45 protein-coding genes (1 of these 45 running past the window's edge) are annotated in these 57,671 nt (G+C 34.0%); 9 read left to right on the top strand and 36 right to left on the bottom strand.

Annotation, left to right across the window (positions count from 1 at the left end; all coding sequences use genetic code 11):
- The 4 genes from BMW37_RS09135 to BMW37_RS09120 all read right to left on the bottom strand — a co-directional run.
- Positions 1 to 531 carry the 5' end (the start) of a DEAD/DEAH box helicase gene (locus BMW37_RS09135; RefSeq protein ID WP_093320008.1) on the bottom strand. The gene continues 3,396 nt to the left of window position 1, outside the view, so the window shows 531 of its 3,927 coding nt (coding positions 1-531); its start codon is at positions 529 to 531; its stop codon lies off the left edge, out of view.
- Between the two features lie 741 nt (positions 532 to 1,272).
- Positions 1,273 to 2,559 (bottom strand): dicarboxylate/amino acid:cation symporter, encoded by a 1,287-nt coding sequence (locus tag BMW37_RS09130; protein WP_093320006.1) that lies wholly within the window; start codon positions 2,557 to 2,559, stop codon positions 1,273 to 1,275.
- A 527-nt stretch (positions 2,560 to 3,086) separates the two neighbouring features.
- Positions 3,087 to 5,351: a hypothetical protein gene (locus BMW37_RS09125; RefSeq protein WP_093320003.1), complete on the bottom strand. Its 2,265-nt coding sequence runs from the start codon at positions 5,349 to 5,351 to the stop codon at positions 3,087 to 3,089.
- A 574-nt stretch (positions 5,352 to 5,925) separates the two neighbouring features.
- Positions 5,926 to 6,834 (bottom strand): helix-turn-helix transcriptional regulator, encoded by a 909-nt coding sequence (locus BMW37_RS09120; RefSeq protein WP_093320001.1) that lies wholly within the window; start codon positions 6,832 to 6,834, stop codon positions 5,926 to 5,928.
- A gap of 258 nt (positions 6,835 to 7,092) precedes the next feature.
- Between BMW37_RS09120 and BMW37_RS09115 the strand changes: the two genes are divergently transcribed.
- The 4 genes from BMW37_RS09115 (at position 7,093) to BMW37_RS09100 (ending at position 10,363) form a co-directional block, all read left to right on the top strand.
- The gene (locus BMW37_RS09115; RefSeq protein ID WP_093319999.1) at positions 7,093 to 7,374 is read left to right on the top strand and encodes a hypothetical protein; all 282 of its coding nucleotides are present in this window, start codon (positions 7,093 to 7,095) and stop codon (positions 7,372 to 7,374) included.
- The gene (locus tag BMW37_RS09110) at positions 7,371 to 8,066 is read left to right on the top strand and encodes a metallophosphoesterase (RefSeq protein WP_093319997.1); all 696 of its coding nucleotides are present in this window, start codon (positions 7,371 to 7,373) and stop codon (positions 8,064 to 8,066) included. The genes BMW37_RS09115 and BMW37_RS09110 overlap by 4 nt, the downstream gene beginning before the upstream one ends.
- Positions 8,067 to 8,138: 72 nt before the next feature.
- Positions 8,139 to 8,321 (top strand): SIR2 family protein, encoded by a 183-nt coding sequence (locus tag BMW37_RS09105; RefSeq protein WP_093319994.1) that lies wholly within the window; start codon positions 8,139 to 8,141, stop codon positions 8,319 to 8,321.
- 422 nt (positions 8,322 to 8,743) lie between these two features.
- Complete coding sequence (locus tag BMW37_RS09100; protein ID WP_093319992.1) at positions 8,744 to 10,363, top strand: nuclease-related domain-containing DEAD/DEAH box helicase; 1,620 nt, start codon at positions 8,744 to 8,746, stop codon at positions 10,361 to 10,363.
- A 41-nt stretch (positions 10,364 to 10,404) separates the two neighbouring features.
- Here BMW37_RS09100 and BMW37_RS09095 read toward each other — a convergent pair whose 3' ends face one another.
- From BMW37_RS09095 to BMW37_RS09045, 12 genes are all read right to left on the bottom strand, one after another.
- Positions 10,405 to 10,947 (bottom strand): hypothetical protein, encoded by a 543-nt coding sequence (locus tag BMW37_RS09095; protein ID WP_093319989.1) that lies wholly within the window; start codon positions 10,945 to 10,947, stop codon positions 10,405 to 10,407.
- 88 nt (positions 10,948 to 11,035) lie between these two features.
- Entirely contained in the window at positions 11,036 to 11,545 is a 510-nt protein-coding gene (locus tag BMW37_RS09090) for a hypothetical protein (RefSeq protein WP_093319986.1), read from the bottom strand.
- 3 nt (positions 11,546 to 11,548) lie between these two features.
- Entirely contained in the window at positions 11,549 to 12,202 is a 654-nt protein-coding gene (locus BMW37_RS09085; protein WP_425441782.1) for an OmpA family protein, read from the bottom strand.
- Between the two features lie 128 nt (positions 12,203 to 12,330).
- A complete protein-coding gene (locus tag BMW37_RS09080; protein WP_093319981.1) occupies positions 12,331 to 14,223 on the bottom strand; it encodes a MotA/TolQ/ExbB proton channel family protein in 1,893 nt (630 codons plus the stop codon).
- A 204-nt stretch (positions 14,224 to 14,427) separates the two neighbouring features.
- Positions 14,428 to 14,550 carry a hypothetical protein gene (locus BMW37_RS15750; protein WP_281241270.1) on the bottom strand — a complete coding sequence of 41 codons (123 nt, stop codon included), beginning with the start codon at positions 14,548 to 14,550 and terminating at the stop codon, positions 14,428 to 14,430.
- A gap of 35 nt (positions 14,551 to 14,585) precedes the next feature.
- A complete protein-coding gene (locus BMW37_RS09075) occupies positions 14,586 to 15,356 on the bottom strand; it encodes a hypothetical protein (RefSeq protein ID WP_093319978.1) in 771 nt (256 codons plus the stop codon).
- A gap of 311 nt (positions 15,357 to 15,667) precedes the next feature.
- Positions 15,668 to 17,425: a dihydroxyacetone kinase subunit DhaK gene (dhaK, locus tag BMW37_RS09070; protein ID WP_093319975.1), complete on the bottom strand. Its 1,758-nt coding sequence runs from the start codon at positions 17,423 to 17,425 to the stop codon at positions 15,668 to 15,670.
- 694 nt (positions 17,426 to 18,119) lie between these two features.
- Positions 18,120 to 18,833 carry a MurR/RpiR family transcriptional regulator gene (locus BMW37_RS09065; RefSeq protein WP_093319972.1) on the bottom strand — a complete coding sequence of 238 codons (714 nt, stop codon included), beginning with the start codon at positions 18,831 to 18,833 and terminating at the stop codon, positions 18,120 to 18,122.
- A 468-nt stretch (positions 18,834 to 19,301) separates the two neighbouring features.
- The gene (locus BMW37_RS09060) at positions 19,302 to 20,597 is read right to left on the bottom strand and encodes an MFS transporter (RefSeq protein ID WP_093319968.1); all 1,296 of its coding nucleotides are present in this window, start codon (positions 20,595 to 20,597) and stop codon (positions 19,302 to 19,304) included.
- 313 nt (positions 20,598 to 20,910) lie between these two features.
- On the bottom strand, positions 20,911 to 22,350 hold the full coding sequence (locus tag BMW37_RS09055; protein WP_093319965.1) for an FGGY-family carbohydrate kinase: 1,440 nt from the start codon (positions 22,348 to 22,350) through the stop codon (positions 20,911 to 20,913).
- A gap of 141 nt (positions 22,351 to 22,491) precedes the next feature.
- On the bottom strand, positions 22,492 to 23,967 hold the full coding sequence (locus tag BMW37_RS09050; protein WP_093319962.1) for an FAD-binding oxidoreductase: 1,476 nt from the start codon (positions 23,965 to 23,967) through the stop codon (positions 22,492 to 22,494).
- Positions 23,968 to 24,019: 52 nt separating this feature from the next.
- Entirely contained in the window at positions 24,020 to 24,778 is a 759-nt protein-coding gene (locus tag BMW37_RS09045; protein ID WP_218139504.1) for an SDR family oxidoreductase, read from the bottom strand.
- Between the two features lie 1,428 nt (positions 24,779 to 26,206).
- On the opposite strand from BMW37_RS09045, the gene BMW37_RS09040 reads away from it, so the two are divergent.
- From BMW37_RS09040 to BMW37_RS09030, 3 genes are all read left to right on the top strand, one after another.
- Positions 26,207 to 26,461, top strand: a complete 255-nt coding sequence (locus BMW37_RS09040) for a flagellar transcriptional regulator FlhD (RefSeq protein WP_093319957.1) — start codon at positions 26,207 to 26,209, stop codon at positions 26,459 to 26,461.
- A gap of 134 nt (positions 26,462 to 26,595) precedes the next feature.
- On the top strand, positions 26,596 to 26,922 hold the full coding sequence (locus BMW37_RS09035; protein ID WP_093319953.1) for a hypothetical protein: 327 nt from the start codon (positions 26,596 to 26,598) through the stop codon (positions 26,920 to 26,922).
- Positions 26,923 to 26,968: 46 nt separating this feature from the next.
- A complete protein-coding gene (locus BMW37_RS09030) occupies positions 26,969 to 27,556 on the top strand; it encodes a FlhC family transcriptional regulator (protein ID WP_093319950.1) in 588 nt (195 codons plus the stop codon).
- Positions 27,557 to 27,644: 88 nt separating this feature from the next.
- Here BMW37_RS09030 and BMW37_RS09025 read toward each other — a convergent pair whose 3' ends face one another.
- The 4 genes from BMW37_RS09025 to BMW37_RS09010 form a co-directional block, all read right to left on the bottom strand.
- The gene (locus tag BMW37_RS09025) at positions 27,645 to 31,097 is read right to left on the bottom strand and encodes a conjugal transfer protein TraG N-terminal domain-containing protein (protein ID WP_093319947.1); all 3,453 of its coding nucleotides are present in this window, start codon (positions 31,095 to 31,097) and stop codon (positions 27,645 to 27,647) included.
- Positions 31,098 to 32,600: a conjugal transfer protein TraH gene (locus tag BMW37_RS09020; protein WP_425441780.1), complete on the bottom strand. Its 1,503-nt coding sequence runs from the start codon at positions 32,598 to 32,600 to the stop codon at positions 31,098 to 31,100. It abuts the gene before it with no gap.
- A gap of 124 nt (positions 32,601 to 32,724) precedes the next feature.
- The gene (traF, locus tag BMW37_RS09015; RefSeq protein ID WP_093319943.1) at positions 32,725 to 33,795 is read right to left on the bottom strand and encodes a conjugal transfer protein TraF; all 1,071 of its coding nucleotides are present in this window, start codon (positions 33,793 to 33,795) and stop codon (positions 32,725 to 32,727) included.
- Between the two features lie 239 nt (positions 33,796 to 34,034).
- Entirely contained in the window at positions 34,035 to 35,102 is a 1,068-nt protein-coding gene (locus BMW37_RS09010) for a DUF7146 domain-containing protein (protein ID WP_093319941.1), read from the bottom strand.
- A gap of 846 nt (positions 35,103 to 35,948) precedes the next feature.
- On the opposite strand from BMW37_RS09010, the gene BMW37_RS09005 reads away from it, so the two are divergent.
- Positions 35,949 to 36,467 (top strand): hypothetical protein, encoded by a 519-nt coding sequence (locus BMW37_RS09005; protein ID WP_143047626.1) that lies wholly within the window; start codon positions 35,949 to 35,951, stop codon positions 36,465 to 36,467.
- Positions 36,468 to 36,710: 243 nt separating this feature from the next.
- Complete coding sequence (locus BMW37_RS09000; RefSeq protein ID WP_093319937.1) at positions 36,711 to 37,460, top strand: hypothetical protein; 750 nt, start codon at positions 36,711 to 36,713, stop codon at positions 37,458 to 37,460.
- A gap of 85 nt (positions 37,461 to 37,545) precedes the next feature.
- Here the strand turns inward: BMW37_RS09000 and traN are convergent, their stop codons facing one another.
- The 16 genes from traN to BMW37_RS08920 all read right to left on the bottom strand — a co-directional run.
- Positions 37,546 to 40,581: a conjugal transfer protein TraN gene (gene traN / locus BMW37_RS08995; protein ID WP_093319934.1), complete on the bottom strand. Its 3,036-nt coding sequence runs from the start codon at positions 40,579 to 40,581 to the stop codon at positions 37,546 to 37,548.
- A 3-nt stretch (positions 40,582 to 40,584) separates the two neighbouring features.
- A complete protein-coding gene (locus BMW37_RS08990) occupies positions 40,585 to 41,637 on the bottom strand; it encodes a TraU family protein (RefSeq protein ID WP_425441779.1) in 1,053 nt (350 codons plus the stop codon).
- Positions 41,638 to 41,723: 86 nt separating this feature from the next.
- Positions 41,724 to 42,989, bottom strand: a complete 1,266-nt coding sequence (locus BMW37_RS08985; RefSeq protein WP_093319932.1) for a TrbC family F-type conjugative pilus assembly protein — start codon at positions 42,987 to 42,989, stop codon at positions 41,724 to 41,726.
- 411 nt (positions 42,990 to 43,400) lie between these two features.
- On the bottom strand, positions 43,401 to 44,630 hold the full coding sequence (locus BMW37_RS08980; RefSeq protein WP_093319930.1) for a FliC/FljB family flagellin: 1,230 nt from the start codon (positions 44,628 to 44,630) through the stop codon (positions 43,401 to 43,403).
- A gap of 440 nt (positions 44,631 to 45,070) precedes the next feature.
- Complete coding sequence (locus tag BMW37_RS08975; RefSeq protein ID WP_218139500.1) at positions 45,071 to 45,583, bottom strand: S26 family signal peptidase; 513 nt, start codon at positions 45,581 to 45,583, stop codon at positions 45,071 to 45,073.
- A gap of 64 nt (positions 45,584 to 45,647) precedes the next feature.
- A complete protein-coding gene (locus BMW37_RS14935; RefSeq protein ID WP_177168626.1) occupies positions 45,648 to 45,887 on the bottom strand; it encodes a hypothetical protein in 240 nt (79 codons plus the stop codon).
- A gap of 358 nt (positions 45,888 to 46,245) precedes the next feature.
- A complete protein-coding gene (gene traC / locus BMW37_RS08965; protein WP_093319925.1) occupies positions 46,246 to 48,627 on the bottom strand; it encodes a type IV secretion system protein TraC in 2,382 nt (793 codons plus the stop codon).
- Positions 48,620 to 49,321: a DsbC family protein gene (locus BMW37_RS08960; protein WP_177168625.1), complete on the bottom strand. Its 702-nt coding sequence runs from the start codon at positions 49,319 to 49,321 to the stop codon at positions 48,620 to 48,622. The genes traC and BMW37_RS08960 overlap by 8 nt, the downstream gene beginning before the upstream one ends.
- Positions 49,322 to 49,442: 121 nt before the next feature.
- Positions 49,443 to 49,868: a TraA family conjugative transfer protein gene (gene traA, locus BMW37_RS08955; RefSeq protein WP_425441778.1), complete on the bottom strand. Its 426-nt coding sequence runs from the start codon at positions 49,866 to 49,868 to the stop codon at positions 49,443 to 49,445.
- Between the two features lie 52 nt (positions 49,869 to 49,920).
- Positions 49,921 to 50,364, bottom strand: a complete 444-nt coding sequence (locus tag BMW37_RS08950) for a TraV family lipoprotein (protein WP_177168624.1) — start codon at positions 50,362 to 50,364, stop codon at positions 49,921 to 49,923.
- Between the two features lie 85 nt (positions 50,365 to 50,449).
- Positions 50,450 to 51,787 (bottom strand): TraB/VirB10 family protein, encoded by a 1,338-nt coding sequence (locus tag BMW37_RS08945; protein ID WP_218139498.1) that lies wholly within the window; start codon positions 51,785 to 51,787, stop codon positions 50,450 to 50,452.
- A gap of 71 nt (positions 51,788 to 51,858) precedes the next feature.
- Positions 51,859 to 52,947, bottom strand: a complete 1,089-nt coding sequence (locus tag BMW37_RS08940; protein ID WP_093319917.1) for a TraK domain-containing protein — start codon at positions 52,945 to 52,947, stop codon at positions 51,859 to 51,861.
- 65 nt (positions 52,948 to 53,012) lie between these two features.
- Positions 53,013 to 53,594 (bottom strand): TraE/TraK family type IV conjugative transfer system protein, encoded by a 582-nt coding sequence (locus BMW37_RS08935; protein ID WP_093319915.1) that lies wholly within the window; start codon positions 53,592 to 53,594, stop codon positions 53,013 to 53,015.
- On the bottom strand, positions 53,591 to 53,872 hold the full coding sequence (gene traL, locus BMW37_RS08930; RefSeq protein WP_093319912.1) for a type IV conjugative transfer system protein TraL: 282 nt from the start codon (positions 53,870 to 53,872) through the stop codon (positions 53,591 to 53,593). The genes BMW37_RS08935 and traL overlap by 4 nt, the downstream gene beginning before the upstream one ends.
- A 527-nt stretch (positions 53,873 to 54,399) precedes the next feature.
- Positions 54,400 to 57,195 (bottom strand): hypothetical protein, encoded by a 2,796-nt coding sequence (locus tag BMW37_RS08925; protein ID WP_093319909.1) that lies wholly within the window; start codon positions 57,193 to 57,195, stop codon positions 54,400 to 54,402.
- A gap of 242 nt (positions 57,196 to 57,437) precedes the next feature.
- On the bottom strand, positions 57,438 to 57,671 hold a 234-nt coding region (locus BMW37_RS08920), incomplete at its 5' end, for an integrase core domain-containing protein (RefSeq protein WP_143047624.1).

The raw sequence follows: 57,671 nt of genomic DNA, 5'->3' as shown, positions 1-57,671 counted from the left end.
TCTAGCGAATTGATCCAGCACTTCTGCTTGGAATGATTGTTTCCAAAAACCATGACTACCAACCAATAAAGAATAGCCGAAGAAAAATTCACTAGGTAATGTTAAATCACCCTTAAACTCAGATAATAAAAAATCAGCGCACATCAAACTTTCATACAGTGTGGCATCTTTCTGTTTTAAAATAGCGGAAACTTCAGAACTTAATGAATGATTAGCAATTGATTTTATAGCAATAAAAAATGTTTCACTAGAAAAATAAATCTCATTATTATCAAATATGATAATATCCTTTTGTGCTAGTTTCGCCAACCGATCATTCAATTCTTTAAGCGTTAACTGGCTATATGTAACAGTAGTAACGATATCTGTATAGATAATATTTAAATGAACATTAGAATGCTTAATGAGTAAAATCAGTATTAATCTATCCAAATCGTCTAACTCATCTGGGGAAAACCACTCACTTACTTTTTTAAACCAATGATTAATAAAAATATGATTTACCACATAATTCTGGTTACTATTATCCACTGTTGAATTGTCCTAGTTATTTTTTGATACTAATTTACCAAATACAAATAAAGATAAAGATACTTTAATCTGTTAGAGTTACTACCAAATGCAGGAAACTCCCACAATTTTTATCTTACTATGCTGATAGTATGCCTTGCATGATTAAAAAAATTCAATTATTAATCCTATTCTAAGAATGAATAAAACACATTAATCCAGGTTATTTTGTAAAATTGTAAAGCAAACAGACGTGGATTTGTATAATCTCTTTTAGCAGAATGACATAAAATCAGAGTTGAAAAGCACGAGACCAGAGATATAACGCTATGTACCTAAGCTATGCTTTGAATAATAATTTGAAATAAGTAAACCTAATTATCATAGCATAAAACTCTCTTTAAGAGGCCGAAAAAATTCACATTGAATAAAATAGAGGGGCCTTGATTAGTCATTACTTTAAAAAACGACTGAAGCTGGCACTCTAGACCTATTTTGTTATAAAAAAAGTTCAACTACTCAAGGTGCAAAAATTGTTCTTAAGATAAACTTACTATATCCAGAATTTATGATGGTACTCGATGAGAATACTTATACGATTAAAAAGAGCTACGATAAATACGTCACTAACTAATTGTCATACAATTGAGCTAGAAAAAAACAATCACGTTTGAATTGAGGAAATTACCCGCTAAAAATAATCTCATTCATAAAATATTTTATATAATTAGCAGGTAACCTTATTTAATATGGATAGCTAAATTAAATTTTATCTAGTGAAACACTCTTGGGATCATTAAGCACCTTATGTAGCTGCTTTTTATCAAGCTCACCTGTAAAACTACCCACAACTACTGTGGCAACTGCATTACCGACTAAATTAGTTAATGCTCTAGCTTCTGACATGAAACGATCAATTCCATAAATAATGCCTAAACCAGCTGCAGGTATAGCACCTACTGTATCTATAGTTGCAGCTAAAACAATAAAGCCACTTCCAGTCACACCAGCTGCGCCTTTAGATGTCACAAATAAAACAGCAAGTAGAAGTATTTGCTCATAAATACTTATCGGCGCATTTGTTGCTTGTGCAACAAATATTGCAGCCATTGTTAAATATATCGAAGTACCATCTAGATTAAATGAATATCCTGTTGGGAGAACTAAGCCAACACAAGATTTTTTAACACCTAATTTTTCCATCTTTATCATCATGCGTGGTAAGACAGATTCAGATGAAGATGTTCCTAGTACAATTAAAAGTTCATCTTTTATGTACCTAACTAGTTTAAATACACTAAAACCTCTAATACGACACACTATCCCTAAGATAACAAAGATAAAAATGAGACATGTTAAATAAAATACCCCCATCAATTGAGCTAAATTGAGTAATGAGGATACTCCATGTTTACCTATTGTAAATGCCATAGCACCGAAAGCACCTATTGGTGCAACTTTCATGATCACACCGACAATACCAAACATAATCTCAGAAAATTTCTCAATCTGGATGAAAATTAGATTTTCTTTCCCACCATGTCGTTGTAGTACAAAACCAAAAATGACTGCTACAAAAAGAACTTGGAGTATTTGCCCACCAGCAAAAGCTCCAACAAAAGTATCTGGGATAATATTCAAGAAAAATTCGGGAACAGTTTCAAGTTTTTTTCCTTGAATAGAGGCAATTTCATCTAATGAATTAGGATCAATATTCATGCCTTGGCCAGGTTTTAAGACATTCACGATGATAAGTCCTAATATTAGCGCAACTGTACTCATTACTTCAAAATATAATAATGCTATCCCACCCGTTTTTCCAACATTGCGCATGTTATCCATGCCAGCAATACCCATGACAACAGTACAAAAAATAATTGGTGCAATTGTCATTTTAATTAATTTTATGAAGCCTTTACCAAAAGGCTCCATTTGTTGAGCTAATTGAGGATAAAATATTCCAAGTGCTATACCAATAATGACAGCTACTAATACCTGCATATACAGAACCTTATACCAAGGTTTTTTATTATTTTTTTTATTACTCATTCTGCCTCCCTATTTTTAGCGGGAGTAGTATACAGATTGATCAGATGTAAAACATGCGTTAACTCACGTTATTTAAATGTATTAGGTTAGTTACTCATTTGTTATACAAAAATGTTTCAATTCTTAATCAGCTCTATTTCGCTGTAATCTTCAAATAGTCAAAATTTGAATAAAATAGAGCAATCTTAGAACATCGCAAAGTCAGATAACACTACGAAAAATGTTAATGGGTGTATGTTAATGGACAATTATAATGTTCCAATTAAAGACGAAAATATAAAACCATATTTATCCGCTCTATATAAAGAAGTAATCAAAGACATACATAATCATTTTAGATTTGAATTCAAAGGCGTTTAATGGTGAGTAAGATCATATTCTTAAGATCTTTCCAAAAGTTCAGCTATTAAAGCTAATCAATACGTTGAATGATAAGAAAGCATCAGGCGTCATTGTTTAATTGACTTCTGATGCTTTAGATAAACCAATACCTTAATTCAAATTTCTAATCACTAGGGGATAAACGACTATTCTATTACCCTAAATGGAATATCAACAGAAAATGTACGATATGTGTAGGTAATTGTCCCTGTGGCAGCGTTATTCCTCGCAGTAACATATCCAGAGTAACTGATTGTAATTCCAGGATCATTAACAGTCCATACACCATCAAATGCTGTATTACCAATTGGACTAATAAATTTTCTTCCCCCTTCAAATATAGCATAGGCTCTTAACTGTCCGTTACCCTGTATTCTAATTTCTAGTGGCGAAGGCTCGACCTCAATACCTCTAACTGCTTCTAATTTAGCTTCTATCGGTTGCATCTGCCCTGTACGATTCAAGTTATCTCTTGGTGTCACCTCTAAAACAACTACTTTTCCAGAATGAAAAATAGGTGATGAAGACGTTGGAAACGGGATAATACCTGAATTTCTCACCGTACCATTACCTATGATAGAACTCTCATTCTTGATTCGCCATACATAGGTCGAACTATCGAATGAATTCAATTTTCCTCCATTGTAAAAATCATAAGTCGCACCTTGATTCTCAAAAACAGCGAGTTCATTATTCTCCAATATGCTAATCAATTTTAAATTACTAATACTTGGTGGTAGTGCGTCAACAACAACATCAATCGTAACTGTACGTCCTAAGTAACTAAACGTCACACTTCCAACAGCCTCAGTGCTTAAATTTGAATTAAGTATGATATTGCCTTGATTATCGACCAATGCGATCGATTCATCATTAGAGCTCCAGCTTCCTAAAAAAGTGATATCTTTACTGCCTGAAGCATATTGTGCTGTTACACTGACTGCAGAAGAATGTGTATCATTTAATGTAAACCTAACACTCTTAGGATCGGCAATGAATTGTGCAGTTTCAATGCTCCCTGAAATAGAGATAGGTTGACCACTTCGATTGAATTGATCTTTTGGAAGCATTTCTAACATAAGTGTAAAACCAGATTGTTCCAGTGCCAATTTTGGTGAGTCTGGTACCTTTCCTGATTCTACTATTTTATCACTTACTAAAAGATGTGAGATACCTGCTGCATCAATATAACTCCATGTATATTCTGAATGATCTTCTGCAATTGGGTCACCTTTTTCAAAGGTATATGTTGCAGAAACTGTGTTGTCAATATTCAGTGCATTACTAAATTGTAACTCTATGATATTTGATGATTGTGTGAATTGGTTATTTGGATTATCTGATGTTATGCTAACAGCATCACCGACAACATAGTAGGTAGAGTACTTAACAGAATCAAAACCTAACTCTTTTTTGATAGGCAAAGCAGAAACAGAATAGACTTTCGCTACATCCTCTAGTGTTAAAACAGGTGACTGATGACTCGTTTGATAACTAGGATTTTGAAAATAAGCCTGAACCTCTGTTGTACCTGCTTCACCCCACCAAAAGCGCGATACATCTTCACTATCGCTTTCACTATTGCTAATAAAATCATACTCAGCTGTAAGTTGAAAATCTGGTAAAAATGTACCTTTCATAATCAAATTTTCAATTCTAGGCTGGACTGGATTTTCAACGACCTTACCAAAGCTTGCATTAGAATCTATTTTCTCTAATCGCTTGCCTTCATTAACTTGAGTTGAATGTCCAGCTAAATCATATTCTTCTTGCCCAAAAAAATAACGTATATCCCATACTTTAATAGGACTACCAACATTAGGATAACCTGTCGCTGTAACAGGTGAGTATGTAAAACCAATGTATTTTCCTATTGCATATTCTGGAATACGTAACCCATGGGTATACAGACTTAGTGCAGACGTTCCTGCTGCAATCAAGTCTGCCTCATTATTTAAAGCTGTTACGGATAAATCTTCCCAAGATTGTATGCTTTCCCATTCTTGCTGTCCTGAATCTAATGCGAACCATGTTAACTGTGATTCATGGTTATCAGTTAAACAGGGATCTTTATCTTGATCAGCAAACATAAAATAACGGTTATCTAAATTATAAAATTGCATAGGATCTACAAATCCACTAAATGTTGCTTGACAGAACACAGATGGAATAAACAACTCAGAGCCTTTAGTCAACACAGGTAAATAATTTTCATCATAAAGAATTTGTTTTGATAGAGATAAATAAGCGCCAATTGATTGCATAAAAGGTTGATAACCCGCAATTTTCTTAACTTTATTAGAAGAGCCAATTTGGCTAGTAGCAGAAGAGTTAATTGAATAAATTACTATTAGAATAACTGATATTAATAAAGCCGGTAATTTATATAGATTATCCTGTTTTGAATTCATATTATTTCCTTAGTTAACAAATTAACATCGAAAGACCCAACATCTTTCAAATTGAAGTTTCAGCGGCTAATTTAATTTACTGGTATACGACATTTTGAGTTGTTTTGTTTATAGGTTCTGATGACTTCCGTGTTCTCTGAATTCATAGATAAAATATCCAATTTTATAATAACGTTTTACTAGTTACTTATAAGATTGAGTTTATCAGAGGTACTGCCCTAGAACATTGTATGATTATTTATTCTCATAATTGAATCATAGGTATAGATTTTAAATACTTATTTGTTATGATTGCTTTCTATTATTGTAATATCTCATAAACTTATTGGTATTTAGGTAAAATAACTTGATAAAAAGTAATTTGCTCGTTACTTAAATAGATAATAAAGCACTTTTATATGTAATTTATTTGGATGAGGAGGGGTATTTATTTTAAATGTTATCAATAAAGTAAGGATAACTTCAGATTGTGTATCAGTAATGTTATTGCAGACCTAGAGATTAAAATAAGTTTTTGCCCTAGTTAACACAATAAACTAGTTTAACTCGTCATAATTATCTAGGTCACAGGCAACTAACTATCTTTGACTAACCTAGCTTTGAATGTTTCTAATTCTTCTAATAATATATTTTTTAATTCAAGGGGCTTGATTTCATCGATTGCGGGCATCCAATAGCGAATAATAGGAAGTATTTCATTATGATTTGTCACCGACACCTTGACTAAAATAGTATTATCTTGATTGACGATCACCTTTTGATTCGGAATAACCGTCCGTCTTGTAAAATATTCGGCATATTCTTGAGATATCTTGAACTCGACTTCAAATTTTTCTTCACTTAGCCAAATACTTTCATCCTGTTCAATCATATCTCGATATTTTTCTTTAATTAAAAATTTTTCTTTAGTTAGATAGATAGTTAATATATTAGCTAGTGCAAAAGTTTTGATTTTATTATTATCAATAGCAGCTAAATACCATACACCTTGATAATCAATTAGTTTATAAGGTTCTATTCCCTCATAACGTTTCTCATTTTGAGTTTTTTTATAATTAAACTCAACTTTAATATTTTGCTCAACTGCTTTTTCAAGCAAAGCATGGTTTTGCTTCATTAATTCAGTCAATGTTACACGCCTTGCAGCTTGAACTTGGAAAGGTAAGTTTTGTTTTGTGTATGATAATAATTTTTGTAAACCTTTTTTACTTAATTTATGAGGTAAGACAGCCTCAGAATCGACAAGTTCTAAAATTTTCTTTATATGTTCTGGAAAGAAACTAGTAATTGTTAAAGGATCTAAATAATAGGTATTCCCTTCTTTGATTAAGTTTTGATGTAACTCTGCAGGAAGACGATCACTTAGATCATGCTGAATTGCCCTTTGAGATACTTGAAATTCTTCTGCTAGTAATTTTGTTTTTATTTTATCTCCTCTCATTAGTCTAAAAATAATTGCAAACATTCTTTCCGAATAAGGCATATTAGTCTCTCTTTATCAATATTAAATTCTTAATCTATCTATGCTTAAATTAACGCATATCACGACACCAAGTTTCGCATTATGACTAAATGTTATTTAATATTTCCAATTAAGTCAAATGAATATTTTAACTACATACTAAGATTTGAATTCGATCTGATACAATTTTCCATTTTTTTAATTGCGAAGCTAGTTGTCACCTTCTCTTGTTATAGTATTGGTAGTTTTGACATAACCAATTAGCTAAAGGAGAATGCTATGAATATTGAAGTAGATAAAAATGAAGATTTTGCAACAGATTATACATTTCGTACTCGCCGCACACCGAGTCCATTTCCTGAAACTGATCCTGATCTAGAAGAACTAGGTCGTGTTTTTAAGTCTACTGAATTTAGAACTGCTGCGATTACAACTGTTGTTGGAGGTGTAGTTGCAGCTAACTCTGATTCAACAATAATCAAGGCCGCTGGAGTTGCAGCTTTAATGTATGGTGGGTTTAAAATTATTGATTCATTCTTAAAAGATGGTTCTATTGAATGACTATTTTATCTTCTGACACGGATAACCGTCACTTACGATTATCCGTGTCAAATGAAACACGAGTAATAGTGATTGGAGATCTTCATGGTGAAATTTCACAATTAAACAATCTTCTAGATAAACTTCGTTTTGATTGCGAAAAAGATCTATTAATTTCTACTGGAGATTTAATTGACAGAGGTGAAAATAGTTACGTTTGTCTAGATAAATTTATGAACACCCCAAATTATTTTGCTGTTTTAGGTAATCATGAACAACTAGCGATTGATGCATTAAAAAATAATGATTTTGGCTTGTGGTATTTAAATGGTGGTGAGTGGTTTGATGAATTACCTACACACAAAAAAAAGCTAGTTATCCAATACTTTGATTTACTTGATCATAAGGGTCTTTATACAATTTGTTTAGAGAAAAATGATAAGCGTTTTGTAATAGCTCATGCAGACATTCCAAATCAATATTATCGATTTGGCCAAACTTATTCAGCAGAACAGATTCAGTATCTATTATGGAATAGGCAGTCTGTTCATAAAATGGCTAAAGGTATTGAAATAAGTTATCACGGTGCGGATCAATTTATTTTTGGACATACACCTCAAAAAGAAATCATGAACTTTGGCAATGTCACTTTAATAGATACTGGAGCATGTTTTCACGCTTATTTTAGTAAACTATCCTATTTAGAAATTTAAGTAAGCTGTTAATTATAAATGGTTTACCATCACCAATAAATGTAATATTATTTATAAGAGGAACAATACATTATGATAGCCCCTCCCATTCCCCTAAAAGCTTATTGCCCTAAATGTAATTGGGTAGATGATACAATCCAAAGGAGTGATTTAATAATGACGCCTAATGGCATGCATTGTCCTGAATGCCAATCACAAATTAGCTTGAGACCTTTGACTTTATTTGAACAATTAGTTGATAAATTTAAATTTTAATAACAAACTTTGTCCAATCCAATTATTGGGGTAGATAGGCCCCAATACATTTTCTGTAGTAGCATACTCAAATATCTAATAAGGTAATTTATATTATAATAATTCTTTAACTCACAGCTAATTTGATTCTAGGTATCAATCAATTCCATACACTCTATTCCTTCTCAATCGACAACTATCTAAAATGTATCATAGGGTATTTATCTCGGTATTAGTTTGATTGTAGGATGTTTAATATGACTGGTATAAAGTAATTTTTTCAAATTAATTGGATAGAGTTAACTGATTAATGTTTAAACAGATCAAACTAATTAACATCAATTTATTTCAAAAAATTACACATTTGTAACTTTTATCATTTTTAGCTACAATTTCATCATACTCATAATAGATAAATCAAATTAACTTTGAAGAAAACTACCATGCAACCTTATCATTTACAAATTGGCGCTGCAGCCGAAAAGCGTGTTCAAGATGCATTATCTAATTTACCTCTACCTTGGCAAATATTTGAAAGTGTTGAATGGCGTAATTTATCTAATACAGGTGGGGAACAAATAGGTGAAAGTGATATCATTGTGTTTCATCCAAATTTTGGCGTAATTGTGATTGAAATTAAAGCTAATGGTGTTTATGTTGCAAATGGCACTTGGCACTATGAATCTGGACGAGTAATGAAATCATCTCCGTTTTCTCAAGCAAGACGCAATAAGTATGCATTAATTGAAAGAATTAAAAGTAAATTAAAGCCTTCTGAATTAGATAATCTGATTTTTACGCATGCAGTGTGGTTTCCCGATATTATCTGGAACGTTGAAATTATTGATGCTGATTGTCCGGCACGATCCTTTATTTTAGACAGAAATAGTTTAGGTACACCTGAAAACCACTTAATGGACATTTTTAATGCTGTAATCGCTAAACATAAAGCATCAAAGATTAAATGGGCGCAGCATCAAATACGAGCTCTACATACATTATTAGCACCGACGATTACAATTAATCAGCCCCTTAGGGTAACAGTTGATGATTCCATTCAAGCATTAGAACAGGCAACTTTAGAACAAATTGAGATATTATCTATTCTCAAAAACCAGAATCGTCTACTCGTTGAAGGTGGGGCTGGTTCAGGAAAAACACGTCTTGCACTTTTTATCGCAAAACAGCATGCAAATATAGGGAAACGAGTTCTTTTTACGTGTTTCAATAAACAATTAGCCCAATACATTGCAACTAGCTTAAGTGAGGTTGAGAATCTTACTGTTCTCTCATTTCATGAACTAGTAAAACTTACAGTACAATCCGTTGGGATGCCTTATACAGTACCGAGCGATAAAGATAAGATCCAAGCATTTTTTCAAGAAGAAAGTCCTGAGCACTTATTTCAAGCATCAGTTTTTCTGGAAAAAAAATATGATACGATAATTGTTGATGAAGCTAATGATTTTTTAAATACTTGGTGGATAGCTTTAGAATCATTAGGCGTCCCTGATTTTAATTGGTATTGCTTTTATGATAGACAGCAAATACTGTATGTGAATAAATCTGAATGGGAAAAACCTTTTAAAGGGAAACCTTTTAAACTAGAACATAATTTGCGTAATACCCGACCTATTGGTGAATTTGCAGCTATGCAAGGCAATTTCCCACTCCCAAATAAGTTTAGAGTTGATGGCGGAATCGCACCTAAAATTTACTCAGAAGATTCTACTGAGAGTATAGGTAAGCAGCTAAATACCCTTCTATCTCAATTAATTGATAAAGAATATATCTTACCTGAACAAATAGCTATCTTGTATCCTTACAATAAATTGATTAATTCACCAGAATGGTTAATAGGCACTAATGGATTTGAATTAACAGACCAATGCCATACAAATATCTTGAATAAAATTAAATATAGCACAATTCAATCTTTTAAAGGACTAGAGTCTGATGTTGTAATTTTATTCGGTTTAGATGATAACATCATTAAGAAAAATGAAATTTTATATATAGGCTGCAGTAGAGCTAAAAGCCTGCTTTACATTATTAACAGCTAAAGAGCAAATTGTTTAAATAGGATAAATTTTGTCGGTATCAATTAATAAGATGCGTTATTGTCCCTGTATTGTGGGTTTACCATGCTTAGTATGATAGGTCTCGTTGCAAGAATATCTTTATAAATCATTATCTCATTTGATGAATCTGTTAAAATGATGGGACTAGGTGTAATTTGACCACTCAGAAGCTGATGATCAATTACGACTTTATCTCTCACCAAAAATATCTGACCTGTTTCAATAGCGATTGTTTGGTATTCCATCCAGTCGAGCTGGTTAGGATTAACTGCGCCTGATATCGCCAAGTCGTTAAAATTAAAGTAAGGAGGAACAATAATAATTAAATCTGTAGGATTTACAAAAAATGAGAGTTTCTGTGTTTTACCATTTTGATAAACAAGCTGGCTAAGCGATTCTATTTCCTTACTTAATTCTAAGAGTTCGCCCGTAAACGGTCTAAAATTGATATGTAGATAAACAAGACTATAATCGTAAAATCTATCTTTAGAAATAAAGACTACAGTGATAGCAACGAATATATAAAATGATAAGGACCTAAAATGCCTAATTTTCATATTATTCAATATAAGCAACCTAAATAATGGTAATTCGATTAATACTTTTAAAAGCAAAAGAAATCATTAAAAATCTTATCTATGCACGCTTTAAAATTCATGAATTGAACTCAGCATCACGATTACGTTCTTTCAAGCAACTACCGCATATTTGTAGCGAACATAATCCTTCAAGTACAACCCCATCGATAACTGCACCTATCGGATACTTATCTGAACGTTTACTCATCGCAATATAACGTTGCTCAGGCCTTCTTTTTATCATTCTTTGTATAAGCTGGCAATTATAAACATGAATTTTATTACCTTCTTTCTCCCCTGCAATAACTTGATGAAAATTAAATGAATGATCATAAATATAGATAAATACAGGCTCAGATTCAATTCTAAATTCACCCGCTGCATTAACCTTAATTTGATTAGGTCCATCACCTATGACTAAGCCTTCAATGCCACTAAAAAAAGGCTTTTTTTCAGTAGGTTCATTTTCAACCTGTGTTACTAATCTGGATTCTGTTATTTTGGGCTCTATAGTGATATTTTGACGATCAGCACCTAACTGCTCAGCAATATACCATAATGCAGAAAAATCATACTTTAATGCCATAATTTACTCTTCAATTATTTTTCTAATTTGAATATCTGCATTCGTGTTCACTCTAAACGAAACACGTCTAGACTTATCGGAATCTTCAACCCCGTTATCATCTAAAATAAGTTTGCTTGACGACAATCCCACAGCTGCTACATGATTTCTGATCCAATCACGTTGAGATTTAATCTCCTCTAAAGATTGAATATAGGATAATACTGATCGTGTTCTAGCTTGTGATAACGCCATATTATTAAAATAGGCTTCATCTTGATCTTCAATATCTCCCCACTGACTACTTGTGTGCCCCTCAATTCTTACTTCATTAATAGATTCTTTGAACTGGTTTAAAACTTGCATATATCTTGGAAAAAAATCCCCTAACACAGATTCAAACCCTTCAGTTAACTCATAAGAACCTTTAGCAAACAAAATATCTGGAGATTTGAATTCAAAAGACAATGTTTCTTTATTAATCTGAGCATTCCATTTAGTTAAATCATTTGAGAATTCCTTATCTAACGCATCATAGATAGCAACTTGGTTTTGTTGGTAAGCTACAGCAATCGATTTAACCTTATCCCTTTCAATTTTCACTTTATCGCGTTCATTTAGTGCATGTCGCATTAAGGCAATACTTACAAATAAAAACACTACCATAAGCCCTGTCATTAAATCTGACACACTAATCCATTGCTCAGACGCATCTGCTTTTTTCACTCTTTTGGATGACTCTCCAAATATATTTTTCATACCACAATGAGTCCTACTTATAAATCAATATCGATTAAAATAATCTATTACTGGCCAGTATTAGATTTATATGATGCCATAAGGTGCCCAGCTATAGTTGCTAATGCACTGCCTAAATCTTCTAATGCTTTATTAAGGGATTGTTCAAGACCTTCATCAATAGATTTAAGCTGGCTGTTAATAGCATTATTAGAATGTTCAACTGATTCTTTAACATGCTGCTCTATTCCCCCTAGAACGGTTTGACTGTGGCTAATTAAATGCTTGCTCATATCAATTTGTGCAGTTTGAACTTCTTGTGTAATCGCTTTAACGGCTTGTTCAAATTGATTGACCACGTCTAGTGTCGCTTTATCAAATGAATTAGCTTGATTATTCATAGTCTCAATTGATTTTGCAACGCTGCTGCTAACTTGTGATTCTATAGCGGCAAGCACATTTTGCGTATGCTCTTTCACCGACTCACTAATGCTATCTTGGGACATACCAAAATCTTTTAATATCGCTTGATGAGTTGTCTCAAGCTGGTTAAGTAGAGATTGCATGACTTTCTCAAATGTTACAAATTGGACATTTAATGCCTCAGTAGTCTTATCTACATTAAGTTTAGTATGCTCGCCAATTTGATTCAATATCATATCCGTATTAGTAGATAAAACTTCACTCATTTTGTTATGAGATATTTCAAACTCATGACTCACCGAACTAAAAGTTTCATCAAACTTATCAATTAAATCTTTCATCGTCTCATTAAAATGGCCTGAAATGTGACTAGTTGCTCTAGCCGCTTGTGTCAATTGTTTTGAGATAGTCTCAGAGGACTCACTCATTTTAGATGAAGCATCTCCAATCGACTCAGTTATCATGGTAGTTGCATTTGTCATAGATTCAGTCATAAGAGTCGACGCATTCGTCATAGATTCATTAATTAAGCTAGCCCCATCTGTTAATTCAGTGGTCACTTGCTCTATCTTAGACTGAATAATAGGTACAGCTTCTATCGCTTTGTCTCTCATATCAGAAAAAGTCTTAAGATGCCTAGATAATTCATTTATTTGATGCTGGTTAACGGTTAATACCGATTCAAGAGATTCAGAAAAATTAACAGCATTGGACATAGACTGACTGATTTGATTTGTAGATTTTGAGATATGTTCAACACTTTCAGAATTTTGTTTATGCAGTGCTAAAAGTCTTTCCATTTCGTGGAGATTATTATTTTGCCAATCGACAAGCTTGAATACTGCATCATTCAACTCTTTGAAGTTTTCGCCAAATTGATCAGTTAGATTCTTATTAAAATCCTCTATAACCGATTTTAATGCATCAATTATCGTCTCAGTAGCGGATTTCGAGAGTATATCACTAAACTCATCTAACTTAGTCCATAACTTAGTTTGAAATGCTTCAAGATTTAACTCATTTTGTTTTTGGTTTTCTTTAGTCTCTTCACGTAATAACTTTAATTGACCTACAGATGATTCATCACCCTTTTCAATCAAATTATCCGCAATCTTATCAAGTGTATTGAATTGATTTTGTAAGACTTGATAGATATGAGCAGGCGTAATATCCTCCTTGACCGTAATTTCTTCGCTAGCGTTATGTCTAGACTCAAAAATAGTATGGATTGTCTTAAATATCATTGATAATACAAGGCCGATCAGACTAGTTACAAAAGCAGTCTTTAAACCTGTTAACAAAGTCTCAATACTATTATCTATGGTTGCGGGGTTAAAATCTAATAGTCCGAAAAATATTCCTAAAAATGTTCCAAAAATCCCTATCGATGTTAACAGTGAAGGCGTATAGTCTACAAAGGGCATCCACTTTTTAAAAACAAGACAAGCCAATGAGATAAAAAAGATGATTAGCATTACAACGAAAAACTGTTGATTGATGCCACCATCCAAAACTAGATTATAAAAGGTATTAAACATATGATTAAGCTCTTAAGTCAACGAATAGGTGTTAGACAATTTTATGAAGTTCAATGGGTATTATACCTTACTAATGCCCAATAGAAATAAAATAGTCTAATTATTACACATCCTCAACATTTTTGCTTAATGAATTAGTATCACGCTTCTGTTAGACCACCCCACCTACATCAACCAATTGAAGTAATTAACATTAAAATTCAACTATTCACTCCTAAGTAAATCCAACAACCTTTCTTGCTCATATAACTCACTTTTTTCATTAATTGCACCACAGGCTGTTAATAATGATGAAACCAGAATGACGACAATAACTTTATTAGTCATATTTTTTTCCTTTCAGTTTAATTACGCCCTAATTTTTACATCCACCATATAGTGATTGGTAAAGCAATATATTGCCCAACTTCATATACTTCATCTAACACTGTAGTAATTGGAGACAATCCTGTTGCTATACCATTTTGGATTGCCAACTTAGTCGAATTTTTGGGTAATCTCGTAATAAATCTATATGGTATTGGCCTTGTTAGTTTAGTCATAAATGAACCGTCAAAATTCTCATCTAAAGGAAGAATAACGCCTCCTTTTTCAGTTAACTCAAGATTAAAACAAGGTTTCTCTTTTATTTCTTCATATGTATAAAAAATAATTTTTTCATTTTCTAGCATCGTTTTAAATTTTTCTCTATCATCTGTTGATAAACTATTTTTAAAACACATGCTAATGACTAAAGGATTTAATATTGGTTTTTTATGTAATACACCTGTATAGGTTGAGTACTCAAGAAATAATGTCATATTTGGGTAAGTATAATTTCTAGAGTAAGGGATGATGTGATCTTTAATTTCATCTACTGATAATATAAATTGCAATTGTTCCGACATAGGAGCGATAATTTGGTATTTATTGGTCATTATCATCATTTTTTTGTCAACAGGATTAAAGGCAAATCCTGTAATAATATCATCTTCTCCTTCAAGCACAGATCCTTCAAATGCATCCGTAGAGTCTAAAACTGCATCGCTAAACACATTTCTATGAATTTTTAAATTAATACATCCTTGTAATAAAAACATAGAAATTAAAATTACGACTATATTTCGACAATATCTCATATAAACCCCAGCCATTTAAATTGTGATTTTTCCTCAAGAAATAAAAATGCAATTCAACCAAGATCATCTTTGCATTTCATAAAGAAAGTTTACATGTCCAAGTTAAATTTGAAAGAAATCATTTCAAGTATTAATTAAATGATACTTTGAGGGTCATTTTTAGATATGTTCTTAATATGTCAAAGCAAACTGAAGGCGGATATCACTACATAATCACAATGCAGTGCAATGTTTCTAAAAGAGGGTAACTTTCATATAAAATAAATAGTTTAAAAACCTTAGCAGCAATCATATCTGCTAAGGAGTCTTACGGCAAAGTATCAACTTTAATCGTTGAACGTCATCATAGTGGATAACTCTGTAAAAATAATCCCTAAAGCATGAGCACCTGCATCAGGAAAGCCAATACTTCTCTCTCCTGCTGTACCAGCTCGCCCCATTTTAGCAGCAAATGACTCAGTATTTTTAGCTCCTTCGACCGCAGCTTTTGCTGCTTTTTCAAATGCAGTACGCCATGAATGATTGTTATTCGCACTAAAATGCCACGATTCTGAGGCAGGAATTAGTGCATCAATTAAAGTTTTATCTCCAATTTCAGCGCCACGTCCAAAGGAACGTTTTCCTGTCAATTGAATGCCTTCAACCATAGCTTGCATCATATTTGCGAAATCTGATATGGTTATGAATGATTTTGCACCAATGCTTTTCCCTGCACTTCTAAATGCAGCTCCCCAGATTGGACCTGAAGCACCGCCACAATATGCCATTAAAATCAAAGAAATTTCTTCAAGAAATAATCCTATATTGTTATCTATGCAACTTAGCTCTTCAAATCGATGCTTTAATTCTTTGAATCCTTTAGCAAGGCTCATACCAAAATCACCATCACCAGCATGAGCATCAAGCTCACAAAAATAAACTTCATTTTTGATAATTATCTCTGCCATGCAATCTATTAAATAGATCATATTTTGAGCTGAGAATTGCCCATTTATTATTGCTAAACTTGGATTAGTTTCCCTTAAATAATTTGATTGATTCGTTTTCTGTTTACTTTGTAAAGACAAATCAAATGGTTCTGGCATAATATAAGTGGTTTGTTTGAAGCCTGGAGCGTCACAAGGTGCACTTAGAAAATGTAGTAACTCATCGTCTATTTTTAAAATTGATAATGAAGCCCCTGCCATATCAATACTTGTCATATAATTGCCAACTAGAGCATAACGAATAGTAATGCCTTTTTCAGCAAACCATTTTGCAACGTCGTAATAGACAATATATAGTTCCATTAAAGGCGTCGCACCAAATCCATTAACTAAAATAGCAACCTCATTTTCACTTGAAAGTTTTAGTTCTAAATTTATAGCGAGCATCATTTTCTGGACAAGCGTTTGACTATTTTGTATAGACTCTCTACTGATACCAGGCTCACCATGAATTCCCACCCCATATTCAATTTCATTCTGGCCTAAATCAAATGTAGGAGTACCTTTTGTTGGAACAGTACATGAATTTAATGCAAAACCAATACTTTTAACCGAATCAGCTGTCTTTTGAGCTAGACGCTTTACTTCACTAAGAGGTAATCCTTCTTCAGCAGCAGCACCTGCTACTTTATGGACAAAAACAGTGCCTGCCACCCCTCTACGCCCTACAGTATAAAGGCTATTTTGAACAGCAATATCATCATCTACCTTAACCGAATCAACGATGATACCATCATCATCTGCCATCATTTGAGCACTTTGAAAATTCATGATATCCCCACTATAATTTTTTATAATTAATAGTGAGCCAGCAGCATTTTGAACTTTTCTAATTGCCTGGTAGACTTGCACTTGTGTTGGAGAAGCAAATACATCTCCACACACTGCTGCATCTAATAACCCCTCTCCAACATAGCCTGCATGCGCAGGTTCATGGCCACTACCACCACCACTGATTAATGTAACCTTATCTTTTTTAGTATTTTTTCTATAAATAATCCTATTGTGTAAATCTAACTCAAGTGATGGATTAGCAAGTACGATACCTTGACACATTTCACTAACAATATTCTCAACTGAATTAATAATTTTTTTCATCTAATATTCCTTAAAATGTTATCTACATAATCTATTATTTGTTAATCATTTAAAAATTCGCATAGCTTTCAAAATCTAAAAAATATTATTTAACTTTACTTTTAATACTCAAAAAAACCGAAAGGAAAAAATAAACATTAAAAACAGATTATTATGCGAAATTTTATTTTTTACCTATAATATCTATTGTGTGTTTCTGTATAACATGTAAATGTTTTAGACAAAAATTTAAATTGCAAAAATGGGATATGGATTAAATTTTTAGTAGCTGAATATTGAACTAATCATACTAGACGAGGGTAAAATAGTTTTAATGAAAAATATGGTATCTGTTGAGTGGACTTCTGTGACAGGGAAAAATAGGATAAACTTGAACCTTAGTTAATCGCAAATATAATAAAACTATTCGTTATTATTCTAAACATAGGCTACAAATGACCTTACCTTTACACCAAGAATAATTTTATTATATCAATAACTTAAAAATATTAAACTTTGAAAAATACATATTTTAGCTAACGTTAAGTGTCAATTTTTTCGTTTACTGATAACATATAAAAACCGTAATTTGGGTCTCATGACAATATTTACTAAACCTTCACTTCTTCGCATAGAAGATACACCAGAAGCTATATTTTAGACCAGAAATATAATGCTATTATTGGACATAGCATCAAGAAATCACTAAAAATACTTATAACTTTGCCTTTAGAAGAAATTTCTGGATGACTTCTTCTAAAAAAATAAAAAAAAGTGTTCTTGATTTTTCATACGGTTTAAGCGAGTTGTCACCTGACGCCTGGGTCAAGTAATATATCGTATGATCACGTAACCCTTCAAAAAATCTTAATTCTTCAAATAGGAATATAATTTCATTGTAATTAAGACCAGCTATATCATCCTCAAATGACTTGAACTGGCCTGTTGTAGATAAAATTAGTAATTTAGTGTCTTCCTTGTCTGAATTACGAACCACTGTTTCTTCATTTGTTGCTAATACGAAAATATTCGAAGCAATTCTTAATCGATAAGCAAAATATTCTGCAACAATAAATGATGGTCCAATTCCATAAATAATAAGTTTATTACAAGCGCTTAATTTGTACCAAAAGGCTTCAACTAGAGAATTGTCAAAGCTTGAAATGTACTTGGCTATTCTTGCTAATTCATTAGAGTCTTGTCTCTGTTTTATTTGCAATGACTCATCAACTTTAATAAATTCTTTATATTGCTTAAAAGAATCAAAGCCTAACTTCCTAACAAATTTAGATATCTTTGAAGGTGAAACATTGAGCTGATGAGCTAGTTCAGTGATCTTAATACTGCTATTAGACCTAATGTGAAGTTTTGAGTCAGAGAAAATTACCTTTTCTAACGGATTTAAACCAGCGCCATCTACTTTAATCATAAACCCTTCCTTTTTTCAATATCCGACAAGCATCCAGATTTAATTTTAATAGAAACAAGATCTAATATTTATTATTATATTAAGTCAATTCAATTAATTATAAATTCATCGGGTTATTTTAAATAATTATAAAAACAACTTCGGATATTATAGCACCAATAATTATATAAAAAATAGAAAGGTATCAACTTGCTGAGAATAAACCTTATAGCTGACCAAAGCTATATTTAGAGTTTTAAATATCTAATAAAGTTACCTAAAAACCAACTGATATGATAATGTAAAAATTTTTTAACTGATAAAATCCTCAGTTGATGGTTAAAGCTTTAAAATATTACTTAAATCAAAACATCATAATCTTTCTAATAAATTACAATTTTTTAGGTAATCATGCGATTTAATAGATGCAAAAACATGCTCGAATAGCCGTAGTTTTGCATCGTATTAACAGCTAAAATCAAAATAATACTATACTTTTAATCTTTGTTTTGCTCGTTTGCTTAATATAAAACAAGAAATAATTCCTATACTAGACATTACGGCAGTATAACCAAAATACACTTGGTATCCCTTAGCGCCATTTTCAAAATAATCCATGATATAGCCATTAATTAATGGTATAAAAATATCTGGACAGTAGCCAATAACAGAAATGACACCTATAGCAAGCCCTAATTTGCTTTCAGGGATTTTTAAGTTTTCAATAATCGCCCAATAAAGTCCGCGAATCGCATAGGTTAATAACCCAATAAATAAGATAAAGAAAATACATAATCCGACTAATACACTGCCAGGTAAACTCATCATAGGTGTAAAAATCAATGCAATTAAGGCAAGTGAGCTGAGTATTAATGAGGCATTTAATATCTTAACATTACCGAATTTATCTCCAAGGAATCCACCAGCAACCCCACCAACAGGCCTCAACCATAATTTAATTGTGGTGATGGTTCCAGCCATAACCGCTGTGAATCCCCAACCGCCCGATTGTAAGTAACCAGAAAAACTATATGTTGCCCAAAATAAATGATAACCTGAAGAGATGATTATCGCGATTAACCACACTTCTGGTTGTTTGAGGATAAAAATCAAATCTTTTACTAAAGCGCCTGGTTCAGCTTTTGCTTGTTCTTTATCATTATCCGAACCGGTATTTTTTTCATAAAATATTCCAATAAAACATAAAACAGCTAATACAATACAGATCCAAGAGTACATATGAATAACATTAATTAATCCAGCAACAACATTAGTTCCATCAGCTCCAACCGCTATTGAAAATAAAAACAGCGCGATACTAGCCAAGATTGATTCGACTAATCCTCTACCTCCGTCATAAATACCATAAAAACGCCCAGTTGAGTTTTCAAATGAAATTAGTTTGATACGCTTCATCACTGCGCCCCAGAAAGTAAGCCCAGTCGTAACTCCCCAACCTGAATAAATAACTAAAAGCATACTATAACTTGGTAAAGTGCTATACCAAAGGCCTAAAAGCCCAGTACCAAGCAAAGAGATTGTAATTAATTTCATTGGCTTGATACGATCTGCAAGCCAACCACTTGGTGAGTAACTAATAAAAAACAAAAGTCCCATGATTGAGTATAATTCACCTAACTGACCATTAGTTAGTTGAAATGCTTCAAGCATAGTATCTTGATAAATTTGGCGCATATAAAGCATTGGGTAGATTGCACCACCTGCAACAGTTAATAATAGTAGATTTAAATACCTACTACGAGTACTTAATTTTTCACTTTCCATATTCTGATCCCCAAATAAAATATAAAGGTTTTAATCAAAACCAAATTACCCATCGGAATATAGCTCGCAAACACTATTAATTCAGACTTGATTAGTCAAATTAATAATCGATCGATGCTCATCATGATAGAATAGAAAACAGCTAAGACACTTCACTTAAAAATAGGATTTAAATCATTGAAAAATAGATAATCATTCATTAATTCATACAAATTTATATCTAAATATCATAATATTTAGATATAAATTATTTTTAGATTTTCAGACTAATTATTTATTTAGCTTAATTAATAAAGTTATACTCTGTATTATTTTAAACTACACTTGCATTTAAATAAGGATGAGCCATTTCTAAGAATGGATCAGTGTAATTTCTAACTTTAGAAAATACATTTTCATTAACTGATTTATAATAGATATGATTTTGCAAATTAGGCATGTAAACTTTATTGACATGGACCATGTTATTTTTTGCTTGTTCAAAATTGTGAACAATCCCTAAGCCTACAGCAACACACATTGCAGCCCCTAGACAAGCAGAACTACTCGCTTTCATCGTCTGTGTTTTTAATCCAAAAAGATCACAAATAATTTGAACTAAAATATCACTTTTCGAGCCACCACCAATGATTGTTACTTGATTAATATCCATCCCTGTCTCATTTACCATTGAATCAATATTATTTTTAATCGTATAAGCAATTGCTTCTAATATTGATCGATACATATGAAATTTAGTATGACGTTGATCTAGTCCTATCATCATGCCTTTACGGTAGGGTTTATCTGGGGGACTTAACCAATCAAGTATAGTAATTAATCCTTCCGAACCTGGTGGTATTTGTTCAGCAATCCTATTCAAAACATCTTCTTCACTGATTTTTTCAATTTCAGCTAAATGAGTAATTTCGCTTCCTGCTAAGTTTTTGAACCAGCTTACAGTCCACATTCCTCGCCTAATACCTGTACATTCATAAACAAATTTAAAAGGCTCTGAGGCTAACGTTGGAAAAAATGTTTGAGCATTTTCAAAATAACTTTCACGATATACCATTGCTGAAATGAAGGTTCCTAGTGAAATCATTATTTGCCCTTCAGCATTTAATCCAGAACCTAATACTTCTACCGCTTTGTCATTTCCTGTTGCAAAAACTTCAATGTCTGTTTTTAGGCCAAATTTATTAGCCAGCTCCGGTTTTAATTTTCCAAACGATTCCCCTGGCTTAATTAAATCAAATAACTGACTACGTTTAAGTCCACATTGAGCAATTTTATCATCACTTTGCCATTCTAATGTTTGAAAATCCATAGGCCAGTAAACTTCATGATTAGAGCAGCTGTCCTTCCGTTCTCCCGTTAAACGGAATGATAAATAACCTGAAGTGGTCGTAACATGTGAGACTCTGTTATTTGAATGAACATAAGGTTTAGACATCCGCATATCCATCCAGCTAATAACTGGTTCAACTAACGCCCCCTGTTCATCAAGTAGAACTCTGCAACAGCGAATAGTGCATAGCCCAATGCCTAAAATTTCCTCTCGATTACCATCAAATTTTGAGAGGCAATTTTCAATAGCACGCACTAAACTATCCCACAAATCTTCATCAGGGTGATAAACAACACCAGGTTTTGGTGTTTCAGTAGGCCTTAAAAGATCGTTCCCATAGCAAATCTCATTGCCAAACTGATCAAAAATACCTACTTTAGTACTTTGAGAACCGCAATCTATACCCATGAATAATTTATTCATATTATAACCCTATACCATTTGCATTAAATAAAAGCTTTGATGCATATATCATCTGATACATTCTTTACCTAAGCATTACTAGTATCTATAACCAGACAATAGCAATGCTTGGTTAATACTCAAAATTAATTAACTAAATAATTATTTAAAAAAATGTTCAGTATTAGGTTGAGGATAGATACAACCAAAGTTCATAATGCCATTAGGATCAAACGTTTTCTTTAACCCTTCTAAGATGTAGTAAGCACTTCCATGCTCGTCTTTAGTCCATTCATTTCTATATTTACCAATGCCATGGTGATGACACATAGAACCACCAAATTTAAGCGTTTCCTCAACAATTATACGCTGGATAGGGTGATGGTAAGTGCTCATTTCATCACGTGGTTCACAATTGATATTGTAGTTATAAACAAAGTACATATTAGTACCATTAATATAACTATGAGACGAATGTCCACCCAACATAGTGAGGTCTTCGCTACGTGCGAATTCAGTTCTAATACGCTTAATAACGCTATCATAAATTTTAGGAATGTCTTCCCAATTCGCTGAGATTTCCGTAGTGAAACCATCATGCTTACTGTATTTCACCATATCATCAATTTCTTTCTCAATTCTAGCTTGTGACCAGTTAAGATGATTAAACCAATTCTCAATTAAACTTGCATCTACTTGTTTAAGTAAGCCTGACTGATGTGTATTAATGATATCGTTAATACCGTCGAATGTTGCCTCAACAATTTTCGATGGCCCTTCTAACATAAAAATTAAAATACATTTACCTTCATGGAAGTCGCTAAAATGCTGAGCTGCATCTTCCTCTGAATATACTCTTGCTACAGAAGGACGATATCCAGCAGCCATGACATCACGAAGAATTTTAATACCAGATGCCACATCTTTAATTAAATGACCTATGAAACGATTATTTTCAGGATAGTAAGTAAATAGTTTTACAGTGACTTCAGTAATAAAACATAAGGTACCTTCATTACCAATTACTACATGGCGGATGTCAGGGCCACCAGCACGGCGAGGTACATTTTTTATTCTTGATATATGTCCATTTGGAAATACGCATTCAAGACCAACAACCATGTCCTCGATACCACCATACAATGTAGAAAATTGGCCAATACTTCTTGTTGCTACTAAACCACCATATTGAGCAACTGGCTTAGATTGCGGTGAATGTCCTGTTGTGAAACCTAATTTTCTAACTTCATCTTCTAATGTCTGTAAACAGACACCCGCTTGAACGGTAGCTTCCATATTATAAGTATCAATTTTGATAATTTTATTCAATCTTGCTGAGTCCACAACCAGTGTATTGTCTCTCCAGTTTTCAAGCCCGCCCTCAGTTGCGGTTTTACCACTTCTTGCAATCACATTAACATCATTTTCATTACAAAAAGTTAGGATTTTTGCAACGTCTTCTGCACTTTCTGGTAACACTATTGCAGTTGGGATTGGTGAATCTAATTGATTTTTAAATTTGGCATATTTTTTATAGCGGTCTGCAGCTGCATCATAAAGCTTATCATGATCTAAAACGATTTGATCTGCTTTTAATAGTGTGTTTAATGTGTCTAGTGTTGCTTGCTTAGTTAACATAATAAATTTCCTTAAATAGAGTTGAATATTAGATTTAAAATTTTGTTTTGATTTAACGTACGAGGTAGCCACCATCAACCGCAATTACAGATCCGTTTACGTAATTAGACGCATCAGAAGCTAAAAATACAGCAGCGCCCATCAAGTCTGCAATATCACCCCAACGATTAGCGGCGATATGAGACAAAACTCTTGCATTAGCTTCAGGATTAGAGCGAGTTTTCTCAGTAAGAGGTGTGGCAAAATAACCTGGAGCAATTGCAGTAACTTGTATGTTGAATTGTGCTAGTTCATCACAATATGCCTTAGTTAATCCTACAATCCCATGTTTTGTAGATGCATAGGCAGGTGACCATTGCCCACCTAAATATGAAAACATTGATGCAATATTTATAATCTTGCCACTTTTTTGTGGAATCATATACTTAGCCACTTCATGAGACATTTCAAATGCCGCTGTGAGATTGACAGAGATCATTTTGTCCCACTGAACTCTAGTGAATTTCAATACATCCGGCTCATTGATGCAGATACCAGCATTATTGACTAAAATATCAACTTTACCAAAATGGTCTACAACACTTTCTACAGCTGTCTTTGGGAATCCTTCCTTGGTAATATCTCCAAGTACAAAATGATACCCCACGCCACATTCAGTCACTAAACGCTCCGTTTCACCATCATCATCTGCCATGGCTACAACAGCTATGTTTGCACCAGCTTTTGCAAATGCAATGCTGTAAGCTTGGCCAAGACCACTATTCCCGCCAGTAATCAATGCTGTTTTACCTTTTAAGGAAAATAAGTCCATACTGAATGCCTTTACTTGTTCTAACATTTTTACCACCCCTAATTTAGTTTTTTAACTTTACTAGTTCATACACTGCATCTAAAACGGAAAATTTTTCCATAAAATAACAAATAAAGAAATAAAATGGAAAATATTGTTGTAATCTACCATTTTTTCCATTTTTTTATAAGACATAGATCACATTTTTAACAATTTTAAGCGAAACGAGTAACAAAAAAACCTATATAAAGAATTAACCTATTGAATTTAAATTACAATAACTAAGTAATGAAGTAAAAAAATGTTTTTACCCTTCTAACTGCATCATTTTGCTAACAAGATTATAAATGACCTAACTCAACTCATTTATTGCTTAAGTTTTTCCATGACACATCTAAAATGGAAAATTTCTTGGATAAGTACCACACCAATGGACCATTTTTACATGGGCAAATCAGCACTTAAATTAGATAAAGGTTAAATTTTCAGCACAAATATGCTTAATTAAATTTAATTTTCAAATTTAAATTATGTCAAGGTAGCGAAAAATTTCACTCATAATTTTTAACTAGAATTAAGCAAGCGGATTATCAATACATTTATTTAAATAAATATTACAAAACAATAGTAATATTCAACCATATTATTTTACAAACAATAATATTCTCCATTCATTATTTTCTATTTAATATCTCTCTGAAAACCTAATTTTGATTAAACATCAATTTACAATAATTATAATTCAGAATAATTATTACCAGTTAAAAAATCAAGATGTTTATATAGTTATATGATAAACACACACATATTACTTTGAATATCTAACTAGTCTAAAACAGCAAGAATAAAATATATAACTATAAAATAACACAATACAAAATTTATTTATTTTTTTGCTTATATGTTTGCAGCTATAGCTATATCAAAATTTTCACATTAATAAAAATGGTGCATATACCACAAATCGAATGTAAATTGGGTAATGATTTTGATAATAATGTGTGTTTAAATGTTTTTACTTTACCAAATCGAGAAAATTTAACTAAAATATTGATTTAAAAGAAATAATAATAAGACGCAAATAAAAACATCACAACTGATAAAAAGATAAACTGTCAAATTGAAGATAATAAACATTTTTGCTTTTTTTCGCTTTATAATAGAATCTAGTTTAAACAATGGAGAGAAACTTAACATTTTTTAATCTTTGCAATTCTTTTATAAGAATTCATTAGATAAGATTGTTAATTCACTGAATATGTTTATGAGTATATTCACTTTCCATTACAGGTTTTTGCCTTATATGGGATAATCCTTACGGATTATTTTTTGTATATGCTTGATGATTAAATCTGCATCGCAGGATGTATGTTTAATTTGGAAAATATAATTTGAAATGTACATATCTTAAGAAGTACGTTTCACGAACTAAATTAAAAGGAAGTTAAAATGAATATTCAACAAGAAATTAGTGATTTGAACTTAGAGTATTTTTTACTGATTCAAAAAATGACAAAAGATAATCCAGATGATGCAATAAAGCTTTTTAATCTTACTAAATCACAAGTAGCATTATTTTCGACATTTACTAATGAACAATTACTCACTTTATCGCAAAGTAGCATACTGCTTTTAGTACCTACTCTTACAGAGCATGACTTAAAGAATATGCTTGCAAATTATTCTCATTTAAAATTTAAATGAGAAAATTAATGAATTCAAATCCTCATTTTGAATTCATCATACGGAACTGATGAAGTGGCTAAGTGTTGATTACAAGCTTAGCTCCTTTATAAGTTCTAATTTTAAATCAATCTGTTAACCTAAAAAAGGAATTTATGGAAACTCAAAACCAGCTAGCAATTTTCAACTTAAAGTATATGCATTTACTTCGTTCAATTAGTATAGCCGATATCGATCAAGCTGTTCTACGCTGCCCTTTACCAAGAAGTGTTATCGTTAAGCTTTCAACGCTTAGTAACTCTCAATTAGACCATATCATCCAAAGCCCTTTTCTACATTATAAGGTATTACTTCCTACTAAAGACATTGATCTCTTTTTTAGAAAAGAAACTTTAACCTTATGGCGATTAAAATGTGTCAATAATCTGCTCAGACCGAGCATGGATGATTTACCTAAAAAAAGTAGCCACTTTGAAAAATAAGATTTAACATCAACAATATATATAATTTAAAAAAGAGAAGGATCAAATGAAAAATAAAAAAACTAAAACACCATACAAAAAAGATTTATCTTATAACCCTGACAAATTAGCTAAATCAAAAATTTCGAGAATCAACATTCAGTATGAAGCAATTAAGTTTCTAAAAGCGGGTATCAAAATTACCATTATAGCCAGTTCATTAGATATTTCACTTACTCATTTAAGGGATTTTTTTAGAGGTATCTTTTCAGAAAGCCCTAAAGGAGGCCAAATGCCAACGATTGAATCATTATTAAGCACTCAAAGTCGCCAAATAGAAGCGGCAATTTTCCTAGAAATCTACATCAAGTTTGCACAGTCAGATTATAAATCAATAGATTTAAATAATTTAATCAAAAGCTATAATTGTTACGAAGAAATACGAACTGTACTTAATTTAGACAAAACTCCTAAATGGAAAAAATTTGACATAAATGAAGCATGGGTTATTGCCAAAGGATTGATCAGCAGAAGAATTATCTTCAGGCGTTGCTCAAGTGGTTGTGCTTATATTGAAGCTAGTGAACAATCCACAAAATTAGAATGCCCCCACTGCAAGCTAACAAACACTACCAAAAAAAAGTTAACTAAGTGATCTGTTACTGAAATATCATAACAGTCTCAACATTCAATTTTTTTAAAAAGGACAAATAGCCAAGCGCTTTTTGTCCTTTCTGATGCGTTTATTCTCTATGAGTTTTCATATTATACGCTCGAATATCAATAAGCTCATTACGCGCATTTTGACCAGATAGTGACGCCTCCATAATCATACCAACTTGTTTGTTAACTAAAGCCTGCGTGTTTTCATTTTGCTCAGGATAACTTTCAACTATTTTATCTCTTAAACTGATAATTTCATCAGACCACGTACTTGGTTCTTGGCTATGAAAAACCCGATTAAAAATTCCCTCATTAAAAGATTCAGCAAAAACCTGGCTTTGCAGTCTAGTTAATCCCATTGCAATTCCCTCTTGATATGCTGATAATTTGAATTCATTAGCATATTTATCTAAATAAGGACCAAGTTGATTATGTTTTGCAGCTCCTCCTAATCCGGCCATAATTGCCTCAACACGTGTTCCCCAGTTTAAATCTGGCGCGCCATTATGATTGGACTCCTGATATGCTTGAGTAAATGCCTCTAAAGGGTTATTCATTTCAATACCGGCGTTTAAAGCCGATTTTAACCCAGTCCATGTTGCTTCAGATGCTATTGCACTGGTATGTAAAATCCCTCTTGAATCGGTATCATTCAGTGCTTTTTGATAATAAGTTTTGTAATCATTTCCTAAATTATTCAGGGCATGAGTTGCTGCATTTGTATAGTTTAAATTTGCTTTTCCTATTGTATCGATTGCATTAAAAAACTGACTGGATTTACTAACTCCTTGTTGATTTGAAAGTATGTTATCAGTCAAAACCTTCTCTATCATTGCATCACCAGCCTGTCCGTACAAACTGTGATTATCATTCACTCGTTTATTACTAATATGTTGAAATGCTTGCAGTTCATTTTCTCTAACACTAAAGTCCTTTGCATAATTATCTGAACTATTTGCATATTGAGATTGGAGCTGATTAGTGCCTGTTAGATCTGGGCTTAAATTAGCTTGTATCTCTGACGTTTGCTTACCTATCGTAGGAATATTTGCCATTTGCCTATGTGTATTCGGATGGTTAATCGTTGCTCGGGTTGAAGTTGCCATCCCCATAATATTGAGTGCTGCTTGATTATCATTATCCCGCTCTGCAGGATTATGTGATTGGTCATAAGATAATGCTTCAAGTGAAGCTGCAACATACGCTTGATTATCATCTGATAAAAGAGATTGATAAAGCGGAAGCTGTGAACGCATTCTCCCTGCAGCTTCAGGATGGTCTGTCATATATTGATTCAAATAATCAATAACATGTGAGTTACTTGCTGCTAATTTTGTTAAGGTTGCACCATCTGTTTGTTTTTGGCCTTGCATCGATAAACTTGTTTGTGCTATTTGAGTAACGCGTTTTGATGCACTTTGCAAATCTTGGGCTGATTTAACTAATTTAGATTCATCTTGTTGATTAATCAGATTAGAAATACCTGAACGACTACCTCGGCTAATATCTTTACTCATTGCATGCATAAAATCACTCTTGATACTATCACTAGTAGAAAGATTAGTGAGCTCGCCAATTAATAACTGCGCTGATTTAGCCTGACCGACACTTTCCATTGATTCAGCTTGCCCTGCTAGTCCTGTTTTTAGTCCAAGGCTAGGTTTATTTTTGCTGCCAAAAAATTCAGATAGTGACATTTCAGTTTGACCATTTTCTCTGTTAATCACATTTCCATTCTTACCTATAGATAAGTTACCTGATAGTACTCCCGTTACAAGTCCCCTTACCGCAGATTGCTTATCGTCACTAAAACCATACCGAGTCTGAAAATCATCAGCTATTTTATTTACCATATCTGAAGATTCAGATTGACTTGAACGGATAGACTCCCCAATTGAACTTAAAGAATCAATGGTATGTGAAGAGCTAAATCCTTTACTTAAAGACTGCCCTAATTGATGAGAAAATTGTGTTGTTGCCTGCATCAATTCTTCGTTTGCTGCACTATTGATATTAGACATGGCGTGATTGACTGAAAATTGGCTCATCAATTGATCGCTACCATTTTTCATGGTACCAGTAAGAGAGCCTGTTTGATACAGTGATTGAGTTTGGGTAACAGGTGCAATGCTTGCTAAATCTGGCGTCAAAATTTTCTCATCAATTGTATCACTATTTTGTAATCTTCCTGCAAGATGGGTTGCTGTAACTGATGAACCATATACTAACATTAATGCAATGGCAGGCACGCTAGAAGCTAACATTCCACCTGTAGCAATCCAAGTTTGTAGCAGGCTATCTAATGTTTGCATACCCGAAAAGGATGAGAACTGAAAATCAGCTTGATTAATTAATGCACTCATTTTTCGATTGACACTAAGGTGTATGTAGAGATTAATAATTGCTAAAAGTGGCATCCAAAGCTGAATCCAAAGTAGCATAACCAAATATTTACAGGTCATATTAATTCCAAAGGAACCAAGTGCGATAACAAATCCCATTAAAGGTGTAATCGCGTAAATGAATCCTTCGAAAAAGGTCATCATAGGTCTAACGATATTATTAAATAGCTGAGCTTCAGCAGCCCATTGAGTATTACGTTGCAAAATAGCTTGATTAATCATAACCGCGCTTGTAAAAGCTTGTTCATCTTGATATTTACCAACTGCAGCTTGCTCATAAATAGGTAAAAGAATAGATGCTGCCATAAAATTTTGTATGCTGATTGTACTTAGTCCTAAATGATTTAAAGATGACCGGATAATGCTATCAACATCAAAACTTGGCTGCTGACTCAAATTTGCTGCTAGTAACTCTTTCAATTTTGGAATAAATTCACTTTCAGTCATAGCTTTAAGTGCTGCATATGCTTCAGAACAATCCATCAACTCTTGCCTATTTGACATAATAATTTCGGTACCATATACCTTGGAATCAAATTTTACAGCCTCTATGGGTGAAGGGTGGTTCATTATGCTTGCTAATGACAGTTGTCCAATATCGACTCCAATTAAAGTGCATTCCTTAAGATAGTTATACCAGGAGAGTTCCATATCGCCAATTGAAAATTTATTTGCTACCTGCATATTAACTTGTTTATATAATGCTGTACGTACTTCAATCAAAGCTTCTAAACTTGAAGCAAAGCCATATTGAGTCATCGTTGGTGTAGAGAAGGCTTGTTCAAATAACTCTGTTAATCCAAACCCTATCTTTGATACAATCGCTCCGACAGATGCCACTCCTATAGGAACATTATCAACAACTTGAACATGTCCAGTATAGACATCTTCAATCACCACTTTACTTGTGGGGCCAAAGCTAATAGCAAAAACTATCCAAGCTATAAGCAATTGACTGAAATCTATCCCCTTACCAACATTTAAGATAGATTTAAACGCAATAAAAATCACTCCAATTAAAAAGCCAATCTTTACTAATGTGATAAAATCACCTGTTCCAGTCAACATTGCAACTGCGTTTAATACCTGAGCAAGAAAAGCACTATCACCTATTGAATAGATATGCCACATTTATGCCTCTGCCAAGTTAATTGAAACATTAACATAACGTTTATGCGGGAGTAATTGGAGAAGTTGGTTATAGTGCTGAATAATATCTTGCTCTGTCCCAAATCTCATTATCAGTGTTTGATAAGACTCACTAATTAAAATTTCTATTCTATCAAGTTCATTTTGCAATAATTTTTGGTATGCATGATTGTCTAAACTAGCGGTATCTCTAACGCTTTTCATCATGTCGCTGATAAGTCTGTATGAGAGTTCAAGTGCAATAATGGGTGCGGCCCTCTGTGCAAAACTTCTAGCTGCACCTTCATTAATGGCACTTAAGGTTCTAATCATAGTACCTATATGAGCAGGTGCAACAGCCATAAAAGATTTTTCTTCTTCCGTTAACACCATGTCATTATGAGCAAATTTAAAAATTATCCCAGCTTTAGTGCTATTACCAATTAGTAATGTCGTCACTTTAGATGATAACCCTTCAATGTTCATGTGTGTGAGTATAGGATGCAAGCATCCATTTTGATCATAGTCATCGCACTGATAGAGCGTCACTTCACCCCCCATTAATAAATCCTCTAAAGTCAACTGCTGTCCCGGCAATTTTGTTAATTTAGGAGTTTGACCTAAATTATCTGGAGCAGATTCTAATGGTCCTACGATTAATGAGCCTGTAACAGACATAATTGCCTCTAGTAACGGCTCATCTCCTGAGCTAAACCAATTTTCCACTTGATTATTTTTAAGTGCTCGCCAAACCAAATTTCCCATAATCGCCTGTGCAATTGATTTAGAACTATTCTCCTGTATATGTTCATATGAATTTTTTCCAGATGATGTTGACCATGTTGTAAAAACATCCCCTACTCCCTCTGTTAAGCCTAAAAGACTTGCCTCGCTTTGTCCTTTTAACTGAAAAGCACCGATTGAATCATTGACAATGCCTTGAGCTAACTGACATGACTGCCCAAAATATTCATTTAATTGCTGTACTTTTTTTTGTAAAGTTTCAATATGCTGAGAGCACTTTTCGCACATTGCACTTAAAGCGAGCTGAAAAGCATATCCTTTTGCATTTGAGGCTACGGATCTCAGTAATTGAACAAACTGATCTGCATTAATATACGATAGACTTCCAGCGAACATATCTATGCCCCCACATCCAGCTTGTGCAGAGGGAGGCACGAATGAAACAAGGTTGGTATCCATTAATTTATGCCTAGAAACTACGCTTCCCCCTGTTATAACACCTCGCCTTTGTGTTTCAAAAACACCTGGCGCTGTAATATTAGTCATTGTCCCAAACAATCTCTCCATTTGATGTTCTACATTTGCTAATACCGAGAAACTAGGCATTATAGTAATGATGAAACTCAAGCTAATCACCCGAATATATCGATAGGAAGTAAACTGTTTCACAGCCTTGGCATCTTTACCCAAATGTTTAGTTATTAGTTTACCTAGGACAAACCACTTACTCTTGCAATTAAAAATCTTAATTTTTATAGGCATGATTGCCTCCTCTACTGTAAAATTTAAACTTGAATATCTGGATTGAACCTTTGATTTGTTTGGCATTTCTACTCCTAAATTTTCCCTAAGGCATGATAGTAAATTCAACCTAATTGGATATTGTTCAATTGTCGTTCAGTTCTGGATTATGATTTATTTCGTTGAAATAGTTTTCTCTTAAGTATTCAATCAACTCAGCACTGTTAAATTGTTCACTGCCGATTAATTTTTTTTTCGATAAATCGGCTTGATAAGGTTGAGAATATACTGGCAAAGTTTGGTTATAATCTTCAGGACTAATTAACCTGGCCTGTTTTGCTGCTAAAAGAACGCGGCGAGTTAACTCTTCAAAACTTACTGTACCTTGTGCAATTGGCAATAAGGTATCGTCTTGCCCTAATAAAAAAAGTGCAGGAACAGATTGCACATTCAACGTTTCAGCCTGACCTTGATCGGTCCTATAATTTGGAAATTGTCCGCTTTCTAGAGGTCTACCATCCAAAGAAATTGGGAAAATTGTCATGCCAAATTGATGAGATAATGACTCTAGGATAGGCGCTTGTGCATGACAATAAGGACAATCAGAACGAAAAAAGAAAAACAAACCAGAGTGAGTTGCAATAGTTTTTAAAACCCTACTTGTATGCTCTGCTGCAATTTTATCCATTGCCTGAGAGGCAAAAGGTGCTAATGGTCTACGATTAACTTCATCTAAATTTGGATCCCCCATCACGATTTGTTGGCTCATATCAGAAAAATGTGAACTTTTATCCATCATGATTCTTTGAAGATATAGGTAAGCTTTAACATTTTCGGGAGTAGGAGTGTCGATAGCAATATCCATATAATGCTGCATATTTTCTCGAAACCATGCCGCTGTTAACGTTTTTTTGGGCTCTGTATTCGCTGAAGTTTCCGGTGATAACGGATTCATATTATCTAAAATTATTTCTTCTTCATTGTCTTCCTCTAAGGATTCTGGCAATGATTGATACCAAAACCACCCCTGTGAATTTTGGCGATAAAATCCTCGATTTTGGTCTGCTACCCTATTAGCTGATACCTCAGATGTTTGACCTAATACAATTAAGCTAACTAAACAAAAATTAAGTTTCGTTAACCTATTATTTATTTCTCTATATTTTCCAAAAATGCCAAATACAAAACTATTGAAAACTAGAATTAAAACAGTCATAGGTCACTCCATCAGATGTTTGATATTTTAATGATATAATACGAGTCACTATTGCTTAGTTATTGAGGAAACATTCTTAATTTTTTATGCTTTCGGAGTGTTATGCGGTGGATTTTGAAAATCAAACCCATTTTAAGAGAGTTTTTACGAATATATGATTAGTTATAGTTGCTATAACCAGCTAATCATTTTGATTAACTGGTTATAACTGATAATTTTGGTAATGAAGGGTTGTTAAGTTATAACAAAAATGCTTCCTTGCCTAATAGTAATAAAGCATCATTCCAATCCCACCCCTTTTGTTTTTCAGTTAAAACTAAAGGTGGATATTTTATCAATGCTTCAATACCCTTTTTTGCTAAATTAGCAGACAATGAATTAGCAACTTTAGCCCCTGTTTCACTTCTATCTAAATCAGCCCAAATAACAACTTTTTTAACTGATTTAGGTGGGTTAAAGGTTGCCATTTGATGAGCATTAATGCATGACCATATCGGCATTTGTGTTGATTGCATCACAGATAGTGCTGTTTCTATCCCTTCTGCAACTCCCATTAGTTCACTCTCAACCACTTCTCCCGATAAACGGATAGCAGATCCTGTAATGCTTTTTGACGACATAATCGGCATCATTTTTTTAGGCGTTGAAACCTTAGCTTTAGTGCCTTTAGAATCGAGATAAGTCCGCATTAAAGTAATATTACCTTCATTTGATGTTATCATCGCTAATAATGCAGGAAACGTGTTAACAACCTGATAATTAGCATCAAAATACTCAAGTGCCGGATGAAATCTTAATGCATTATCCATAGCGCCTAATCCCATAATGTCGATTCCACGATTTTGAAAATATCGCCTTGCAATCGTTGCATTAACATCAACTAGACTTATCGCTTGTTGCCAATTTTGAGATAAAATTTGACTTATCCATTTATCTCGCTGAATGGTTTTAACGCAAGGTTGCTTAAGCTTACTTTGATAGTCTATAACTTTAGACTTGTATGTATCAGGTAAACCCAGAAACCTTACAACCTGCTCAAGGCAATAAGTAAAATCCCAGCTTTTAACAGCCATTAATACAGCAAACCCATCTGGAAAATGACCACAGGTGTTACAAATAGCCGATCCTTTAAATACCTTATCTTTAAAAAATCTGAATCCATCTATTCCACCATGAATCGGACAAGCAACATGCTTTCCAATTTGATTCAATGCACTGTGTAATTCTGGTGCTAATCCAAATAAAATTATTTCCCATTGGTATTTTGCGTGCTCTTTGACATCTTTGATAGGGTAAAATTTTGACATATAAACTCCTTTTAAATGCCTGTTGATAAATTATTTTTCCACTTGTATTCAAAATCATAAAATCAATAAAATGAATCTTGTTAACTGCTTATCATTAAAGCAAATTGAAATACTCACAATTTAAATGCAGTGATAGCGCGTTCACATGAAAAAATAAAATGATGAATAATGCATGAAGCGCAGTTCCAACTTTTATAAGATGAAATGCAATTTAGTATCCTAAAGCCGTTTAAGTGGTTTAAGGCGATATACTTTGGTAAGCAAAAAAAGAAAAACTACAATTTCTTTAATTGTTTTATTTGATAACGTCACACGAATATCCTGTGAAATAATGAGTAATCATCCTAGCTCCCCTAAAAGGTCTAGTTGAGATTTGTCATTCTTTACATTTTGATTATCATGGACTTTTTGGTAATGGTTTTAGTTTTGTCACATATCATTTTAAAAACATGTGTCTAGACTAATTGAACGCTAATTTCGATTTTTAAAACATTTTAATCCTCGTCTTTAACGATAAAACTATGCTATTTAACCAAGTTAAATAGCATCAACACTTATCGTACATACGATAAGTGTTAGACTTTTCATTCAAAGTCACTTTAAAAGCTCTCTTATTTTAAAAATAATTCAAGGTGTGCATAGCACTTAAAGATTCATTTTTTTATGACCTTACTATCTGTATCTGATATGAGATTTCTTTATCCTAAGTTATCAGTTTGAGTTTTCTATACACAAAATTCAAACTTGTGGTACCAGTAAGTTGACGCAATTTTTTATTTACTAAAAAGAAAATTATGAGATAACTCAAGCTTCAGCAGCAATCAGATAATGGTGATCAAATTAACTATGCAATCAGATAAAAAAAACTATTCCAAACCAATTTTAACCAGAACACTATCAATCCATACCCTCCAGGCGCAGAGAATACTAGCCAGAATTTTCAAAAAACTGGTCACTCATTTATACGCGATTGATGTGATTTTGCCTGCAACAAATAAAACCGATACATCTATGGTTTTAGAACAAAAAACTCACGCCATATTAAAAACTTTTCAAGCGTCTATTGATGAAGAAATATTCTCAATTAAAGAAACCTTAACTAACCAAGTACCAACTGATAAAATCGACTATAGTCATATAAAACACTTTGACGCGAAAATCAGTTCTCCAAGCATCAGTCTTCTTGCTGATATTATCTGCTCAATTGATCTACTCATTATGTTTATGGACAGGTTGTGGTTAACCGCCCTCTTGTCGAGTCAACAGAGAGTAATTTTAATTAATCGATTAGAAGCTAGAACAGTTAAAATGATGCGTGAGATTGAAATTATTGTTTCACAAGCTAGTCATATTAATCATTCATAATCCCGTCCACGTTTAACTTGATGACTGCTTAATCAGGCATAATAATTGATTAAGCAGATACCAAATACACCATAACTACATAATCCAATAGCACTCCGCCCTTATATATAACAGTAATTTAATTAACTTACTTTTTTTTTAACTTTTTGTTAGACTGTGCGAGTTTTTTTAGGCATACAAATAAGCACTTAAACTATTCATACTTTCAATATTAGATGTTTTTAATTAAGGATTTTTACTAACATGAAAAAATATTTTGCCAAATTATCCATCGTACTATTCGCATTTGCTTTATTATCTGGCTGTGCACAGCAAGGAAATTTCAATAGCCACAGGGTTGAATCAAATGAGTTAGGAACTAAGTGGGGAGAAAGTACCCGTTCTTACTCAAAAGGAGTGAATGCAACAAGAGTTTCTGCGTCGACGCCTGATGACACTTTGGTTATACATTATGATGCTAATAGAATTGACAACCTACAATCAATGCCTTACATTCCATTTGTCGGTGATAGACTTGAGTTTGCAATTGTAGATGAAGATTTACGCCCAATGAATATCTATACAAATAATGGCTACAACTATCGATTAATGGGTAGAGAAGGTGAACGTTACCAATTACTTATTCGTAATAGAAGTGATTTCCCTTATGAGATTGTTGCAACAATTGATGGTTTAGATGTACTAAATGGCCAACCGGGTAGTTTTTCCAATAATGGCTATATTGTAGAAGGCAGAAATACACTTGTAATTGAAGGATTTCGCCAAAGCAACCAATCCGTTGCACTATTTCGCTTTAGCAAACCAGATGCTGCATACGCAAATAACACCCCAGCAGGTGATGCCAGCAACGTTGGTGTAATTGGTATTGCTGCCTTTGCATTGATGGCTGATCCTTCCATCAGCCAAATTCCAGCTCAAAGTGGGTCAAAACCTAATGCTTTTCCTGCCCAAAATAATCAAGGTCAATTTGCTCCGGCACCAATTAAAAGATAGTAAATAATCATTCAAAACATTTGTCATCCCCACAAAGAAATTGTGTGGGGATTGTGATATTTAAATCAAATGATAGTCTAAATTTTTACTGAGTGAGTCTTTCATTGAGCCTATCTATAATTGACTCATTCATCCCTTCAATTGCTTGATTCGTTAAAGACTCTATATCGATTTGCTCTAATTGGTTAAGATGTCCTGTTATACTCAATATAGCAAGCCATTCATCTAAATTAATCTTAGACCGATCCACAGATTGAATAACTTCTATCGGCATACCATCACAATTAGGTGATTTTGCTTGTCCAAAGTTATCATTCAGTTGTCTTTTCACCTGCTCTTGGAAAATTCTTCCAAGTGGGGATGAGTAACAACAATAGCTTTCCTTTTTTTCAGTACACACACCAAGCACTGATTGATGGCAATAGGCTCCAACAAAATGGCAGCTTTTTAGTTCTTTTTTAACCCCTAATTCAAATTCGTTCTGTTCACACTGCCAAATTATTTTAATCAAAAGTAACGTGACACTATAAATCATATAGGCTGTCATTACGCCACCTAAAACCGTACCAACGGCCCCTCCTAATGTAAATTGTCCACCACTCAGTAACCCATCAGCACCGACACTCCCCCCTACATTCGTAAATAGTGCAGATTGTGCTCCTGCACCAAATGTTTGACCAACCCATGACGCAGTTTGGTTAGTTAATGTTTGTAAAAATTGCGTTGCTGCTTGCTCAGCTCCAAAATTCTGAACGCTACTTGGGCTCGCTCCCATCAAAGCATCCCAAGAAGAGCTAAATGATTGATTAATGATGTGCCAACTATCTGTCACAGGTGCTCTGAGTTGATGCCAGCTTCCATAAATAGCTGAAGAGGGATCCATAGCTGTTATTATCGTATCTAACCGATTTACAGCACTTAAAAGAGAAATGTATTCACTAAGTGATATTCCAGATGGCGTATCACAACAATTAACAATCCCTCCAATTGCCTTTTTACAACTAGCTGCCTCTCCTTTAAATAACTGGCAATTCACATTACTATTACCCTCTATTGGCGTGCAACTTAAATCGTTTGTCATATCTTGGGCTAGATTTAATTTTGCTAAGGCCTCAGCAAAATTCGCTTGCTCAGTGACATGTGGTTTTAAACAATCATGCCCCATACAACGTATAGGGCCATCACATTGATAGTGAGTTTCTCGTTTTAAATTTGAAATCAATACATCCTTACCGCAGTCATATTGCATATGCCATGATTTACAATGTGTTGAATAACTATTTGATTGACCTGTTAATTGGTAAGCATCATCAAGTGTTTCATCGTCTATGCAAATTTTTTCAATAAGCTTACAATTTGGATTACTGACTTGCTGCTGGCAACCATCATAAAGTAATGTGCTTTCTTCTAAATTAACCTCAAAAATCTGCTCGCATTGCTGTAAATCTGGTAAATACTTAGTTTCTGTGATCGGGATGATATTTTCAACAGTGACACACCCCTCGAATGCATCTGGAAAAAGATTTGAAACGACACAATTAGGATGCCTAGCCTCAATAGCACAATCATAAGTATCAATAAATTGCTGGCACTCACCTGATTGATTAAATACAGTGCATTTGGAGGAGTAAAATCCGCATTCAGGCTGTTTTTCTAACCGAGAACAGAGCAAATTACTTCCCAAAAAATAGCTCTCGTCTTTAGCACTGACCTGAACTTTTCGACATAACGTAGAGATATTTTCAATCGGACTTGACTTAAATTGATTTTCACATACCTCAACGCCATTAACGATAGAACATCCATTAAGATGATTTGGCATATCTAAGCAGCTGATATCAAACTCCTTGAAATGATCTGGTATGAAATGGGCTGTATCAATACAACTAGCTGGTTGCCAGTCATCTTTTAATAATACCAGATTCGGATCATAATGAATTTTGACACTAGCATATCCCTCGCCGTATCCGGTAACTGATACCCTTATTTTCACTGACAAGGGCTCATCTCCTGCTTCTTTAAATACTTCGGTCAAATCAACATCTAATTGACGTTCCCAATCTGTATTTAATTCACAAGCTCCGGCTGTTTCAGGCGGGAAATTATCATTAGGCCCAGACCACACTTTGTTATTGCCTATCCAGACTTGCATATAGTCATCCCATTTAGCATAATCAAGCTTAGCTGAGATAATCGAATTAGGATTCACAACATTTAATTTAATTTCTTGTTCAAATATGCTGCAATTTCCATGCCAGTAATTATCACCCACTTCTCCTAACCACACGGTCAAGCAACCTTCCCCACAGTGACTTAAATTAAGTGGGCCTTCTGCATGAAAAATAACCCCAGCTTCATAATGGTGAGTAATCTCACAACTAGCGTGATCAACTCGGTATCTATCACACTGCTTAAAAGAAGGTTGTGGTGTATAGGGATCGCATTCATCAAAAGATTCAGTCAATCCATTAGGATTATTCAAAGCAAAATCACTGATTGACCAAATCGCATCGTCGGTTAAATCTGGTCGTGATCTTTGTTCAATGGCATTTAACAATTGGTAGGCGCTACCTGATAATGAAGGGTTTTTATCTAATTGAGACTGATGTGATTGGCCTAACTCTACCATTTTCGTATTATTACCATATACCTGCATTAATTCCTCTAAATTGACATCACCTTCGATTTCAGGGAAAAATTCATCAGCTTGAATAAGCATATTTTCTCCATTCAAATCAATTGTAAATTGTCCCTGCTGAGTATTTTCAATAGGTAATTTAAATTCATCTAATAAGGTTTCAGCAAATTGCTGCGCCTCCCACCCAGTTTCTGACATCCTATCAGCAAAAGCTACTCTTGATGGTTGTATAATAAGCGATATGCTCATGCATATGACTAAACATATACGACTAGTTGCTTTGATAAACCGTAGGTTTAATGCATATCTCCTCAAAAATTGTTTGAATAATTGAGTGCAATTAACCTTAATTAATCGATTTTCAATTAATTTTAAAAACAGCTCACCAAAAATATTTATCCCATTTTTGACTACAGTATTAGTAATTAATTCTAATTTAACTTGATATAACCATTGATAGAGCCCAAACATAATACATCTCATGCACTAGCCTCCTACCGTATTACAACAATCTTGCCAGCGCCAAATAAGATACACAGCATCTTCTCCTGCACCAGGTATAGTTCTCCATTCGCCCCACGTTAATGAACTCTGCCCAATTGCATGTGAACTTTGTGATTCTGGTACTGGATAAAACATGCTCATTTTATATTGTGACTTAATCATCATAGGCTCAATCACAGGACCACACAAAGCATCATTTCCCATGGTGCGCCTAGCAAGTCCACGTCTATGTGATGCTGCTATTGCCCTAGCAGCTAAATGGCTGGTATTTTCTGCAATTGACCCCATCGCTAGAGTATGACCTGATAAAGGATATAAATGCCCCCAACTTCCCACACACCAAAAAAGAGCATCAATAGGTTCGCCACTACTTGCAGCTATGGCATCGCTCATACAAGCAGTAATTGTCTCAGGGTAAGCAACACTTGCTGCTTCAGGTTGTGTAAAAAAAGCCAACTCATCATTCTGCCAAGTTGGGTCTAATTCGGAGGCGTACATTAAATCGAAAGAGAGATACCCTTCCTTATTGCAATGCCCATCCATAAACATATCTAGCATAACCATTAAGGGAAATGCATAGTAATGATAGTGATAAAATGCCAAATCACCAGCATCATAAGTCCCTTCACCATGAGTACCTTGCTGCCTATATTGACCTAATGGTAGCGTTATTCCTCCAAGTGTAGGGGAACATCCTGGCTTTCTGACTAATTCAATCAACCTAGCTGGTTCCCACATACTTGTAACCAGACCAGGAGTTGGCAGTCCAAGAGCATCATCACATAAGCATACTGATCGATCAGATGCACCTTTTGGGGCATTGCCACCAGTTAAATTGATCCCCGCAATTTTGATTGGAAATAAGCAAGACCAACAAATATCAGTAAGGAGTTTATTTGAAAAGACCTTTGCATCATGACAGGTTAAATTAACCTCAGACATTGCAGTTGGTGTAAACAAAACACCATAGATGGATAGGATTGATAGCAGTAAACTCATTTTTAGTTTACAACTAGGCTTTAAATCGCACTTCATAAATTTATCACTCCTTCGAATAATTTATATGTTTATATTTTTAATATGGTGCTAATAGAAAATTAAAGTAGGCGTTTTAATCTAACCTATAAGCAGCCTGATTGAATTTTGAATTGATTACCTTCCTGTACAATGAGTGTTGGTGTCGTCATAATATTAAATCGCCCTTCAACTGCTTCAGTTAAACGATAGACGGGCATACGAAATTCATCTTCTGTCGTTTTAAGCATTTGCCAAGCAGTTTGGGGTAACAAATCTGTTGCAATTAAGGTAACACGCTGATTTTGTATTATATTTTCACTTTTAATCTTATTGAGATATTTATGAATACGTTCTTTTTCTACGCTACGAGTAGGATTGAAAATAATCAAGTGTTGTTTAAATGGCAGATAACTGAGAGGATTAATCACTATTCCTTTTGAAACTAATACTTCCCCTTTTTCATTAAGTAGCGGTTCACTTAGTTTAATTGTTGGATCAATGTAATGCGTTTGACATGTCAATGCAGGAGGAAGAGTTTTTAAAGGTAAATTGAACCAAAAATTTTCATAAGCACGCTTTTTTTTATCTTCCCAATCAATTTGAGCTAATTTATATTGCATCTGTTCTATCAAATCACTTTCCACAATAGTCATACTTGGCCCATGGTGACCAAAATCATAACTATCATTAATTGACCAGGATTGATCACTCACATTTCCCATCAATATTTGGTCGAAATATTCTATTTTTGTTTTTATTTTCTTCATGAACCAATCCACACTATAGACACCTATAACCGTGGCAATTTGTTTATCATTCACTTTTGCAATCAACATTGGAACTAACCTGGCCTGTAGCGCATTAAATACAGTAGGGTCAATGAAAATATTTACAGGTGGGGTATGCTTGATTGCATATTGTCGCCAAAACGCCATCGTTTGCATTAATGTTTGATTTGGTAGCAATCCTTTAACAATTATATTCGCTTGGTAATGATGTGCTTCTTCAAAAATTTTAGTCAGTAAACTGTTACTCATCCCAGCTGAAACTAACATATCAAAAGAGAGAGAATCTGATAAATTTGTTGGACTATAATTGTTAACTTGGGGAGTACTATCAGATAACCAATACCCTAATTCACGTTTTTGTTGATCAAATACCTTATTAACTATCGCTATGCCTGAATCTATACTCATACTACTGTTGCTCATTAAGTCTTTGTTGATGTCATATTGACCAGTCAGATTATCTGGATTGATAGGTAATTTAGCTGAAGATTGTAGCTGAGCCAGAATATATAAAAAATGAAGAATTATCAATTTTAATACTGTTTGTGCTGAATATTTAGTGTATTTGCAAAGATGAAGCATATATTTTCCTTAACGTGAGATTTAAGTGAATGACACTCTTTAGCTTAAGGAAACACAATGGTGATTTTAGCGAAAAAGATTAATGCTATTTTGATGTTATGACTGTCTTTTCGGAATATAGTTAATAAACTACCGAAGGACGAGATTTTCAGGCACGCAGGATAGATGTAGGCAGCTTTTGGGAAGCATTTCTTATGATACTTAAATTGGGGGAAGTTAATAAGACAGAGTCATATAATTAATTGAATTCATTAATAATGTGATATTACTATAGGTTTCTTTTAGCTAAACTCTAATCCTCTTAGCATTAACTGTAGCAGTATATCAAAATATTAATTCAGTATTTTTAAACAGTGCAAGCGAACATAAAAGATTTTATTCAATAAACAGATAGCACAGATTATTTAATGATTACATGTTTTTTAATAAAGACAAAACCATATTAGGAACTTGGTTTGCTTGTGCAAGGGCTGCTATCGCTGCTTGTTGTAAAATTTGGGCACGGATCATATTCGACACTTCTAAGGCATAATCAGCATCTTCAATCCGACTTCTTGCAGCTGAGAGATTAACAATTGTTACGCTAGTTGTATTAATAACTGATTCGAGTCGGTTATGCATTGCACCTAAATTACCTCTCATCATATCAATTTTACTAATCGCATTATCAACAGTTGAAATTAACGATGTTGGAAGGACGGTATCAGGTGTCATACTGCCACTTACATCAATGACAAAATCAACTAAGGAAAAACTTTGTCCATCAAAGTCAAATGTCAATATTCCACCTTTATCTACTCCCGTGGTTGGATCGACAGGAATATAATAATCAGTATCAAATTCAAGTCCAGCCGCTTCTATTGCTGCAATATCACTTGGCACTGCGCCTGCTCTAAATGGTGTATTCATTTGTATGTAGTATTTGCCTTCCGCTTCAAAAAGTGTATTACTATTAACACCTAAGGAACCAGAGGTAAGGCCGAAATCTTCACCACCAATTCCTGTGATAGAAACGCCTGTTATCCCTGGTATTCCAGAAACGGCTGGCAACTGAGATTTAAACACTTCGACAGGAGTCACACCTATTGTTGGGTTAGTCATTCCCCCTTTTTTACCGCCATTAACGTTATAATCTTTTAATCCCAATGATTCAACGTTAGCTTTGTATAAATCAAGTTCAATGATATCGCCATCATTAGCACCTACTTGTAGTTTAAGTTTAGTATCACTATTGAGCGTTTTAATACCATTGAATTGGGTTTGACTCGATATTCTATCAATCTCTGCTAGACGTTGATCTATTTCAGCTTGAATTGAATCTAGATCAGATTGTGAATTTGACCCATTAGCTGCTTGCACTGATATTTCACGGATGCGCTGTAGATTGTTATTAATTTCATCCAATGCACCTTCCGTTGTTTGGATGATCGAAATACCATCATAAGTGTTTTTTCGAGCTTGACTGAGCCCTAATATATTTGATGTGAATCGATTAGCAATAGCTAAACCTGCAGGATCGTCCTTAGCACTATTAATTCTTTTTCCAGAAGAAAGCCTCTCAATCGCTGTACCGAGTGCTGATTGTGCTTTATTCAAGTTAAGCATGGCTGTTAAAGCCATTGTATTTGTATTAATTATCATGCCAGTTTATATACTATAACATCACAATAGATATGTTCTTGTTAATTGAATCAAAAAGACTAATAGCTGCTATCTTTTATCCCACATACCGTAGTGATATCGTACTTTTATTAAAATTCTTTAATTAAAAGAATAGTGATATTCAGATTATTATATAAACAATTAATTTTAAATGATTATTATTAACTAATAGCATTGTTCTGATTTTAATATAAATTAAAGATATGGGATAGTATTTAATTACCCAATAAATGACTAATATTTTGATCTAAAAATACAAATCACTTAAATTAAAATTGTGTTAATTCCTCCAAATTTTCCTTTTTAATAAAATCATTATAAGCAAGGGCATTTCATTAAAGAGGATACAAAAAGGTAGGGTATATGCTAATGATTAAAAAAAACTTATCCTTTTTACCATCGGATGTAACGAAATTTAATTACCATAAAGGAATCGCTCGGCCAATAATATCCATTTGTTTCACTGAGCCAAAATATCTAGAATCAAAACTTGTTTCACTTATGCCACTGAACCAATATTCTTTCGAATCAATCGTGAGGTTTCTTATAAAATAATCAGGTCTCATCCCGAGTTTACTTGCAAGATTCATACCAAAATTAATCGGCTTATCATTAATCATGACATATTTCTCCGTTACTTGAACTTCATCTCCTGGTAATCCTGTGAGTTGTTTTAGCATAATTGTGCCATCTTGATAAAGCGGTTCTAAGTTGGTTGCTCGAAATGCATAGAATCTATTTTTGATAAGATTTTTATCCCACTTATCTATAAGATAAAGACTGTATTGAGGTATACACCTGTCGTCTTGGCTATCAAAGCCGATAAAGTATCGTTTACTTACGTAAGCCAATAACAGAATAATAAAGCTGCCTATGATAACCATTTTTAGTAAAAATAGTTTTGGCGGGATTAATCTAATAAATAAATTCATTGGTTCTTACCCTATTCATGTAATATCAATGCAATTAATGCCATAATGAAACATATATTCTTTTTTAATTTAGATAAGGTTGTACAAGCCAGTGTATTGGCAGATAGTAATCTCTAGGTGCACCATGTATTAAACTCGCATCTAGTATGATTATTCCTTGTTCTGTTAAGCTTTCTAGTCGAGCCTTTACGTTCAAAAGATGAGTTTCAATCTCATTTTCTGATAATGTTTCATAAAAATAATCGAGTAACTCTACATAATCAACAATTGCAATTGCTGGCATGAGCTCTTTTTGATCCTGCATTATGGAGTTATCAGAAAACCAAATGCTAAGAAAAATAAGATTAAAAACAAAACATAAAAAACTTAAGCTTTGCCTATTGATTATGATAGAAAGTCTTAGCTTAGCGCTCTTAAAAATTAAGTGGTGTAAAGTTTGATTATCCATAGAATTCGATTTGGCATACTTATTACGAATTTTTATAAACTGTTTCTTTGCTTTTTTATACCTATGATTTAAGATAATTGTGTGCGTATTTTCTTGGGTATTAATATCCACCATATTTTTACAACCTCACTTAGAACAAAATGAACCTAAATAACTTAGCCTTAGCGAGTCGTCTTACTGCACAAGATAAGGCATCGGTAAACTTTATTTTTAGTTATTTTGTATGTTTTAATAATGTCAAAATAGCGTTTTCTGTACTCATACCCGTATCCGTTAGCATTTTAATTGCCATCACATCTTCAGCTTTTGAGGAATACAATAATTTATGAAATGGATCAACCATAAGTCTTCCTATCCCTGCCCCTCGCTCTGTTAAGAAAAAAATTTCCGAATATAGACCACTTACTGTATGAACTGTTTTAAGTAGTTCATATCCTGCATCATTTAAGGGCAAGCGACCTTCTTTTTTAAGTTGGTTTACTGTTTCTGTTTTTTGACCTAATAGATACATATTGGCACTATTTTCAACAATTGCTTTACCTGTTGGGCTATTGTAGAGATCATTGACTGATTGAGTGACAGTTACAGCACTACCACCATATTTTCTAAATCTACGATACCCCGTCTCAATAAATTTACCGACATCACCATTTGTCAATAAATCCCAAGCTTCATCAATAAATAAAATTTTATGTCGGTCCCGAATGCCTAAATACATTTCTTGTTGAATCTGATAAATTAATTGAAGTAAAACAACTTGTTGTAAGTTTTTACGACCTTTTAACTCCTCTAACTCCAGTACTGTAAATCGGCTATCAAATTTAAGGTGCTCCGTCCCCATAAAAAAACGCCCATATTCTCCTGACTCAGTAAAGGGGTACAACTGCTGACCTACATCCCGAATACGAATATCTTCATGTGTTTTGAGCACATCAGCAATATCATCAACTTTCATCTCCCTTCCTTTTTTTAACCACAAACGATGCATTTCTCGTTTTAGATGAGCTGATTGAAAGTCTGTCAATTTTTCGGTAGGTGCGGCCATTGCACTGACTAATCCAACTAAAATATCCGCTTCTTCTTCATATTCTTGTACGATTGCAAAAGGATTGAGACCAACTTGGCTAGATTTGCCAAATTGCAAAAAAGTACCACCGAACAATTCACACAATTTTTCATATGAACGACCAACATCAATTACCCAGCACTGCCCACCTAAAGCCAGGTAAGAAGCAATCATTTCATTTACTAAAAAAGATTTACCTGAACCAGATTGAGCTGCGATACAACAATTAAAATTACTACCTGAATCATATAAAGACATATCCATTAATTGCCCTGTTCTTGAAATCAAATTAAAGGCAGGTGTGCCAGTACCTTTCCAATCGCTAAAGATAGGCAATAATGCACTTGCATGCTGTGTTGCTAATGTTTTATAACGAAATAAATCTTTGATCGCATTTTTATCAGCAACAAACGGTAAACTATTTAACCAAATCGGTAATGAAAAAAATTTATCTTCCATGAGCTCAAAACCTAGCTCTTTATAATAAGTTCGTGCATTTGATACATCACTAATTGCTTGGCTGGAACTATCTGAAATTAAAACCAAATTGAGCATTAACTTTAATGGCCTATCGCCTGCTGTAATGGCTTCAAATAGCACATCAAATCCATGTTTTTTTTGGGCAAGGATTGGAACAAATTTGAGCATTGGTCCATAAGCTTGATTAATCGCCCATTGTCTTTTAGTTTCAAGTGTCGCAATTTGTGCTTCGCTATCAGGAAACTGTAAAGTAGCAGTTAAATAAAATCGGCCAAATATACCTCGACTGCCTGTCATTTTATCTCCAGCATAATGAGCTGCATGACCAAAATATACTCTGGATGGTAATCGTTTAAATGAAAGTGTCTTGATGGTTTTTGTCCCTAGCTGAAGGCCATCATAAGATACGGTTAATGCAGTGTCATAATCAGTGACTTGTTCATTCAGTGGTTTATCTTCTTCAGCTAAGTTAGGATGGTCTTGTATAGGTCTATCTACATTAATTAAATCTGATAGATAAGCAAGATAATCGGATTCATTTAGAGCTTTATGCTCAAAACCGATTGTTTTTAAGGTTTGATTCATTGCCTTTTGCAATTGACTCGCTTTTTGCATAGCTTTATCAGAGGGCAATAATTTTTCTATTGGGATTTTACATGTGATTAATAAATTAAACTCTCTAACTTTTAATTGACTATGTTTATCTAATTGCGCAATTGCTCCTTGTTTTAAAAACTCACTTCTAGCAGAGATTGCAGCACGCAAAAGTCTATCTTTTTGACTACATCTAATTGACTTAAAATTAATAAGCTTTCGATTTATATTTGGATTAGCAATTAAGCAAAATTGTACTATCGTATCTTTTGGCCAATCGCTATTAAGTAATACATTCAGTCTATCAGCGGTTGATTGTTCAGCACCTGAAAGGGGCTCTGCTATGAATCCAAATGCTAAATACTGATCATTTAAAAAAAAGAGTTTATCTGATGAATTATAAGCAAGGACATTTAAAAATTGGCTAAGCCTTTTGTGAGTGATCAATTTATTCATTTGTGTCTTTTAACCACTTTGCTAAAGATTCAGGCATTCCTTGCTTAATGCGACCAAGATGATTAATTATAAATGGTACAGATGCAATACCAAATATTTGAGCGGTAATCATCCGTTTTTGTATGACGCCATAATGAAAAATACTATCGCAGTTAGCATTTTCTAGTGAAATGTCATTAGCTAATAATTGCTCTAGTGCATCCTGTTGACTTGGCTGACAATTAAGTGATTTCACTGCATTGATTGATTTCTCCCCTAACAGAGGCAGTGCAATCACCCAAAACGTATAATCCGCTATTAGTGTATTGGCTTCTTTAAGAAGTTGATGGCAATACGGACAGTATGGATCAATAAAAAGAATTACATCACGCTTACCACTACCAAGCTTTATAGGGGACAGTGCTGTAAGATCAAAATCTAATTTACTTAGATCAATCGTGCTGACAGCGCTTAGGATGTCTTGATATCCAGTCAATAAGCGCTGTTGCCAAAGATCGTAGATTGTGCCTTCCAATATAAATCGACCATTTTCCGTCATATATCGAATAGAATCACCGTCCGATATGGCATGAATACCCCGACCTATTTGCACCATATCTTCAATAACGGGTTGATTCATTACTCCACTTGCAAACGAAAAAGGAGCAATTAGAAATAGCATGCTAATCATAACCTGATGGATTTTTTTCATCATGAAGCATTTAATGCCTAAGTAAGAAGATAATGAAAAGCTGAAAATTATATTTTGTTTTATCATTCTAAATCCTTATAGAATAAAAGACCTACACTCCATGTAGGTCTTTTTGGCAAGCCGATTAAGGTGTGATTAGTATTGCAATTGCTGGAATAGTCAAACCAATTGACTCAGATGCTAAAGGTAGCGTTGCAGACATCACGCTTTCAACAACTGTTGGCGTATTATAAAGTCCCATTCCGCCACCGATTCCAAGCGCAAATGCCATTAAACTTTGCCTTGCAATCCCCCCCACTATTCCGACTAACACCATTGCCCCTGCGACAATTCGTCCTAAAGTGCCTTGTGTCCATTCCTTTAATGTGTCCCATACATCACTAAACGCATCTCCTCCAGATCCTGCAAAAGCAGGCTCTATAAAGAGCACAGAAAATAGAGCAAGCAGGCATGTTTGCCCTAAAAACCGGTTTAAGTACTTATGCGAATGGTTGTTTTTATTGCGCGGTACTAAAATTATCATAGAATTTAATTGGTTTAAAATATGCATATAACACTCCATGTCATGTTGAATTAAAATTGATGGCCTAGCAACATCACAATCAATACCCTTGTCCGATAATCCATTTGGCAGGTTCAACTTCCGTGAGAATAAATTCTCCAAGATGAAGATCCCCTTCACCATCTTCCCAAGGCGTGATCAAGATGCGCATAATTTTTGCCTCTGTTCTAGTCGAATTACTAAACGCCATTGCTGATTTAGATAATTGTGTGGTATTTCCTGAATTAACAAGGAGTGGATGAAACTGTGATGCTTCAATATCCCTGCTTGTGGTTATCTTATTTGTTGTGTAATCATGGGTATCAGTTAATGCATATACCTCACTTGCCGAAAGACACTTCACACCATTTGGCATGCCGCTACAACTATACTCTGCTTGACCTATTCCTAATTGACTACATCCAACAAGTAGAATGACACCCAAACAGAGGCTTATTAAATATACTATTTTTATTTTAATTCTTGTTGTCTGAAACATTCTCATTTTGTTCATCATTCCTTTAATTTTGATCAGTATAAGCAGTTACTTTTAAACCGCTTAGTTAGGTTATTAATCATGTCTTTTAAAACTATAGTACTAAACCCTTAGTAATTATAATTTCAATTTCTCTTGCAGCATCAATCTCAATCACAGGAAACATATTCTCAGCCATATCTAAATAGAATTTTGCAATCCTATCGAGCGCCTTTCCTGTACCTTTAATTGCAGCACCTTGCAGTGCATCACTACTCAATACACTTTGGTAGAGTGGCGTTCTGCCTATATCATTCATCTGTATCGCCTGAATTGGATTAACATCAAATGCACCTGAAAGCCCTTGTAAAAATCCGGCCATCATTGATTTAGCCACTAATTGACCCTGTTTTGAAACTAACCGCCCGCGAATACCCGCTTTTCCATCTTCTCCAGCAGCATACCCTTCTAGCGGCGTTTCAATCACATTGTTATCTTCTAAAACGCATGAGAGCGTTTCACCCCTTAAATAGGCTCGCTCTGAACTTAAATCGCCATACCCTCCCATAATTAAAAAACACTCTCGTATATCACTGCGATGTCGATTAGGTAAAATCGCTTCTTTTTGTATCCTTAATAAAGCAGGAAATGGCTCTCTTTTGGCAGAATCATGTGTTGGTGCATCCATGCCCGTAATTAATCGACCTTGGATTATAGAGCCCGCTAAAAGGCGAATAGATTCAGGAGTAGGTTTATCTTCGACTATTTCTATCACAGGTTTTGAAATAGTTCGGATTGCCATTGCGCTTGGTGTAGGCTGGATACCATTATTTACTACTATATTGCCTGAGGTCTCTATCGCCTCATAAAATCGTCTGTTTGGCTCAATTGATTGATATACCGGTAAGATATCTTTAGCAATCCCTGTGGCTTTTATTGCTCTTGCATCTGAACTTAAGTTATTAAGCTCAGAATCATCATTAAAATCTACCGTTGTGCCTGGCTTATTTATTATTATGTTCTCTGGTGATATTGGCGAACTCTCTTCAATTAACTCTTTGGACTGAGCCTTAACTGGGTTAGGTGGTATTTGTACTGATGAAGAGATGACTTCAGTTTGCTCAGAGTTAACGAATGATTTATTTTGCTTTTGCGTCTCATGTTGGATTTTTTTTAAATACTGTGTCTCTTGGTATAGTGTATTGACTTCTTTTTTTAATTGATCGTTCATCAACTCGAGTCTTTTTAATTGAGCCGATAAACTATTTAAACTGATTTCACGTGTATTGGTATCAGTTAAGACGTGTTTTATCGTTGGTCCTGAAGGCATTTTATTATCAGATGGTTGACTTGGCATAATGAGATAAATGAATATTGCAACGATGCCAAGCATACTAATGACAACAATCAAGCGTTTATGCGCATCACTTAAATTTTCCCATAACTGTTTCATTATCATTTTCCTAATGATTGGCCGAATTAAATCTACTTAGTTAAAGTGATTCAATGTATTGAATAAAGGTCTTATTTTGCTCGATTTGTTACCACAAACATCTCAGTAGACTGCCCTGGTTGTAATTTTTGATAAGGAAAAAAACTAATCGCTTTGACTAAGAAGCCTTTACAAGAGGCTTCATTCAATGAAACTTGTTCTTGCGTAAGATTTGTAACTTTAGTGATATAAACAATTAACTCTTCGCCAATTAATGTAATCGCATCGGATAAACCATGATCAACGCCTAGTTGATAACATAAAACTAAGTCTTGGGTTAATTGTGTCCGTCTTTGTGTGTAGCCACTTGGTAATTCATTTCTTGCAACAGCTGTCAATATAGTTTTCAGATTGCTGATATAATCTTTTGATTTAATGTCTTTGGGATATGTCGTCCATTGTTTATGGGCAATATTATCTAGATTCAGTATCTCTAATGTCACAGTTCGAGGTGGTATCCGTTTAGCAACTAGAGTTAAAGAGATAGCTCGGTGAGATTGATTTGATTCTGTAATAAATAAAGAAACAGGTTCGTTGTGATTGACTAAAACATAAAGCACATTCCCCTCAATTTCGATTACTGCTTCACTACTCGTTTTAATTTCGGGCTGTATAAAAGGTGTTTCTATCCGATTGAGATGATTCACAGCGATAGGTAGCAAAAAATTCACACCTAGCTCAACCAAATAATGATTATCTGTTATCTCGTCAATTTGAACTGAATTTTTGTCCATGTGTATATCTTGTTTTAATAATTGCTCATTTCCCTCATCCATATTCTCATCCATCAAAGAGTTTTCTACATTTTCTAAATGAATCATTTCGCCGTCTGCTACCTCGATATTATTCATACTATTTATCTCTCCATCTTCAGTATTGAGATTTGATTCTTCAACGTTTAACTTTTCCGCACGTTCAGACATGACTTCGTCGCTAAGGACGTATTCTGATATTTGTGCAATCGGCTCAAGTATATCTGCATGAGCTTGTATTGGTAGATGGGATGCTATTATTATGCTAAATAAACCACGCTTTAAATTAGCTTTTAAAGCGCGATAGGTGGGATAATGGTTTATCCTTAATCGAGTTTGAATAAACATGCTAATAGTTGTATTGGTCATAAAAGATTCCTTTCTTGTTTGGTTAATTGTCTAACAATATTGCGTAATATTATTTTTTAATTAGGCTATCCCTTTACTTTCGAATTTAGTTTTGGTTGGCCTTCATAGGTATCCATCCAAATCAATGTAGGAGCATATTGGTTAATTTGGATAATAAATTCATAGGTTCGTAATTCTCTTTGGACTTTACCTGCAAGCCCTGAAATAAAAGAATAGCCTGTCACGAAAATCTTATCTGAATTTTCCTCAGTTTCTATTTGCCTCGGTTGAAAACTTAATGTGACATTGTCATCTTGTATTTGTTGAGTTTGCATAAGAAGTACATCGATAACTAACTGATAAATTTCAGGAGCAAGCATCGGTGAGATAGCTTGTTCTATGAAGGTCACATTACCTGGACTCACATTGCCAATTAAATCTGCAAAATAAAGTGCCCAAGAACTGAGATAGGTCTTAGACGCTGTCGTTTTTTTAACTGTCACGTCATGACTTAAATTAGGAGGTACTAATGTCACTATGACTTCTTTATTGAAATTCATAATGCAGAGCAGTATCAAACAGGTAAATAGAAACAAAATAATCACTTTTAGGTATCGGTTTTCTAAATTCAAAGATTGCCAGTTAGTCGCAAGTTTAAAAAATTTCATGGCAAATACCTGCGCGTAAAGGGGTTAGGAATCGTGTTCGCTCGAGAGGGCAATAGACCAATCCAGTAGATAAGATGAAGCAAATATCCATCTGGCTTACCATTGCGGTAACGTCTATATATTTTGGTGATAAGCAAACCGACAATAGTTAAAATAAGAGCTTGATTAAGAATGATGCCAATTACAAGTCCAATCATAATTGGCGCCATTTCATCCGCACTCCATAATAAAAAATGTGGAGGCTCATCGATAAGTTGGGGGATATTAATAGGTTTCATACGTCTCCTTGTTTCAATTTACTAAAACAATGATGTATGAATAATATATTGATGGATAACCAATAGTTCTAATTTAATTTAATCTATTAGTAATTCAGGTTAAGTAAAAAATCATTTAAAATTCAGATTAGTTTAAATGAACAGCCTGAAGGAAAAACCTCTGCTTTCTAAAATTGGGAAACTTGATAGCAAAAAATTGAATCGACTTATGAGAAAAAACTTCGCACCATCATACTCGTGATGAGTAATTGAATTGTTGATTAAAACTCGTTATTCCTTATTAATTCAATCATAGAATATATTTTGGTTAAGAGCCCATATTGAAAATCAAATCGATTCTATTGTGACTAAGCATTCAAATACATCCTATAGTTTCAATATACTCAAATTATTTCAATCTGCAGGAATTGATATCACTCACATTAATTTAGTAGAGCCTAATGATACCAAAGCCTGCATCTTGATTTGTATTAAGTAAACAACATGATATTAATATAAGATAACTAGCTATAAAAGTGTATTCTGGGTTATGGTCCACTATCTATAAAAATAGGGTGTGTTCGTGTTGTTCCTGATTCACCCAGCCCGTCAACTGGTGTGACTCGTAAAATAACGGTATCACCTATCATTGAGCGCCGAATATTCAACCCTGGTATAGCTGCAATTCTTAATCCATTTAAACGAACAGTCTGCCCTTCTAATAAAACTTCATCTGTTGAGCTCAGCACCCACTGAAACGTTGAGTTATCAAGAGCGTTAGTTCCTGGAATAAATTCATAACGACCTGCCAAAGTTGGGAATTGAGAATTCGCATCCATAATCTGCCCAAAAACATCCTTCACTTGCGGCGCTATATAGTCAGTAGATCCTATAATATGTGAGTATTCTATTCCATTTTTTCCATTAGAATCGATAGGCAAAATTTTGAGTTCTAATACTTTCCCTGAAAATCTAGGTTCCATAGGTAAGTCAGGGATAAAGCTTAACCCTCGAGATTCATCTACAACTGACGCACCTTCTACAATTGTTTCTCGAAGCGTTTCGTCTGTTGAATAAATCATCCAGCGATAAGTGGACATATCGGTTGTACCCTCTATACCAATAAATTGATAACTCGCTCTAAATACAGAATTTTCACCTGGAGGATTAAGATTATCAAAGCTAATATAATCAACTCTTAAATTACTAATTTCGGGAATTTGGTAGAGAATCTCTGTCGTATCAATTTCATTCTCTGGCCCGTCTAATCCATTACCATCAAAAGGAAATACAGTTAATCTAAGAATATCTCCAATTGCTTCTATTGGGATGATAAACTCTGTTACCAAACCCTGCCCAGTTGGGAATCTTGTTGTATCGCCTGTTTTTAAAACTTCATTCTGATTGACTAATGACCATTCGTAGATTGAATTATCAGGACTATTAATACTAGAATGAAAACGGTATGTGGCCGCAAGAGATTGGCCAACTCGATATTCAACCTCTTCAAAATTATCTTGATTACCATTAATAAACGCTAGCTGATCAATATAAGGGAATAAGTATTGTATCTCACCAGTTTGAACTGTCCTTTCTCTACCTCGTATTCCTTTTGTATCAATTGGCACAACGGTGAGTTGAATCACGTCTCCTAGTGCATGTGCAGGAACAACAACTGGAGAGATATATCCTAAAGGATCAGCAGGAGGTTTAGTTGTTTGACCTTTACCTAATACCACTCCTGAACCAATAACTTTCCATTCATACTCAGATTTATCAAAAGGATTTTCACCTTCATTAATGCTATAAAAACCACCTAATCGTTGTCCAACTGAAATTAATCCGTCTGGCATATTGCGAGGATAAATAAGTCCTATATCTGTTATAATAGGATAAAGATAATCTACAATTAAAGAATCAGCTGTTTGAGGCTGACCATCTCTACCTGAACTATCTTTAGGATAAATAATAAGGGTAAGTACCTCACCCGCAGCGCTTAATGGAGCGATAAACTCTGGAGTTTGCCCTAATCCATTTTCACTCGTTGTTTCACCACTTTCTAGGATGGCTCCAGTTGCTTTTATTTGCCATGCATAGCTTGAATTATCAGTAGAACTATCCACAGGAATAAATCTATACTGGCCTTTTATAGCATGATCGACTAAAAATACATCATTATCATCTAAATAAATAATTCTAAGATCACTCACTTCTGGTTGTAACTGCTTAACAATATCAGTTGACACATTTTCAAGATTTCCAATACGATTAACGCTATCAACGGCATTAATAATCAAACGAATAGATTTACCTACATATTCAGGCTGAATTTGAATAGCTGGTATAGTACCATTTTGTGCGGTACCATTTTGAATCAGTTCATCATCACCAACTTCCCAATTATAAAGTGAACGATCTTCAGCTTGGGTATAACTGGTAAACTCATAGGTACCGCGGATAACTTGATTAACTTCTAACCCAAGTGGTGGTGGTTCATTTGTCTCTGTTGTATCATAAATAATTGTTAAATTATCCACTCGAGGTAAAGGTTGAATGTTTGTAGTGCTGACACTTCTTGGTTGCCCCTTTAGTTCTTTACCATCAAGAGGAAAAATGGTCAGAACCAAATGGTCTCCGACTAAATCTGAAGTTAGTATTAATGGAGAAGTGAGTCCCTGTGAACCTGCATTAGCTCTAGCCGGTAATGTGGGACCAGCTTGAATAATGTCATTTGTTAAAGCGCTTCGCCATTCATAAAGAGAGATATCTTCCTGATCAGTTCCAAATTGCATTTTATACTGACCATAAATTAGATCATTAACGACAATACCTTCAGCTTCAGTAAATCGACTAACAATACTTAACTCAGATAAAGTTGGCGCATATTGTATGTCATTATTCTCATCTCGCGTTGTAACAGTGACAACCTGTCCTCGTATTAACTGGTTGCTCTCTAATTTTATCGGCAAGACAGATACTTCTAGCACCTGCCCTAAATGAGATTCTGTTAAAACTTCAGAAAGAGAATCAAGACTACCAGAATTAATATTTGTATTTGCTAAAGAGGCCGTTGTCCCCTCACCCCCCCACCAAAAAAGGGACCTATCCTCTGCATTATCATCTCCATTTGAGATAAAATTATAATCAGCTTTTAACTGTTTCTCGAGCGCAAATTCACCAGTAATTCGCAGTGATTCAATTACCGGCGGTACAATTTTTGGTTGAACAATCCCTCCAGCTTTGGGACCTGTAATTAAAAATGTTTTACTTCCTTCATTTGGAAATTGGGCCGAAGCGCCTTTATCTGGTGGTTCTTGTGCAAAATGATAATTTAAATCCCACACTTTAATGGTAGAGCCAATAAATGGTACACCATGCTTAGCATGAGCTTTATAAATAAAGCCGATTCGTTTTCCAGTTGCCTCTTCAGGAATTTTTAACGCAGCCGTTCTAAGACCAGTAAAAACAAGACTTGGCTCTATTATAGAACCGGGGTAAAGTTGATTAGTAATTAGAGTAGCTGTTAGTTCTGACCAGTTACTAATTTCTTCCCAAGTGTAATGGTCAAGTTTTTTTGTAAGGTTTTTTAGCCTGTTTTTAGTAATTCTCTTCTTTTTTGTAATGGCGTCATGTAGCCAATTGCAGAGTTAATCCTAATGTTGTTGTAATATCTAATATAACGCCCCACAGCATCATCTACTGCTTGATGGTTAATAAAGCTTAAATCATCCAAGTATTCAAATTTAATGTTCCTAAAGAAGCGCTCTTGGACAGCATTATCCCAGCAATTACCTCTACGACTCATGCTCTGAGTAATCCC

The organism is Thorsellia anophelis DSM 18579 (assembly GCF_900111395.1).
In the GTDB taxonomy this organism is placed as follows: Bacteria; Pseudomonadota; Gammaproteobacteria; order Enterobacterales; family Thorselliaceae; genus Thorsellia; species Thorsellia anophelis.
This window is presented reverse-complemented; position numbering and strand designations above follow the sequence as displayed.

Coding starts and splice junctions, on each gene's coding strand:
- BMW37_RS09130 (WP_093320006.1), bottom strand. CDS start 2,559: ATGAGTAATAAAAAAAATAATAAAAAACCTTGGTATAAGGTTCTGTAT.
- BMW37_RS09125 (WP_093320003.1), bottom strand. CDS start 5,351: ATGAATTCAAAACAGGATAATCTATATAAATTACCGGCTTTATTAATA.
- BMW37_RS09120 (WP_093320001.1), bottom strand. CDS start 6,834: ATGCCTTATTCGGAAAGAATGTTTGCAATTATTTTTAGACTAATGAGA.
- BMW37_RS09115 (WP_093319999.1), top strand. CDS start 7,093: ATGAATATTGAAGTAGATAAAAATGAAGATTTTGCAACAGATTATACA.
- BMW37_RS09110 (WP_093319997.1), top strand. CDS start 7,371: ATGACTATTTTATCTTCTGACACGGATAACCGTCACTTACGATTATCC.
- BMW37_RS09105 (WP_093319994.1), top strand. CDS start 8,139: ATGATAGCCCCTCCCATTCCCCTAAAAGCTTATTGCCCTAAATGTAAT.
- BMW37_RS09100 (WP_093319992.1), top strand. CDS start 8,744: ATGCAACCTTATCATTTACAAATTGGCGCTGCAGCCGAAAAGCGTGTT.
- BMW37_RS09090 (WP_093319986.1), bottom strand. CDS start 11,545: ATGGCATTAAAGTATGATTTTTCTGCATTATGGTATATTGCTGAGCAG.
- BMW37_RS09085 (WP_425441782.1), bottom strand. CDS start 12,202: ATGACAGGGCTTATGGTAGTGTTTTTATTTGTAAGTATTGCCTTAATG.
- BMW37_RS09080 (WP_093319981.1), bottom strand. CDS start 14,223: ATGTTTAATACCTTTTATAATCTAGTTTTGGATGGTGGCATCAATCAA.
- BMW37_RS15750 (WP_281241270.1), bottom strand. CDS start 14,550: ATGACTAATAAAGTTATTGTCGTCATTCTGGTTTCATCATTATTAACA.
- BMW37_RS09075 (WP_093319978.1), bottom strand. CDS start 15,356: ATGGCTGGGGTTTATATGAGATATTGTCGAAATATAGTCGTAATTTTA.
- dhaK (WP_093319975.1), bottom strand. CDS start 17,425: ATGAAAAAAATTATTAATTCAGTTGAGAATATTGTTAGTGAAATGTGT.
- BMW37_RS09065 (WP_093319972.1), bottom strand. CDS start 18,833: ATGATTAAAGTAGATGGCGCTGGTTTAAATCCGTTAGAAAAGGTAATT.
- BMW37_RS09060 (WP_093319968.1), bottom strand. CDS start 20,597: ATGGAAAGTGAAAAATTAAGTACTCGTAGTAGGTATTTAAATCTACTA.
- BMW37_RS09055 (WP_093319965.1), bottom strand. CDS start 22,350: ATGAATAAATTATTCATGGGTATAGATTGCGGTTCTCAAAGTACTAAA.
- BMW37_RS09050 (WP_093319962.1), bottom strand. CDS start 23,967: ATGTTAACTAAGCAAGCAACACTAGACACATTAAACACACTATTAAAA.
- BMW37_RS09045 (WP_218139504.1), bottom strand. CDS start 24,778: ATGGACTTATTTTCCTTAAAAGGTAAAACAGCATTGATTACTGGCGGG.
- BMW37_RS09040 (WP_093319957.1), top strand. CDS start 26,207: ATGAATATTCAACAAGAAATTAGTGATTTGAACTTAGAGTATTTTTTA.
- BMW37_RS09035 (WP_093319953.1), top strand. CDS start 26,596: ATGGAAACTCAAAACCAGCTAGCAATTTTCAACTTAAAGTATATGCAT.
- BMW37_RS09030 (WP_093319950.1), top strand. CDS start 26,969: ATGAAAAATAAAAAAACTAAAACACCATACAAAAAAGATTTATCTTAT.
- BMW37_RS09025 (WP_093319947.1), bottom strand. CDS start 31,097: ATGTGGCATATCTATTCAATAGGTGATAGTGCTTTTCTTGCTCAGGTA.
- BMW37_RS09020 (WP_425441780.1), bottom strand. CDS start 32,600: ATGCCTATAAAAATTAAGATTTTTAATTGCAAGAGTAAGTGGTTTGTC.
- traF (WP_093319943.1), bottom strand. CDS start 33,795: ATGACTGTTTTAATTCTAGTTTTCAATAGTTTTGTATTTGGCATTTTT.
- BMW37_RS09010 (WP_093319941.1), bottom strand. CDS start 35,102: ATGTCAAAATTTTACCCTATCAAAGATGTCAAAGAGCACGCAAAATAC.
- BMW37_RS09005 (WP_143047626.1), top strand. CDS start 35,949: ATGCAATCAGATAAAAAAAACTATTCCAAACCAATTTTAACCAGAACA.
- BMW37_RS09000 (WP_093319937.1), top strand. CDS start 36,711: ATGAAAAAATATTTTGCCAAATTATCCATCGTACTATTCGCATTTGCT.
- traN (WP_093319934.1), bottom strand. CDS start 40,581: ATGAGATGTATTATGTTTGGGCTCTATCAATGGTTATATCAAGTTAAA.
- BMW37_RS08990 (WP_425441779.1), bottom strand. CDS start 41,637: ATGAAGTGCGATTTAAAGCCTAGTTGTAAACTAAAAATGAGTTTACTG.
- BMW37_RS08985 (WP_093319932.1), bottom strand. CDS start 42,989: ATGCTTCATCTTTGCAAATACACTAAATATTCAGCACAAACAGTATTA.
- BMW37_RS08980 (WP_093319930.1), bottom strand. CDS start 44,630: ATGATAATTAATACAAATACAATGGCTTTAACAGCCATGCTTAACTTG.
- BMW37_RS08975 (WP_218139500.1), bottom strand. CDS start 45,583: ATGAATTTATTTATTAGATTAATCCCGCCAAAACTATTTTTACTAAAA.
- BMW37_RS14935 (WP_177168626.1), bottom strand. CDS start 45,887: ATGCAGGATCAAAAAGAGCTCATGCCAGCAATTGCAATTGTTGATTAT.
- traC (WP_093319925.1), bottom strand. CDS start 48,627: ATGAATAAATTGATCACTCACAAAAGGCTTAGCCAATTTTTAAATGTC.
- BMW37_RS08960 (WP_177168625.1), bottom strand. CDS start 49,321: ATGATGAAAAAAATCCATCAGGTTATGATTAGCATGCTATTTCTAATT.
- traA (WP_425441778.1), bottom strand. CDS start 49,868: ATGCATATTTTAAACCAATTAAATTCTATGATAATTTTAGTACCGCGC.
- BMW37_RS08950 (WP_177168624.1), bottom strand. CDS start 50,364: ATGAGAATGTTTCAGACAACAAGAATTAAAATAAAAATAGTATATTTA.
- BMW37_RS08945 (WP_218139498.1), bottom strand. CDS start 51,787: ATGAAACAGTTATGGGAAAATTTAAGTGATGCGCATAAACGCTTGATT.
- BMW37_RS08940 (WP_093319917.1), bottom strand. CDS start 52,947: ATGACCAATACAACTATTAGCATGTTTATTCAAACTCGATTAAGGATA.
- BMW37_RS08935 (WP_093319915.1), bottom strand. CDS start 53,594: ATGAAATTTTTTAAACTTGCGACTAACTGGCAATCTTTGAATTTAGAA.
- traL (WP_093319912.1), bottom strand. CDS start 53,872: ATGAAACCTATTAATATCCCCCAACTTATCGATGAGCCTCCACATTTT.